This is a genomic window from uncultured Muribaculum sp., assembly GCF_910583865.1.
GTDB lineage: Bacteria > Bacteroidota > Bacteroidia > Bacteroidales > Muribaculaceae > Muribaculum.
The window spans coordinates 1-47210 of record NZ_CAJTYX010000023.1; the positions used below are offsets into that span (position 1 = coordinate 1).

Annotated in this window: 30 protein-coding genes; 18 read left to right on the forward strand and 12 right to left on the reverse strand. The window is 54.3% G+C overall.

Features of this window, described 5'->3' with window-relative positions:
• Positions 1 to 283: 283 nt before the first annotated feature.
• Together QZ303_RS06610 and QZ303_RS06615 are read left to right on the forward strand one after the other, a co-directional pair.
• Positions 284 to 1642, forward strand: a complete 1359-nt coding sequence (locus tag QZ303_RS06610) for a hypothetical protein (RefSeq protein ID WP_295730852.1) — start codon at positions 284 to 286, stop codon at positions 1640 to 1642.
• Between the two features lie 377 nt (positions 1643 to 2019).
• Positions 2020 to 2475 carry a hypothetical protein gene (locus tag QZ303_RS06615; protein ID WP_295730855.1) on the forward strand — a complete coding sequence of 152 codons (456 nt, stop codon included), beginning with the start codon at positions 2020 to 2022 and terminating at the stop codon, positions 2473 to 2475.
• A 64-nt stretch (positions 2476 to 2539) separates the two neighbouring features.
• Here the strand turns inward: QZ303_RS06615 and QZ303_RS06620 are convergent, their stop codons facing one another.
• The 4 genes from QZ303_RS06620 to QZ303_RS06635 all read right to left on the reverse strand — a co-directional run bounded on the left by QZ303_RS06620 (position 2540) and on the right by QZ303_RS06635 (position 4934).
• Positions 2540 to 2953 (reverse strand): hypothetical protein, encoded by a 414-nt coding sequence (locus QZ303_RS06620; RefSeq protein WP_295730857.1) that lies wholly within the window; start codon positions 2951 to 2953, stop codon positions 2540 to 2542.
• 1150 nt (positions 2954 to 4103) lie between these two features.
• Entirely contained in the window at positions 4104 to 4388 is a 285-nt protein-coding gene (locus tag QZ303_RS06625) for a hypothetical protein (protein WP_295730859.1), read from the reverse strand.
• Positions 4389 to 4477: 89 nt separating this feature from the next.
• Entirely contained in the window at positions 4478 to 4732 is a 255-nt protein-coding gene (locus tag QZ303_RS06630; protein WP_295730861.1) for a DUF5053 domain-containing protein, read from the reverse strand.
• Between the two features lie 46 nt (positions 4733 to 4778).
• Positions 4779 to 4934 carry a hypothetical protein gene (locus QZ303_RS06635; RefSeq protein WP_295730863.1) on the reverse strand — a complete coding sequence of 52 codons (156 nt, stop codon included), beginning with the start codon at positions 4932 to 4934 and terminating at the stop codon, positions 4779 to 4781.
• 323 nt (positions 4935 to 5257) lie between these two features.
• Between QZ303_RS06635 and carB the strand changes: the two genes are divergently transcribed.
• From carB to QZ303_RS06655, 4 genes are all read left to right on the forward strand, one after another.
• Positions 5258 to 8482 (forward strand): carbamoyl-phosphate synthase (glutamine-hydrolyzing) large subunit, encoded by a 3225-nt coding sequence (carB, locus tag QZ303_RS06640; protein ID WP_295730926.1) that lies wholly within the window; start codon positions 5258 to 5260, stop codon positions 8480 to 8482.
• A gap of 327 nt (positions 8483 to 8809) precedes the next feature.
• Positions 8810 to 10369 (forward strand): hypothetical protein, encoded by a 1560-nt coding sequence (locus tag QZ303_RS06645; RefSeq protein WP_295730865.1) that lies wholly within the window; start codon positions 8810 to 8812, stop codon positions 10367 to 10369.
• 57 nt (positions 10370 to 10426) lie between these two features.
• Entirely contained in the window at positions 10427 to 12067 is a 1641-nt protein-coding gene (locus QZ303_RS06650; protein ID WP_295730867.1) for a hypothetical protein, read from the forward strand.
• Between the two features lie 733 nt (positions 12068 to 12800).
• Entirely contained in the window at positions 12801 to 14378 is a 1578-nt protein-coding gene (locus QZ303_RS06655; RefSeq protein ID WP_295730869.1) for a carboxypeptidase-like regulatory domain-containing protein, read from the forward strand.
• 47 nt (positions 14379 to 14425) lie between these two features.
• Here the strand turns inward: QZ303_RS06655 and QZ303_RS06660 are convergent, their stop codons facing one another.
• Entirely contained in the window at positions 14426 to 15013 is a 588-nt protein-coding gene (locus tag QZ303_RS06660) for a hypothetical protein (protein ID WP_295730872.1), read from the reverse strand.
• Between the two features lie 99 nt (positions 15014 to 15112).
• Here QZ303_RS06660 and QZ303_RS06665 point away from each other — a divergent pair, with 99 nt between their 5' ends.
• The 3 genes from QZ303_RS06665 to QZ303_RS06675 are packed head-to-tail and all read left to right on the forward strand — an operon-like array spanning position 15113 to position 19244.
• On the forward strand, positions 15113 to 16294 hold the full coding sequence (locus QZ303_RS06665; protein ID WP_295730875.1) for a lanthionine synthetase LanC family protein: 1182 nt from the start codon (positions 15113 to 15115) through the stop codon (positions 16292 to 16294).
• A complete protein-coding gene (locus tag QZ303_RS06670) occupies positions 16281 to 18425 on the forward strand; it encodes a lantibiotic dehydratase family protein (protein WP_295730877.1) in 2145 nt (714 codons plus the stop codon). The genes QZ303_RS06665 and QZ303_RS06670 overlap by 14 nt, the downstream gene beginning before the upstream one ends.
• A gap of 9 nt (positions 18426 to 18434) precedes the next feature.
• Entirely contained in the window at positions 18435 to 19244 is an 810-nt protein-coding gene (locus QZ303_RS06675) for a thiopeptide-type bacteriocin biosynthesis protein (RefSeq protein ID WP_295730879.1), read from the forward strand.
• Positions 19245 to 19366: 122 nt separating this feature from the next.
• Here the strand turns inward: QZ303_RS06675 and QZ303_RS06680 are convergent, their stop codons facing one another.
• Positions 19367 to 19861: a hypothetical protein gene (locus QZ303_RS06680; RefSeq protein WP_295730881.1), complete on the reverse strand. Its 495-nt coding sequence runs from the start codon at positions 19859 to 19861 to the stop codon at positions 19367 to 19369.
• A gap of 280 nt (positions 19862 to 20141) precedes the next feature.
• Here QZ303_RS06680 and QZ303_RS06685 point away from each other — a divergent pair, with 280 nt between their 5' ends.
• The 5 genes from QZ303_RS06685 to QZ303_RS06705 all read left to right on the forward strand — a co-directional run bounded on the left by QZ303_RS06685 (position 20142) and on the right by QZ303_RS06705 (position 29020).
• Entirely contained in the window at positions 20142 to 21719 is a 1578-nt protein-coding gene (locus tag QZ303_RS06685) for a carboxypeptidase-like regulatory domain-containing protein (RefSeq protein ID WP_295730884.1), read from the forward strand.
• An 87-nt stretch (positions 21720 to 21806) separates the two neighbouring features.
• Positions 21807 to 23012, forward strand: coding sequence for an MG2 domain-containing protein (locus QZ303_RS06690; RefSeq protein ID WP_295730887.1), 1206 nt, complete (start codon positions 21807 to 21809; stop codon positions 23010 to 23012).
• A gap of 126 nt (positions 23013 to 23138) precedes the next feature.
• Positions 23139 to 24590 carry an efflux transporter outer membrane subunit gene (locus tag QZ303_RS06695; protein ID WP_295730891.1) on the forward strand — a complete coding sequence of 484 codons (1452 nt, stop codon included), beginning with the start codon at positions 23139 to 23141 and terminating at the stop codon, positions 24588 to 24590.
• A 42-nt stretch (positions 24591 to 24632) separates the two neighbouring features.
• On the forward strand, positions 24633 to 25751 hold the full coding sequence (locus QZ303_RS06700; protein WP_295730894.1) for an efflux RND transporter periplasmic adaptor subunit: 1119 nt from the start codon (positions 24633 to 24635) through the stop codon (positions 25749 to 25751).
• A gap of 80 nt (positions 25752 to 25831) precedes the next feature.
• Positions 25832 to 29020 (forward strand): efflux RND transporter permease subunit, encoded by a 3189-nt coding sequence (locus QZ303_RS06705; RefSeq protein ID WP_295730897.1) that lies wholly within the window; start codon positions 25832 to 25834, stop codon positions 29018 to 29020.
• Here QZ303_RS06705 and QZ303_RS06710 read toward each other — a convergent pair whose 3' ends face one another.
• From QZ303_RS06710 to QZ303_RS06725, 4 genes are all read right to left on the reverse strand, one after another.
• Positions 29021 to 29854 (reverse strand): glycoside hydrolase family 16 protein, encoded by an 834-nt coding sequence (locus QZ303_RS06710; RefSeq protein WP_295730899.1) that lies wholly within the window; start codon positions 29852 to 29854, stop codon positions 29021 to 29023. It lies immediately after the preceding gene.
• Positions 29855 to 29954: 100 nt separating this feature from the next.
• Positions 29955 to 31136: an AGE family epimerase/isomerase gene (locus QZ303_RS06715; RefSeq protein ID WP_295730902.1), complete on the reverse strand. Its 1182-nt coding sequence runs from the start codon at positions 31134 to 31136 to the stop codon at positions 29955 to 29957.
• 13 nt (positions 31137 to 31149) lie between these two features.
• Positions 31150 to 32067, reverse strand: a complete 918-nt coding sequence (locus QZ303_RS06720) for a dihydrodipicolinate synthase family protein (RefSeq protein ID WP_295730906.1) — start codon at positions 32065 to 32067, stop codon at positions 31150 to 31152.
• Positions 32068 to 32095: 28 nt separating this feature from the next.
• Positions 32096 to 33388 carry an MFS transporter gene (locus QZ303_RS06725; RefSeq protein ID WP_295730929.1) on the reverse strand — a complete coding sequence of 431 codons (1293 nt, stop codon included), beginning with the start codon at positions 33386 to 33388 and terminating at the stop codon, positions 32096 to 32098.
• Positions 33389 to 33637: 249 nt separating this feature from the next.
• On the opposite strand from QZ303_RS06725, the gene mutS reads away from it, so the two are divergent.
• Positions 33638 to 36253 (forward strand): DNA mismatch repair protein MutS, encoded by a 2616-nt coding sequence (gene mutS, locus QZ303_RS06730; RefSeq protein ID WP_295730909.1) that lies wholly within the window; start codon positions 33638 to 33640, stop codon positions 36251 to 36253.
• A gap of 118 nt (positions 36254 to 36371) precedes the next feature.
• Here mutS and secD read toward each other — a convergent pair whose 3' ends face one another.
• A complete protein-coding gene (secD, locus tag QZ303_RS06735) occupies positions 36372 to 39266 on the reverse strand; it encodes a protein translocase subunit SecD (RefSeq protein ID WP_295730912.1) in 2895 nt (964 codons plus the stop codon).
• A gap of 538 nt (positions 39267 to 39804) precedes the next feature.
• Between secD and metK the strand changes: the two genes are divergently transcribed.
• Positions 39805 to 41091 carry a methionine adenosyltransferase gene (metK, locus tag QZ303_RS06740; protein ID WP_295730916.1) on the forward strand — a complete coding sequence of 429 codons (1287 nt, stop codon included), beginning with the start codon at positions 39805 to 39807 and terminating at the stop codon, positions 41089 to 41091.
• A 158-nt stretch (positions 41092 to 41249) separates the two neighbouring features.
• On the opposite strand, the gene QZ303_RS06745 is transcribed toward metK, so the two are convergent.
• On the reverse strand, positions 41250 to 44531 hold the full coding sequence (locus QZ303_RS06745) for a helix-turn-helix domain-containing protein (RefSeq protein ID WP_295730919.1): 3282 nt from the start codon (positions 44529 to 44531) through the stop codon (positions 41250 to 41252).
• 364 nt (positions 44532 to 44895) lie between these two features.
• Between QZ303_RS06745 and QZ303_RS06750 the strand changes: the two genes are divergently transcribed.
• Complete coding sequence (locus QZ303_RS06750; RefSeq protein ID WP_295730921.1) at positions 44896 to 45786, forward strand: hypothetical protein; 891 nt, start codon at positions 44896 to 44898, stop codon at positions 45784 to 45786.
• Positions 45787 to 45805: 19 nt separating this feature from the next.
• Positions 45806 to 47210, forward strand: a 1405-nt coding sequence (locus QZ303_RS06755; protein ID WP_295730924.1) for a hypothetical protein, incomplete at its 3' end; no start/stop codon positions are given.

Consider the following 47210-nt stretch of genomic DNA (forward strand, 5'->3'; position numbering starts at 1 on the left):
AGCGCGCCACGTTCGGGACGTGGAGGTCGGAAGTTCGAGTCTTCTCACCCCGACTAAAGTAGGTTTTTCAGATTCGATAGTCTGTAAAACCTACTTTGATTTTTACCTGCAATTGAGTGTGTCTCAAATAGTTTCAATGGATTCTACACAAATTCGCTAATCCCATTTTTGAAACTGAAACACACATTACACTCAACAAACGCTCAACAATTCGTCCGAAATGTTGAGTAAAGATGTTGAGTAAAATCTTAGTCAAAGCGAATTGCCATAAAGACAAATAACAATGGCAAATTTCAAACTAAGATTAACCACCAACGGCCAAAATCGCAAAGGCCGTCTAATGGTAGAATGTACCCCGACCGATGGGGCAAACAAAGGCAAACGTGGCTATATCACCGTTGACGGCCTCACCAATCCAGCCTATGATAAATCAAGCTGGAATGAAAAACAAGGGCTGTTTATTGCAGGCGAGGACGCTCCGGCGAACAATCAGATAGTAAAATCTTTGCTGGAAACGCTCAACACAATCATTGAATCCTGCAATGTTGAAAGCGCAGCACAACTAAAAGAGCTATACACCAACGGGGTTCAGATTCAAGCAAAGAAACAAATCACACTGGGGGAATTTGTAGCTCATATAGTAATGGAAATGAAAGCGGCTGATGTTTCCTCTAATACTGAACTCTACAACACCCTCCACAACATATTGAAAGGCGAAAACCGAAAAGGCGCTTTCAAAAGCAAGATTGTGATGACATTTACCCCTGCTGTTTACAATGGTAAAACTCTGTATGACACTCCGCTCTCAGAGTTATCCAACGCTCATTTCGTAGCCTTTGGCCAATGGATTATTGCAGAGCATAAAGGATGTGGTTATAAAAACCTGATGACAACATTCAAAGCTGTTGTAAACAAAGCAAACGAACGTTTCGGGTATTCAATCAATCTAACATACAGATTCCGAAAATCAATGCCTAAGCCTATGGTCAAACCGACCTCAACAGCCAAAGAAAAGCTGTATGCGAAAGGCCAGCAAGTAACAATGCTGTCAAGCAGTGAACTTGAAGCTTTTGAGGATTTTGACGTATCAACGCTCATTACAAACGGCAATAAACGCAATATCCGGCTGGCACAACTCTACAAAGATTTAGTTCTACTCATGTACTATACTCTCGCACGGCCAGCCGATGTTATAAGTTGGAAAAATCGTGAACACTACGATGCCGAAACAAATCAGATAGTTTACAATCCTCACAAGCTACGCAATAGGCAATCCAACCGCTACGTCAACATTACCCTAAACAACAAGGCAAAAGCAATTGTAGACCGTTATAACGGCAAAAGTAAGGGTGGCTATATACTCCCTCTCCCGATGAATGAAACTTGTTGGGATATAACTAATCAGTTTCACGCTTGGGACACCAAAAAGAAAGGAACTGAAAGCCGCATAAATGCCTTTCTTAAAAAGGTTGCTGCTGTTTTAGGATTTACCGTAACCGACCTCTCGCTATATGATTTTCGCCATACGGCTATAACCCACGCTGTCAACGCAAAGGAATTGACTGCTTTTGAAATTGCGCAAAGGGCTGGAACGAGTGTTGAAATGATAGAAAAACATTATTATAACGGAATTGTAGCCTAAACACAATCCGCGAATTAATATTTGCTCTGGACTGCGAACGTCACATAGCCAATTATATACACCTCGGATATGGCTATGTGACGTTTTATTGCGTTGATTATGCCGGAGTTTCAACAAATTTCAGTAACTTTGCAGCGTCTTTCAAGAGTGAAAGGCAATTATAAATTGTAGGCGTTTAGCAATATCTTATTTCGGAAAACTGGACACTTTCACGACACTTGAAGATTTTGCGATATGCTTACGCTCTCGGTTGTATATTCCCAATATGCAATATCGGGGCGTGGGCTGTTGCTATCCGAAAGTGTCAGGCAGTCCAGAGCCTCCGAAATAGTTTAGCTAACAGTTTCCACGCCTTTTGTGCAACCATAACCGCCCGATTGGAAATTGTAAAGGCTAATGATATAATGGCTCTTATACAATGTTCCGAATGTAACAAAGAGATAAGCGATAAGGCTAAAAAATGTCCTTATTGTGGTTGTCCCAATCGTAAAAAGAAGCTATCACGAAAAGCCAAACGTATTATCATTATGATTCTTCTAATCATTTTGACAATCGCTGGTGTTTGGTATTATAATTATGAACAACGCCGAAGAGAGGAAGCTTTGAGGGAATTAGACGAATACATAGAAAGTTTGTCATATCCCCCTCGACCAGATAGTTATGAACAACTTAGTGCTATGATAATTGGCGACTCATTCTATAAACCAATATCACCTCAACATATGCAGGCATTGAGAATTGAATACACCAAATATCAAAGTATGGGTACGCCTTTCAAATCAACGCCTTTTTATTACGATTGGGATAGTTATAAAGGATTCTTCAGAAAATAGCAATAAACCCACAATGAATCAGCAAATCGTCATTGTGGGTTTGCTTTATCGGCGTATTAAAAACTTACTGCATATTTGAGGCTTTAACTATGCTTTTACCGACAATATAGGACAACACTTTCTCTGCCGATACATTCTGGCATACCTTATTTCTTCCGGTGCGCAGTAATATATCTTTCTTTTGGGCTTTCTTTAGTAGATTCTGATATTTGCTGGGGACAAAAGCATATGTAGAGCACTCTCCATATTTGTTTGAGATTTCTTTCAGCACACCTACTCCACATAGTTTGTCAATAGCCTTTACTACCGTGTTGGGCGAAAAATGGAATAGGCTGGCTATATAGTTCTGTTGAAGAGTAAACAACGGTTCTTCTTTTCTACTCTTATTTTTTAGTTTAACCCTAACGTCCATTGCCAACTTTAGTATAGTGTACTCTTGTGGTGTTAAAACTGAGCATAAAATATAATCGTTATCCATACCTGATCAATGTATGTGTTACTATTATATGATAGTAACCAATGACATAATGTTACTACTCTTTGATAGACTATATAATCCACCTAACAAAGTTAGGTGGTGTTGCTCAATCACCAAGCAACTTAGAGATTTTATACCGGTTAAACATATATCGTACACCGTGTTTCCGCGATGTCATTTCGCGGCTCAGATAGCCGTCAGTCACTAACAATGCCAAATAACGCCTTGCGGTCTGATACGATACTGACTGCAACTCTTTTGCGATTTCACGACTTGGGACCTGAAATGTGTAGCCAAAAGATTCAATCAGCATCTTGGCAAATATCTTTACTTTTTTATTTTCTGAAAATATCATTATTTCAATATAGGGGGCTATGTTTCCTTAACCCCTACGTCGAAGACTATGAAATGAAATCCTCAGAAGTTTGAATATATTGATAAAATATTTGGTCTTTATATGCGACAGCATGTTTTTGAGCTGTCCCAACTTCTGAACCAAATTTCAATACTACTTGCCAATAACAATATTTTGCCTTAAAAGTGAAACAACCACCGCATTTTGTTATCCGCGATACCAAAATTTCAGATTGATTTTGATTCATAAAAAAACAGATTGGGAAAAATTGGGCCGACTATACACACAGATAGCGAAACTATGATAACACCCACCCTGCCATTTTTATTTTTTAAAACATATTGCATTGTAAATGTGACGATTCTGCCGATGCGTACTCTTTTAATAATCACTAAATTCAACTTTCTTCACAGATTCTTTAGTTCAAAGAAAACACATAAATGTTGAGTATCTCTGTGTTAATCAATCTGTTTCACTTTCGTTAGAAATAAATTCAAAAAAATATTTACCTATCTCTCTAAAATTTTGCTTGATGACACTTGTATTTTTAGTTTCACTTTCTTACTTTTGCACCCACAAACAAGGCTCTTTGACTTGATTAAGATTCCTCAAATGTTGAGTGAAATTGTTGAGCAAAATTAAAGTGGCTCGCAAGATTATCTGAATCAAAGGAACTTACAAAGATATTTGTTCGGGGCTTCTCACCCCGACCCTTTGAGGGTTAAATCCCTGCAACTCTACAAGTTGCAGGGATTTTCCAGTTTTAGCCGGAACACAAACAGAACAGCGCCATAATTATTTATGTGCATTTAGATGATCGACCAAGGCTTGAAGTTTTGGCGCATCATAGGGGCTAAGTATTATCTCATCAAAATCTCCATAAATAGAGCGGGCTCCGAATACATACTTGAAAGCAATAGCTATTCTTTTGAAAATATTAGTCTCCCGTACAAGATGAACTTCCAGATAGGCCTCGTTGTCTCCGTTATTGTAGCCAATATAACATTGATGGGATACATCACCACATTTACATACCAACAAATCGGTATTGTCTTGGCGAATTGTAGATACATTTTCCATATTCACATCTGAATTTATAAAAGCCCACGGCATTACACCGTGGGCAGTGTCCGGCCTTGACGGACGTTGTCAAATTAAACAAGGCAATGTCAGAGACTGTCGGCAGCCCGACGGATGCGGTCTGACAAGTCACACAGAGCGCCCTTTAATTGAAGGGCTTCCTCCGTGGTAAAACCTCCGGAACCGCCATTACCATCTATACCGTCGAGTTTGTGGTACAGCCACGAACTCGACTTACCGAAATAAGTTCTTGCAATCTCGCGCCAGGAGATGGCTACGAGAATATCGGACATCTTTGCTTTTACGTCCGGAATGAGTGTTTTTGCTTGAATGACTGTTTCCATATCGTTTTATTTTTAGGCTTTCCCACTCATGGGAGAAATCGGTTTGTCAAGGGAGATCTGTCAGTTCGTCGACGAGTTGCTGAATGTAGTAGAGCAGCTGTGGATATCCGTTTGGGAAACTTTTTTGATAGTTACGGATGGCTCTTATCAGTTCCTCCTCTTTTTCTGTCAGTTTGATTGTTTCTTTCTCTCGTTGTCCCATTGTGATTACTTGTTTAATTTGACAACACAAAGCTACTACGAATTTTCGTATTAAACGAATATACAGACAAAAAAGATTACAAAAATTCGTATTTTTTGACTGAGAGTTAAAAGCGGCTCGACTAAGAAACTTTACCAAACTGCTATTTATTGGGGAATTAAAGTTAGGGGATGGATTGCGGAAACGTGTGAATTATCGTAACTTTGCGGAGGTGGAAATGCAGCTACATGCCCGGACCGGAATGCCGATGCCGAAGTATGCAGGTATCTTCAATGGCGCGGGCAAGCGTACACTCCACCATGCGACAAAGTGCATCACAAGGAATCTCTTTATATATGAAAAAGGTACTGCTATTAGGCTCGGGCGCCCTCAAGATAGGGCAGGCGGGCGAATTCGACTACTCCGGTTCCCAGGCCCTCAAGGCGCTGAGAGAAGAGGGTATTTCGAGCGTTCTCATCAATCCCAACATCGCAACGATCCAGACGTCAGAGGGCGTAGCCGACCAGGTGTATTTCCTGCCGATTACGCCCTATTTCGTAGAGGAAGTAATCAAGAAGGAGCGTCCGGACGGCATCCTCCTCGCCTTCGGAGGCCAGACGGCCCTCAACTGCGGCACGGAGCTGTATCTGAGCGGAGTGCTCGACAAGTACGGCGTGAAGGTGCTCGGCACATCTGTCGAGGCGATCATGATAACCGAGGACCGCGACCTTTTCGTGAAGAAACTCAAGGAGATTGACGTAAAGACGCCCGTCAGCGAGGCCGTGGAGAGCATCGATGATGCCAAGCGCGTGGCCCACGAAATAGGCTTCCCGGTGATGGTACGCTCGGGCTACGCCCTGGGCGGACTCGGCTCCGGCATCTGCACAAACGACGAGGAGTTTGCCCTCCACTGCGAGAGCGCGCTGGCCTACTCGCGCCAGATCCTTGTCGAGGAGTCGCTGAAGGGTTGGAAGGAGATCGAGTTTGAGGTGATACGCGACGCCAACGACCACTGCTTCACCGTAGTGCCGATGGAGAACTTCGATCCGCTGGGCATACACACCGGTGAGTCGATCGTGGTGGCCCCCATCGCGAGCCTCACCAAGGAGCAGATCAAGATGCTGGAGGATATCGCCATCCGCACGGTACGCCACATCGGCATCGTGGGTGAATGCAACATCCAGTATGCCTTCAACGCCGAGACCAACGACTACCGCATCATCGAGATCAACGCGCGCCTGTCGCGCTCGTCGGCCCTTGCCTCGAAGGCCTCGGGCTATCCGCTGGCATTCGTCGCCGCCAAGCTCGCGCTGGGCTACACGCTCGACCAGATCGGAGAGATGGGCACGCCCAACTCGGCCTACGTGGCCCCGAGCGTCGACTACATGATCGTGAAGATTCCGCGCTGGGACCTCACCAAATTTGTAGGCGTCGACCGCGAGATCGGCTCGTCGATGAAATCGGTGGGCGAGATCATGTCGATAGGCAAGTCATTCGAGGAGATCATCCAGAAAGGGCTGCGCATGATCGGCCAGGGTATGCACGGATTCGTGGGCAACAACGACATCCGCTTCGACGACCTGGAGAAGGCCCTCACCCACCCCACCGACATGCGTATCTTCGCCATCGCGCAGGCCCTCGAAGAGGGATGGACGGTGGAGCGCATAGCCGACCTGACGAAGATCGACCGGTGGTTCATCGACCGTCTGCACAACATCGTGAAATACAGCCACCTGCTGGCCAACTACAATAAGATCGAGGACCTCCCCAAGGATGTGCTCGCCGAAGCGAAGCGTCTCGGCTTCAGCGACTTCCAGATAGCGCGTCTCGTCGAGAACCCCGGCGGCACGATGGAGACCGAGGTGCTGCGCGTGCGCGCCCACCGCAAGAGCCTCGACGTGCTCCCCAAGGTGCGCCGCATCAACACCGTGGCATCGGAATATCCCGACCTCACCAACTACCTCTACGTGACATACGGGGCTGAGGAGCATGCCATACCCTACGACATGAACCCGGGCAACAACATAGTAGTGCTCGGCTCGGGAGCCTACCGCATAGGCAGCTCGGTGGAGTTCGACTGGTGCTCCGTTAATGCCGCCAACACGTGCCGCAAGCTCGGCTACCGCTCTATCATGATCAACTACAACCCCGAGACCGTGTCGACCGACTACGATATGTGCGACCGCCTCTACTTCGACGAGCTGTCGTTTGAGCGCGTGATGGACATCATCGACCTGGAGACACCGCGCGGAGTGATTGTGAGCGTAGGCGGCCAGATACCCAACAATCTGGCCATGAAGCTCTACCGCCGCCACGTGCCCATCCTCGGCACGTCGCCGGTGTCGATTGACCGCGCTGAAAACCGCCACAAGTTCTCGGCCATGCTCGACCAGCTCGGCATCGACCAGCCGCGATGGAAGGAGCTTACCACGCAGGACGACATCGACTCGTTTGTCGAGGAGGTGGGATTCCCCGTGCTCATCCGTCCGAGCTACGTTCTGTCGGGCGCCGCCATGAACGTATGCTACGACTACGAGCAGATGCACCGCTTCCTCGGACAGGCCGCCAAGGTGTCGAAGGAGTTCCCGGTGGTCATCTCGCAGTTCCTCCAGAACGCCAAGGAGATCGAATTCGACGCCGTGGCGCGCAACGGCGAGATCGTGGAGTATGCTATCTCGGAGCATATCGAGTTTGCCGGCGTGCATTCGGGCGATGCCACCCTCGTGTTCCCCGCGCAGAAGATCTACATGGCCACGGCGCGCCGCATCAAGCGCATCTCGGCCAAGATCGCCAAGGAGCTTAACATCTCCGGGCCCTTCAACATACAGTATCTGGCCAAGGACAACGACGTGAAGGTGATAGAATGCAACCTCCGCGCATCGCGCTCGTTCCCGTTCGTCAGCAAGGTGCTCAAAAAGAACTTCATCGAGACCGCCACGCGCATCATGCTCGGCGAGAAGGTGGAGAAGCAGGATTCGTCTACCTTCGACATCGACTACATCGGCGTGAAGGCCTCGCAGTTCTCCTTCGCACGCCTCCACAAGGCCGACCCCGTGCTCGGCGTCGACATGTCGTCGACCGGCGAGGTGGGATGCCTCGGCAAGGACTTCGACGAGGCGCTGCTCAACGCCATGCTCTCCGTGGGCCATCACGTTCCCAAGGGCGGAGTGCTCGTAAGCTCGGGCGACGTGCGCGGCAAGGTCGACATGCTCGATGCATGCCGTGCCCTGTTCGACAGCGGCTACAAGATCTACGCCACCGAAGGCACGGCGCGCTTCCTCAACAACAACGGCATAGCCACCCAGGCCGTGGGATGGCCCGACGAGAAGGCCACCAATTCCACCGAGAACGTGCTCGATCTCATTGCCTCCCACAAGGTGGACCTGGTGATCAACATCCCCAAGAACCATACCAAGCGCGAGCTTACCAACGGCTACCGCATACGCCGCTGGGCCATCGACCACAACATACCCCTGCTGACCAACGCACGTCTGGCCGGGGCATATGTCAAGGCGTTCATCAACCGCCCCATGGAGTCGATCTCCATCACTCCCTGGAAGGAATACTGATCGTCACCTCTGTGCCTGACCGCACGGGGAGTTAAGACGCACGGAATGCACGGAGACCACAGAGGCTGAATATTTCCTATGTGGTCTCTCTGCATATACTATCTCTGCGGATTATTTGTCTCCGTGACCTATGGGTCTGCTTTTTTTACACGTATGCGGTGAAAACGCCAAATTTTCACCGCAAATTTGCGTCGATTAACTCCGTTTTTCGACGCATGTCGGTATCCATCCGTAGGAATGCACCCATAAATTTTGTTAACGCATTTGTATTGATGTGAAATTGTCGTTATCTTGCGGAATAAACGATAAAATTCATCTCGGAGAGGCATGAAAAAGGTATTCTTTGCTATATTAACGCTTGTTTTCGCGCTCACGGAGGCAGGGGTGGTGACGAGGGTCGACGTGCGGGTCGACACGGCGCGACGGGTCATCGTGATTCCGGCGGTGGAGGGCGGCGCCGACGTGGCGGTGGCCGTCATCGACAAGCGGATAGGCAGGCCTGATACCTTGACTACCATAGCTTCCCAGCTCCTGCTCCAGAGCGACCTGCGCGGACACGTCGAGGACGCCGCATGGTATCTGCGCGCTCCGGGCCACGAGACGGCCCCCGCAGCCGACGCGCTGATGCTCACCCAGGGGTGGACGCGCTACGACATCCCCGCCGCCATCCGAGGCGAAATCGCCGACTCGCTCGCCTACCCAGTGGAGATCGGCGCGCAGCTCGACGGTGTGATCCGCTCAAAGTGGCGCGGCAAGCCGCTCGCCGGCGTCACCGCCAACGTCCTCGCCCCGCGCATGGCCGACGGCGCTTCCGCCACCACCGATTCCCTCGGCCGCTTCAGCATAAAAGGACTCGAATGGCCGGACTCGACCGTCTTAGTGGTCAGCGCAATGAACTCCAAAGGGAAATTGGAGGAGAACATTCATCCGGAATTCGACACCTTTCCGGCAATAGCCATAGTCCCCGAGGATGAATCATCCATTTCGACCATCCCGATACCGGCATCCGACGACGAGGGATGGGATGACTACGTGGCGCGGCTCAACGCATCGCCACAAGGGATGCAGATCACGCTGAAAGAAGTAGTGGTACGCGGCATGCGCAATTGCGATGCCACAAATGCCATCGACTTCCTCGCCTCAGTCTATATCCGCCCCGGCCAGGATGAGACCATCCGCACCTACGAGGATGCAGTCACCCACATCCCCGGAGTCAACGTGATCAACGATGGGATAATGTATCATCAAGCCCCGGTTATGATTTGGGTCGATGGACGTTACATAGGTTGCGCTCCCCCTGAAATGCAACGAATCAGTGCACGAGAACTCCGTCTGAACGTACAAATCCGCAAAAATCGGCAAAAATCAGGCATCCCAACAGGAATGCTTGAAACGCCACAAACAGGGACACCTATAAAACCCGAAGATAATTCATATGATGTAGGCCTATTCACCAACCAATTAAATGTATCGTTACTCGAAAGCATGTATCCATTCCTTGATAATGAATCCATATCATATTTTCCACCCCATCTATCTATGCTTTTTCCACAAGGCGCCCGCAGTGCCGCCACACCGTATATATACAGTGCCGGAATCCTTAATATCACAACCAAACATCCCGGCAAATTAAAACACACCCTCTCGCCCGAGTTCCATGCCGTGATGCCCCTCGGCTATCAGAAGCCACGGCAGTTTTACCGTGCGGCATATGCCGTCGACGGCGAAGCCGACGGACATAGCGGTGCTACGGTGGCATGGATTCCGTCAGCCGACTTGTCGGCTGAGACCGTGGCAGAAATCCCGTCCGGACGCACCGCATCCGACATGGCCATAACCGTTGAAGGCGTCACAACGTCCGGCAACACCATTTCCCTGAGCAAGTAAAAGTGTCAATTTGTAGGTATATTGTACATCAATCATAAACGATATTATCGTAAAGGCATGAAAAAGGCATTCTTTGCTATTATCGCGGGGATATTCGCAGCGGCGGAGGCCGGCGGGGCGGCGGTGACGCGAATCGAGTGCCGGGTCGACACGGCGCGCGGGGTCATAGTGATTCCGGCGGTGGAGGACGGGGCCGACGTGGCGGTGGCCGTCGTCGACAAGCGGATAGGCACGCCCGACACCTTGACCACCATAGCTTCCCAGCTCCTGCTCCAAAGCGACCTGCGCGGACACGTGGAGGACGCCGCATGGTACCTGCGCGCTCCCGTCCATGAGGCAGTTCCCGCCGCCGATGCCCTCATGCTCACCCAGGGGTGGACGCGCTACGACATCCCCGCAGCCATCCGTGGCGACATGGCCGACTCCCTCGCCTTCCCCATCGAGATCGGCGCCCAGCTCGACGGCGTGATCCGCTCAAAATGGCGCGGCAAACCATTGGCAGGAGTCACCGCCAACGTCCTCGCCCCGCGCATGGCCGACGGAGCTTCCGCCACCACCGATTCCCTCGGCCGCTTCAGCATAAAAGGGCTCGAATGGCCAGACTCGACCTACTTCGTAATCGGCGCAGTCAATAAAAAAGGCGTCTTTGAGGAAAACATCTATCCCGACTTCGACACCTATCCGGAAATCAGTCCTCTGCCCGTCTATGCATTGTCGACGTTTGTCGAATCAAAAGACATTGATGATGCCGACGGCTTCAAGGCTCGCCTCAGCCGCTCGCCACAAGGTATGCATGTCGCCCTACAGGAGGTTGTTGTGCGCGGCAAAAGCCACAGCCGGGGCGAAAACATAGTCGAACGCCTCGCCTACAAGACTGTCCGCCCCGGCGAGGACGAAAGCATCCAATCCTACGCCGATGCCGTGGCCAACGTCCCCGGTGTCGCTGTAATCGAGAATGTCCTGATGCACAATCGTCTCCCCGTAAGCATTTGGGTAGACGGTCGATACATCGGTTATTACACCGACTCCGATAAAGAGATGCGCGGCCTTATGGGTCGTAACAATTCCGGATGGATGAATAGCGGAAGCAGCAAAGCCATGCATTCACAAAGAGGTACGAATGTAGACACAAGATCACCCAATCGAACAATCGGATATAAAGGCATCGGTCTATATTCTGCAAACATGGCCAAGAGCGCGTTAAGCGGAGGCGGAATGGGTATATCATCCACATCATCCCCCTCTCACGAGAATCTCTCTTCCCACAACATGCTGTCGCATCACCGCGTGACACTGACCGACCTCGAGGCTATGTATCCATATCTCGACAACGCGTCGGTCTCCTACATTCCGCCCCATCTCTCGGTGCTTTTCCAGCCCGGAGGCGGCAACATCCTCGACAAAACGGGCGGCATCCTAAGCATCACCACCAAGAATCCCGGCAAGTTCCACCGCAAGCTCCCCATCGAATTCAAGCTGATAAAGCCCCTCGGCTACCAACCTCCTCACCAATTCTACCGGGCGGCATATGATGTCGAGGCCGACGGACAGAGCGGTGCTACCGTGGCATGGATTCCGTCAGCCGACCTGTCGGCTGAGACCGTGATACCGCTGCCGTCGGGACGCACCGCATCCGACATGGCCATAACCGTTGAAGGCGTCACAACGTCAGGCAACGCCATTTCCCTGAGCAAATAACATAATCACCGGTTTGCGCAAATCGCCCATCCGTAGGGATGCACCCCCGGTGCATCCGCAGCGATACATGGAGTTCTCGATGGGAAGCGGACACGGCGGTGTGTTGGCTTTCCCATGCTGCGCCACACCCATCCCGGGCTAACCGCGTCCCCTACCCCAGGTTCCGCTAACGCTACACCAGGGGCTAACCAGACCCTCGCCACTCCGTGGCTCCCTGAACCCACTGACCTCTGACCCAAATAGAAGGGGATAGCGGACAGGGAATCGGGGGATTTCGGATGCACCGGGGGTGCATCCCTACGACTGGATGATGCAGACACAACACAACAGGAGATGCAGACACGGTGAGACAAAATTATGTAGACATAGTACGACAGGAGGATGCAAACACGATGCGACAGGATGCGCGACAGAGGGATGCAGACACAAAGATCGACACAAATCATCATTGACATAGACTATGGGCATTGACGAAGCCACGGAGTGGCGAGGGTTTGGTTAGCCCTTGGTGTAGCGTTAGCGAAACCTGGGGGAAGGGGAGACATCGGCGCATGGCAGGCCGGGACGGCCATGGGACACCGCAGGCAATACACCATGGGCAGCTACCGCAGGCAAACAGCCACCAAGGCATCACATAGGCGTGCAGACGCACTAAATATTGTTAAGGAACTTGCAAAAATGTCAATTTGTAGGTATCTTGCACATCAATCATAAATGATATTATCGGAAAGGTATGAAAAAGGTAATTTGTGCTACAATTTCGTTTGTTTTCGCGCTAATGCCGGGATGGGCGGCGACGCAGACCGAGACAGCGACGCAGGCCGGGGTAACAGCGACCCGGGTCGGGGCGGTGACGCGGGTCGAGTGCAGGGTCGACACGGCGCGCGGGGTCATAGTGATTCCAGCGGTGGAGGGCGGAGCCGACGTGGCAGTGGCCGTCGTCGACAAGCGGATAGGCACACCCGATACCTTGACAACCATAGCTTCCCAACTGCTACTACAGAGCGACCTGCGCGGACACGTGGAGGACGCCGCATGGTATCTCCGCGCCCCCGCCCATGAGGCAGTTCCCGCCGCCGACGCGCTTATGCTCACTCAAGGGTGGACGCGCTACGACATCCCCGCAGCCATCCGTGGCGACATGGCCGACTCCCTCGCCTTCCCAATCGAAATCGGCGCGCAGCTCGACGGCGTGATCCGCTCAAAGTGGCGCGGCAAGCCGCTCGCCGGAGTCACCGCCAACGTCCTCGCCCCGCGCATGGCCGACGGAGCTTCCGCCACAACCGACTCCCTCGGACGCTTCTCCATCACCGGACTTGAATGGCCCGACTCGACATGGCTCGTGGTCAGCGCCATGAATGCAAAGGGCAAACTCGAAGAAAACATCCACCCCGATTTCGACTCATTCCCCGCCATCACTTCGCTCCCCGAGGACGAATCGTTTATCTCGACCCTCCCCGCTCCCGCCTCCGACGACGAGGGCTGGGATGACTATGTGGCGCGCCTCAACGCATCGCCCCAAGGGATGCAGATCACGTTGAAAGAAGTGGTGGTGCGCGGCATGCGCAATCGCGATGCCACCAACGCCATCGACTTCCTCGCCTCAGTCTACATCCGCCCCGGACAGGACGAGTCCATCCGCACCTACGAGGACGCCGTCACCCACATCCCCGGTGTCAACGTGATCAACGACCGCCTGATGTACCACACGAAACCTGTAGACGTATGGGTGGATGGACGCTATCTCGGATGTGCAACACCGGACGATAACGGCGGCGACAATGTGTGGTCGTCCGGCGCGACAAATCTATCGAATTATGCTGCAACCCTCGGAAGAATGGCATTGGACGACAGCGACATGTACGATACAGGACTCCTCACCAACAAACTAAGAATCGTAGACCTCGAGGAAATGTATCCGTTCCGTGACAACGAATCCATAGCTTTCTTCCCGCCATATCTCGCAATGTTTTTCAGCAAAGGTGCACTCCGTGAGGGAGCTACATATAGACATAGTGCCGGGGTATTAAACATCACCACCAAGAATCCCGGCAAATTAAAACACACCCTCTCGCCCGAGTTCCATGCGATAATGCCCCTCGGCTACCAGAAGCCCTGCCAATTCTATATCCATAAATATGACTTAAATAATAATTTCGAAGTCAATCAATCCGGAGCAATCATATATTGGATTCCATCTATTGACTTATCTCACGAAATTCAATTATCCTTACCGGCATTTATAAATTCGTCGGATATTTCAGTTTATATCGAAGGTTTAAAGTCCCATCAAATACTAATCGGTATGTAGCATTGCCAATGCTACATACCGATTAGTTGACGTAATACTAAATTGCATCAATCTTCACATTCCTTAGATGTCTCTTCGCATGATGTATCTGAAGAATCACATCCATTAGTTTCCATACATGCATTATTGGTAGTGTCAGGACATGCGATTACTGTAAGATTCGGCTTTTCGCATCCATCGGCATTTGTAATAACACAATTGCGATATGTTTCCACGCACAGTTTTTCTTCCGTCAGTGCACATACATCTTTCTTGGTAGCAACGCAAGGAATGTCTACAGTCTGTTCTCCACAATTTTGCGTCAGACATTCGACCTGTTGGGTTATATATTGACAATATTCAGTTTCAATACAGTCACTCCCAGTTTGAAAACAATCATTCCCGGTCTCACAATTTCCATAAGTCATGGGACAGTTACGGAAAGATTGACATGCACCGGCTTTTGTGTGACATGCGGCAAATGTAACATTGCAATTATACGTTGCATCACAATAGTCCGTTTCTCTACACAAGCTGGTATGACCACATTTAAAGGTCTGATCGATTGTACCTTGATTTTGTAAGGTCTCTGAATTAGACTCACCTACCGACTTGGGCGAGAGGTTGAGATCTGATGACTTGATTTTCTTTTTCATATAGCGTTGTTTTAGCAGTTATGCCAATTAAACATTTCGAGCGCGGAGTTTGTTTTGATTTTATTCAATTTAACAATAAAATCGACAAATATTCAATTTATGCAACAGAAATTGCTCGAATATTTAAGGACAGAGCTGACGAAAGAGCACAAAGATAGACGCGAGTGCGGGAGCGGTCTGTTGGGCGGCGATTTCGGCGAAACGCTCGCATTGTTCATGCTCAACCGGCAGTTCGGGCTACCGCAATATGATGCCGAAAGGCTTCTTGACAAGACATTGAATGAAATTCACCATCATCGCATGATGGCTACCTATTGCAACGGATTAGCCGGGACAGGGATAGGGCTGATGCTTTTGGCCGATAAAGGTTTCATCGAACTCGATTCGGATGCTCTCGGCGACTTCGATGCCTACCTTTCAAGAGCAATGGCTGCATTTATCGAGCAAGGCAATTTCGATCTGCTCCATGGCTCCACCGGCATCGCACTCTATTTCACCAAGCGGAGCGACATGGCACGGGAAAGTGCACGCGAAGCGCTCGCCGCATATGTCAACTCGCTCGAAAAAGCCCTTGTAAAGACCACGGGCGACGACGGCGCAGAATACGCATGGTGCAGGATGAAAAAAGACTTCTCACAAGAGGAGCGCAACATATCGATGTCGCACGGACTGAGCGGCATAGCCAATGTATTGGCACAGATTTATGCCCGACACATACTTCCTGCTACAGTGGATAAGAAAGCCAAGGAGATAATCGAGGCGCTGACACGCACAATACTCGCACAACGGATCGACTTCACAAAATACCGCAGCGCATTTCCATCTTACTACAAATCAGCCGACGAGCAGGGGCGATTCAGCCGTCTGGCATGGTGCTACGGCGATCTCGGGATACTCGCCACCCTCTCGATGGTGGCCGTAACCACAGGCAATGCATCGCTCGCCGCACGCATCGAGCCTTTGGTGCTCGCCCAAACCACGCGACGCTGCCCGGAGCACACCTACGTACGCGACGCATGCGTGTGCCACGGCGCGGCAGGCATCTACGCGTTTTTCCGCCATTTCTCCCGACGGCAACCCGACAATGGGCCGCTCCGTCTGGCCGCCGACTATTGGAAAGATTATATCCTCGCCCTACCCCTCGACCGGCTCTGCTACGACCCGATATCGAAAACCTACAGCAAGCAATACAGCATACTCAACGGATATGCCGGAATAGCCTTGGCTCACCTCGACGATTATTCCATCTTAGACAAACTTCTTCTCTATGAAAGAATCTAAACACGGCTATACACCGCTCGACAGGGGCTGCATACGCATGCCGTTGCTGTCATACTCCATGCTGACCGAAGCCATGCGCGACAAAGGGAGATATGATATGCTTTGCCGTTCCGAAATATTCCTCGGAAGCCTTTACCATGCCTCGGCAGAGTTCCACCGCCGGGTAACGACAAGCGCCAAGGGATATCCAAAAATGGCAAAGTCGCTCTACAAGTATCTGTCGCGTGCGGCCACGCGGTGCACACCGTTCGGACGATTCGCAGCAGTAGGCACATTCCGTATCGGAGACACCACGCAACTGGAGCGCCCCGACATCCTGCCGATGGATAGCCATTTTGCCATCGAGACGGCATTCCTCGAAAAAACGGCTCGGAAACTCATCCGGAAAGAAGCGCTTCCCCATCTTGTGCTCCGATTGAATCCTACGCTGTTCGAGTCGGGAAAAGAGTACCGCTACATGGCTCGTCCGCTCAACGGCGTGACCCGCAGTTTCACGGTCAAGAGAACGTCCATACTGAAAGCGGTGGCCAAGGGACTGAAAAAGACCGCTTCATACAAGGAACTGTACTCCACGATAAGCGCTGAATTCGAGATTGACCGGGATAGCTTCGACAACTATCTCCTGCAGCTAATAGGAAACGGAATCATATCGTCACAGCTAACCCCTCGGATTCTTGACAAGGGAGCATATCTACCTACATTAACTATAATAGGTGAGAAAGCCGGTCTGACGGAAGTAACGGATCAACTGAAAGAATGCACCGGCTTAATTACAGGAATCAATGGAAAGCCGGAGAATACGGTCAGTCTCATCGAGGAATTCAAGCAGCGGGAATGGGTGAAGCAGCTCCATAAAGCGGATGCACCGATAGTGCAGTGTGATTCATCAATCAAATCCGACAACAGCTTCTCAATATCGCGTGAAACAATCGGGCATATCACCGAGCTGCTATATCTCAACCAGAGCCTCTCCTCCGGCGGCACGCCATACGCATTGTCGCAGTTCCGCAGCCGCTATGAGACCCGGTATGAGAATTCCCCTCAACAGTTGATAAAAGTGCTCGATGAAGAAACGGGGATAGGCTATGGCGATATCAGGCAGACCGACCGATACGGTATGTTCCGGGGATTGGTCGGAGGGAACAATTACAGACCGCAATCCACATTCACCTTATCGACGGTGCAACGTACCCTGCTCAATGCCATAGAATCGCGCGATTACGACCATCACACCATAGCCCTCGACCGATACTTCAAGCCCGATGCGACGCACGGCATACCCGACATGAATCTCGGCAGGTCGTTCAACGCCATGTTTCAAGTAATCGGCGACGGGAACAGCGAGTTCGAGGTGTCTGAACTCCGGTTCTGCGGTCCGAGCGCACTAAATCTGTTGGCGCGTTTCTCCGACGGCTGCGCCGCAATCGACAGCCTTTGCGATGAAATCGGCGCACGGGAGAGCCGGGCCATCGGAAATGATGAGGTCGTCGGCGAGATATCCCACATACCCAACAGCCGTTCGGTCAACGTACTGCACCGCAAAGCGTGGCACAGCTGTGCCATTGGATATTTGTCGCCTTGCGGCAACGTAGTAGACACAATCCCCCTCTCCGACCTTTGGATACATATCGAGAATGGCAGGATACGGCTGTATTCCAAGAAAATGAAGAAATACGTAGTGCCGCGCATAGCCTCGGCCCACAACCATCATTACAACAGCGATACGCTCTATCAGTTCCTCGGCGACCTCCAGTCGCAGGGGAACCGGCTCACCAACGTGTTTACATGGGGAAGCCTTGAAAATATTTTCTCACATCTTCCTCGCCTTACCTACAAAAAGGCAATCCTTTCTCCCGAGAAGTGGAAAATCAGTGTCAGCACCTACAAAAGCAAAGGCAACGCCGATATCGAGGGATTGCGCGGGATGCTCCGCGAAAAAGGATGCCCCTCCATCCTGCTTTTCCGCGAGGGCGACAATTGCCTATGGATCGACACGGCCGCCGATGTCGCCCTGTCGTCCCTCCTGGATGCCGTGCGCCAACGGCGCGAGGTGTGGGTCGAGGAGTTCATCGCGCCGGCACCCAGTATCCCGATAAACGAGTGCATCCTCCCGTTCGTAAAGACCGAATAACGTATTGTCATGAAACAGAAGTTCATACCCGGAGAAGAATGGCTATATGCCAAGATATATCTGCCCGTCGGTCGGGCAGACTCGTTGATCGCGTCGCTTCTGCGCCCGATGACCCGTTTGGAACGGGAGGGGATAATCGACCGTTGGTTTTTCATCCGCTATACCGACCCGCAGTTCCATATTCGTCTGCGTGTGCACATCCCGAATCCCGACAGTGACCTCGGAAAGGTCATTACGGCAATAAAAGAGATCCTGCGCCGACATCCGGCGGCATCATGTATCGACAAGGTCGTGTATGACACCTACGTGCGGGAACTCGACAGGTACGGCGCATCCGACATCGCGAACTGCGAGAGATTCTTCCACATCGACTCGCGCGAGACGTGCCGCATTTTAAAAGGTGAATATACCGAAGATACCCTATGGAGACGGGCTATCACATTCATCGACGGCATTCTTGACATGTATAAATCTTCTGTTGAAGAAAAACTGGAGTTTGTCGCCCAAGCCGCACGAGACAACCTGCGCTATTCCGGCATGGGCGACGATGCCACAAAGTTCCTTAACGGAAAGTATCGCGAATATCGCAGCAAGATCAATGATTGGCTGACTCCTGACATGACCAAGTCCACGCTCTCCAAAGAGTTGCAGCAAGTATACACTGATATCCTACGGACGTACCCCGAATGCACATCATCACTTATCCACATGCACTGCAACCGCCTGTTCCGCTCAGACCAACGTCTATGCGAAGCCACCGCCTACTATTTCCTCTCAAAACATTACAACTCCATAATTGCCCGTAATAAAAAGTCGTAATCATACATGCCATAACTGAAATAAGTCGAAGCATTTAATGCCTAAACCAATATCGGCCCGAGAAGAACACTCGGGCCGATTGTCATAGGTAAACTCTATAGTGGTGCGAGAATATATCACAGTTAATCTTCACAATTTTCTGAGGTCTCCTCACATGAAGCATCGTTAGTCTCACAACCGCATGTAAAATAACTTGCAGTCTCTAATCCACATGCATTGGTTTGTAGTGGGGGTGTTACGCAGACTGTTTTTACTTGCGTTTCAACACATGGACTCTCCGGAGTCGTTTCAGTACACGCAACTGTATCACATTCTTTACGTGTAACACACTCAACAACATTTCTAGTGTATGGTATGCAATATTCGGTGTCAATACATTTATTTCCGGTCTCATAACATACTTTGCCGGTTTCACATCCCCTTTCAGTCATAGGACAATCCATCGTACTTGGACATGCGAAAGTTTCCAAGCATTTATCTTGATCAGTAGGCCTCACCGTAATGGCTTTAGTATCTGCTCCCGGTTTTTTACCAGCATTACTTTCTCCGGTTAATCCGGAACTGCCTACCGGTTTAGGAGATAGATTGAGATCGGAAGTTTTAATCTTCTTTTTCATAAGTTTGAAATTATAAGATTTAACATATCCACATAACGCATGTGAAACTAAAATTGTTCTATTCATTTCGATTTCCACTATACGTGATTAATATTTTCATTCTCCAAAGTTCGATTCAATCTTAACCTATACTGTAACTGACGATATTACACCAATTACATATTACATACACCAAAGGCAAATGTGCATATTTTCAGTATCAACAAGTTAAATTTAGTTATTTATGTTGCAATTCAATTATTAATTGTTAACTTGCGCAAAATATCAACATAGAAAAGATATGAAAAAAGTGATTTTTGCTATAATATTGCTTGTTTTCGCGCTCATGGATGGCGGGGCGGTGACGCGCATTGACGTGCGGGTCGACACGGCGCGCGGGGTCATAGTGATTCCGGCGGTGGAGGGCGGCGCGGATGTGGCGGTGGCCGTCATCGACAAGCGGATAGGCACACCCGACACCTTGACCACCATAGCTTCCCAACTCCTGCTCCAGAGCGACCTGCGCGGACATGTCGAGGATGCGGCATGGTACCTGCGCGCTCCGGCCCTTGAGGCAGTTCCCGCCGCCGACGCGCTTATGCTCACTCAAGGGTGGACGCGCTACGACATCCCCGCAGCCATCCGTGGCGACATGGCCGACTCCCTCGCCTTCCCAATCGAAATCGGCGCGCAGCTCGACGGCGTGATCCGCTCAAAGTGGCGCGGCAAGCCGCTCGCCGGAGTCACCACCAACGTCCTCGCCCCGCGCATGGCCGACGGAGCTTCCGCCACCACCGATTCTCTCGGACGCTTCTCCATCACCGGACTCGAATGGCCCGACTCGACATGGCTCGTGGTCAGCGCCATGAACGCAAAGGGCAAACTCGAAGAGAACATCCACCCCGATTTCGACACATTCCCTGCCATCGCCTCGCTCCCCGAGGGAGAATCCCTCATCTCCACCATCCCGACCTGGGCCTCCGACGATGAGGGCTGGGATGACTACGTGGCGCGCCTCAACGCCTCGCCCCAAGGCATGCAGATATCCTTGAAGGAGATAGTCGTACGAGGCACTAAACAACGCAAAGAGGAGAACGCAATCGATATGCTCGCCTCTATCAATATCCGTCTCGACGAAAATAAGGACGTAACCTCATACGAACAGGCCGTAGCCAACATCCCAGGCGTCAATATAATAGAGGATCGCCTTCTGTATCATCAGACACCCGTAGCAGTATGGGTGGATGGCCGCTATCTCGGCTGTTCCGAAGGAAAAGAACGCGGAGGCACCGCAGCGCGCTCCATAGCGCCGAAAGAGAATGCACAAAATCCATGGGACAACAAGAAAAGCGCTACTCTCAAAAAGTTCGAACAATGGCAATATTCCGCCAATATGGCAAAGGAAGCCGTAGACAACAACAGCTCCTATGACACCGGACTCCTCACGGGGAAACTTAAGCTCATAGACCTCGAAGGAATGTATCCTTTCCTCGAAAACGAATCCGTGGCATACGTGCCGCCACATCTTTCCATGCTCTTCCCCCAAGGCGCTATCAACGACGGAGACATATTAAGCCGTACCAACGGGGGCATACTCAGCATCACCACCAAGAATCCTGCCAAAATCACCAACAAGCTCTCTCCCGAATTCCATCCCGTGATGCCGTTGGGCTATCAGAAGCCGCGCCGCTATCGCGCAGCCTACGATGTGGACGGCGAGGCCGACGGACAGAGCGGCACGACGGTGGCATGGATCCCGTCAGCCGACCTGTCGGGAGAGACCGTAGTGCCCATGCCGCCCGGACGCACCGCCTCCGACATGACCATAACGATAGAAGGAATCTCGCCCACGGGCCAAACCATAGATTTGCGTAAATAAGAAACCGGCAGCCGTAGGGATGCACCTTGGGTGCATCCACAAAGCATGACGACCCCATAAGGGACATGACATAAAAAAGACACAGACATGAAAAGGATAACCACCACCATAGCGATCCTTGCCGCCATGGCAGGCACAGCCGCCACGTCACACGCCGCCATCAGCCCCGACAGCATAGCGGCACGGATGGAGAGGCAACTCCTCGAATACCCCCAGGAAGCCATCCACGTCACCACCGACCAGGGGGTGTATCTCGCGGGCGACACCGTGTGGATGCGCCCGTTCGTGGTCGACGCGGCCACGCTCAAGCAGGTCGACGCCAGCCGCTACGTCTATGTCGAGTTTTCAGCGCCCACCGGCGACGTGGTGAAGCGCGTCAAGCTGCTCAAGCGCGACGGAAAGTTCAGCGGCTACATACCCCTCCCCATCGACCTCCCAGAGGGGAGCTACACCCTGAGCGCATACACGATGTTCATGCGCAACCAGGGTCCGGAATTCTTCTTCCGCAAGCCCCTGCGCGTGCTCAGCCCCTACGCCCTGCGCGAAGGATTCGACGTGCGCCTCAAAAGCGATTCCGGCAACCCGCGCCTCATCGTAGACCGCAAAAGCACGCAGGCCGACATGACACTTAAAATCGGCGACAAGGAAAAGACCGTGCGCGGCTCTGACGCGCATCTCGAAGTGGGCCTTTCGCGCAAAGATGCGGCCGCGGGGCCGATACTCGTCACCAACGGGCAGTACAGCCGCTACGTCACGGTGCCCCCGGCCGACACCACCCTCGCGGTGACGCTGCATCCCGAAGGCGGCTACCTCATACCCGGCATCCCCTGCAAGGTGGGCGTGAAGGCCATAGGCGTTGACGGACTCGGACGCGATATCTCCGGCACCGTGACCGACAGCCGGGGCAAGGCGGTGTGCGACTTCTCGACGCTCCATGCCGGCATGGGCACATTCACCCTCACCCCCAAGGCGGATGAGAAATACACCCTCAAGGTCGGCGGCAACAGTTATCCGCTTCCCGAGGCCGACAGCCGCGCGGCAGTGATCCATGTGGCCGGCACCGACCACGACGGCGGGGAGCTGACGGCAAGCGCCGTGGGCAACGTGCCCTCCGGGGCGATGCTCGTGGTGCAGACGCGCGGCATACTCAAAGGCGTGTCGGCCATCACCCCCGAAAGCCCCGTGCGCATCCCGCGCGAACGCCTCGGCGAAGGCGTGTCGCAACTTCTGCTCATAGATGCCGACGGCAACACACTGAGCGAGCGCCTCGTATGGAACGCCCCGGAACGATAAAATATGTTAAACACCGTAGAGGAATCCTAACTTATCGACAAGCGGAGAAGTTATACTTAGGAGATTATGCCGGAGACGCATGGAGTGCCGGCATGATCCGCCAAAAGTATCTAACTTCTCTGCCATATGTATCTATTATCACGCAATAAAAGCAGGCATGCGCGAGGCATACTGCCGGCCTGCATATTGCTCGCAGCCGTGTCGGCCACGGCCCGGGGAGCGAACCTGTCGGGTGAGGCAGTCCTCACCGACTCCATACCCTCCCACTGGACCTACGACGAGCATTTCAACCAGACCATACCCACCGACGACAACTGGTGGCATCGGCTGGGCGACCCGCTGCTCGACACCCTCATAGCCCGCGGCATTGAGGGGAATCCCGACGTGGTCATCGCCTCCAAGCGCATAGCCATGGCCAAGGAAGCGCTCAACGCGGCGCGCTCCGGCTATTATCCCACGCTCGGACTGCAAGGCGGATGGACCAAGAGCCGCACCTCCGGCGCCATGGGGCGCGAGACGATGGCCGCAACCACCGACGACTACTTCTCGCTCGGCATCAACATGAGCTGGGAGATCGACGTGTTCGGCAAGATACATGCAAAATCATCGCAACAGAAAGCGCTCTACAACGCCACCCGCGCCGAATACGCCGCCACGATGGTGGCCCTCTGCGCCAACATAGCCAAAGCCTACGTCAACCTGCGCGTGTGGCAGGGCGAATGGCAGGTAGCCACCGAGCATATAGCCTCACAGGAGAAGATCCTGAAAATAACCGAGGCACGCCACGAGGCGGGACTGGCCTCGATGCTCGACGTGACGCAGGCACGCATCGTCTACTACTCCACCCAGGCCTCCATGCCGATGCTCGAGACCTCCATACGCACCACCATCAATTCATTGGCGCTTCTCCTCGGCGTGTATCCGCGCGAGGTGACCGCCATGCTCGAACCTCCGCGTCCACTCCCCGACCACCGTCAGCTGGTGCCCGTAGGAGTACCCGCCGAGCTGCTGCGCCGCCGTCCCGACATCGTGGAGGCCGAGTATGAGCTTGCTTCCTACGCCGCCGCCCTCGGCATAGCCAAGCGCGACTTCCTCCCCACCCTCTCGCTCAACGGGTCCATCGGCACGGCCGCACATCGCGCCGGCGACCTCTTCAGCCACGAAAGCCTCACCTACTCCATCGCCCCGACACTCACATGGACCATATTCGACGGACTGAGCCGCCGCGCCAACGCCGTGAGCGCCAGGCAGCAGATGGAGATAGGGATAGAGAGCTACAACAACACCGTGATGACAGCCGTAGAAGAGGTCGACAACGCCATAGCCACCTACACCGGGACACTGCGCAACCTCGACATACTCGACGATGTGGTGGAGCAGAGCCGCAAGTCGCTCGACCTCTCGCTCGACCTGTACAAACGCGGCCTATCGCCATTCAACAACGTGGTTACCGCCCAGATGAACCTGCTGGAATACCAAAACTCGGCGGTAACAGCCGGAGGGCGCGCCCTCACCGCTTTAATCACCCTCTACGAAGCCCTCGGCGGCGGATGGGATGCCGCCGACATGGGCCTATAGTGTAGCCCGCTCGGGACAAACCATTGACAAAAACTTTCCGACATGAAACCTACATATATGCTCGCCGCAGCATGTGCGGCGCTCGTAGCACTCTCCTCCTGCCAACATAAGAAATCCGACAGCGGCACCGACCGCCTGCTGACTGTCGACGTGGCCACACCCATCACCGACTCGGTGATGGTCTACCGCACCTATCCCGGCACCGCCGGCGCAATAGCATCGGTAGACATCGTGGGACGAGTCAACGGCACGCTGCTGTCACGCGACTACGCCAGCGGATCAATTGTGGAAAAAGGGAAGGTACTCTTCACCATCGAGCCTACAAGCTACCGCGACGCCGTAGAGCAGAGCCGTGCAGCCCTCGCCACAGCCAAAAGCGAATACACCTACGCCTCCAACCAGGCCGCAGCCATGAAAAAGGCGCTTGAGAGCGACGCCGTCAGCAAACTCGACGTCATACAGGCTGAGAGCAGCATGCAACAGTCGGCCGCAGCAATCAAGAATGCGGAGGCACAGCTCAACCGGGCCTTGACCAACCTGGGCTACTGCACCATCCGCGCGCCGTTCAAGGGGCACATCACATCCTCGACCGTGGACCCCGGAGCCTACATAGCAGGCGAGGGATCGCCGTTCACGCTCGCCACCATCTACGACGACGCACAGGTCGTGGTGTCGTTCGCCATCTCCGAGCCACAGTACCAGCAGATCCTCGGCGTGAGAGGCACACCGCAGGAGGCCATATTCCGTGCCGTCCCCCTGTCGTTTGACAACGAACTCGCCCACCGGTACACCGGCGACATCTACTACACGTCGCCCAACATCGACAAAAGCACCGGAACCGTCACGCTCAAATGCCTTGTCGAGAACCCCTACGGCGAGCTTCGCGACGGCATGTACGTGACGGTACATATGCCATCTGGAGCCGACCCTCACGCCATACTGGTTAAAGACAGTTCCATAGGCACAGACCAGCTCGGCAAGTACCTCTATGTGGTCAACGACAGCAACAGGATAGCCTACACACCTATAGAGACCGGTGACATCTACCGCGACTCACTGCGCATTGTCACCAAAGGGATAGGGCCGAAAAGCCGCTACGTGACATCGGCGCTCCTCAAGGTGCGCGACGGGATGGAAGTAAACCCCGTCGAAATGAAATAACCATCCGACAAGGAAAAAGCACGGCGCAACGGCATCCGTCCGCGAAGCACCGGCCACAATCCAACTCAAACCAGAAGGCAATGTTTTCGAAATTCTTCATAGACCGGCCTATATTCGCCACCGTGCTGGCCATACTCATGGTGCTGGCCGGACTTCTGACAATCAACACGCTTCCCGTGGCGCAGTTTCCCGACATCACGCCCCCTACGGTCAACGTGTCGGCATCCTATCCGGGAGCCGATGCAGAGACAGTGGCCCGATCTGTCGGCGTGCCTATCGAGCAGCAGGTCAACGGAGTGGAGGGGATGCTCTACATGAGTTCCAATTCCGGCAGTGACGGAAGCTACGGGCTTACCATCACCTTCAAACAGGGCACCGACATCGACCAGGCGGCCATCAACGTGCAGAACCGCCTCAGCCAGGCCACGCCACAGTTGCCTGAGGCAGTCACACAACAGGGGGTCACCGTCAACAAGGAATCGACCAACATCGTGCTCTTCTGCTCGCTCGAAGGGGACAGCACCGGACGCTACGATGCGCTGTACCTCACCAACTATGCCAACCTGAACCTTGTCAACGCCTTGTCGCGCGTGGAAGGTGTCGGTGGAGTCGATGCCTTCGGCGGAGGACGCTACAGCATGCGCGTGTGGCTCGACCCGGAGAAGATGCGCTTCTACAACCTGACTCCCCAGGATGTCACCGCCGCCATCCAGTCGCAGAACATGGAGGTGTCGGCTGGTGCCATCGGAGCCTCTCCGGCCCCGGAGAACGAGGCATTCCAGTTCACCCTTGTCAGCAAGGGCAACCTCAACACCGCCGATGAATTCGCCGACATAATCATCCGCACCGACGCCAACGGCATACTTCGCCTGAAGGATGTGGCGCGTACCGACCTCGGAAGCATCAGCTATGCCGCCACCACCCTCGTGTCGGGACACCAGGCGGCCCTTTTGGGCATCAAGCAGCTCCCCGGGGCCAACGCTCTCGACGTGAGCAAGAAATCCAAGGCAGAGCTCGAACGTCTCGCGCAATACTTCCCTCCGGGAGTGAAGTACAACATCGTGCTCGACACCTCCGACTTCGTGACAGCTTCAATCGACGACGTGGTAGTGACATTCGTGGAGACCACGCTCATAGTGATGCTCGTGATACTCATCTTCCTCCAGAACTGGCGTGCGGTAATAATCCCGATGATCACAATACCTGTGAGCCTCATCGCCACATTCGCGGTGATGAAGGTGATGGGATTCACCATCAACACTCTGACCCTCTTCGGGCTGGTGCTCGCCATAGCCATTGTGGTCGACGACGCCATAGTGGTGGTCGAGGACTGTTCACGCCTTGTCGACGCCGGGAAACTGTCGAGGAGGCAGGCCGCAGAGAAATCAATGGAAGAGCTTACCGGTCCGGTCATCGGCGAAGTGCTCGTACTGCTATCGGTATTCATCCCCACGGCCTTCGTGAGCGGCATTACCGGAGAACTTTACAAGCAGTTCGCGCTGACGATCGCCGTGTCGACGGCATTCTCCGGGTTCAACGCCCTGACGCTCACCCCGGCGCTGTGCGCACTGTTCCTGACTCCACGCAAGCCGTCGAAATTCTTCATCTACCGCTGGTTTGACAAGGGCTTCGCGGCCACCGAGAATCTCTACAAGCGCTGCATCCACACGCTGCTGAAGAGACCGTGGCTCTCGACCTGCGGCTTCATCGTGATCGCCGTGTTCGGCTTCATTCTCTTCCTAAACCACCCCACGAGCTACGTCCCGCAGGAGGACCAGGGATATTTCATGAGTTCCGTGCAGCTGCCTCAGGGCGCATCGCTCGAACGCACGCAGAAAGTGGTCGACAGGCTGTCGGACATGATCCGCAAGGAGATTCCCGAAGTGGAGAACGTAATGGCCATCAGCGGGTTCTCATTCATGGCCGGGTCGGCTTCGAGCAACATGGGTTCGCTGTTCGTCACCCTCACGCCATGGAAAGAACGCAAAGGGAAAGGACAGGGCGTAGACGATATCATGGCCAAAGTCGACGCCATGGCTGCACGGCTACAGGAGCCTATCGTGTTTTCAGTGAACCCGCCGGCAATACCCGGCCTCGGTATGTCGGCAGGCCTGGAGATGCAGCTTCTCGACATCAACAACCACGGGGCGGCCGAGCTGGCCAAAGCCGTGGCGTCGCTACAGGAAGCCGCGCGTGAGGAGCCTGCGATAGAACGCATCACATCGCTCTATCAGGGCGTAGTGCCACAATACCGGCTCAAGATCGACCGCGACAGGGTAAAGCTACAGGGTCTTACGATGAGCGACGTGTTCCGCACGCTCGGAGGCTACACCGGCGGGAGCTACGTCAACGACTTCACGGAGTTCGGCAGCGTGTTCCAGGTGACACTGATGGGCGACGCCGACTCGCGCGGCAACATCGACGACCTGCTCAAACTCAGCGTGCGCAACGCATCCGGCGACATGGTGCCGATGGCATCGTTCACCACCATCGAACAGACCATGGGCGAGCCTTCGGCCTCGCGCTACAACATGTATGGAACGGCATCCGTTACGGCCACTCCGGCCAAGGGCTACAGCTCGCAGGACGGCATCAAAGCCATGGAGGCCCTGGTGGAAAAGACCCTCGGCAACAACTACGGCTACGCCTGGACCGGCGAGGCATACCAGGAGACGCAGTCCGGCACGACGGTGACCGCCGTGTTCATCTTCGCCATCATCCTCACCCTGCTCGTGCTCGCCGCCCAGTATGAGAGCTGGACCGACCCGCTCGCCGTGGTGCTCGCCATGCCGATAGCGGTGCTCGGATGTGTGCTCGGATGCATCGTCATGAACCAGAGTATCAGCATCTACACTCAGATCGGACTTATCCTCGTGCTGGGCCTTTCGGCCAAGAACGCGATACTTATCGTAGAGTATGCCACCTATTTCCGCCGCAGCGGCGTGCTCATACCTCCCGCAGCGGAGGATGCAGGCGTGATCCGTTTCCGACCGATCATGATGACCGCCATAGCATTCATCCTCGGCGTGATACCGATGATGACCGCACACGGAGCGGGCGCGGCCAGCCGCGTGTCGCTCGGCACGGCGGTAGTGTTCGGCATGCTCATCAACACCGTGCTCGGCACACTGTTCGTGCCCGGCTTCTGGGCCGCGCTACAGGGCTTCCAGGAAAAGCACCTCGACAAGCTGTTCAAAGATGTCGACACAGTTCCCCCCGCCCCGATGGGCGACGACAACTCGCTCGGCGGAGGCGCGTCGGGAGTGTGACTACTCCCTTGCGCGGTAGTACCTTACCCAATCGACTTCCATCTCGACAGGTAGCTGCGCTGGATCGATACGGCCTACCCAGCTGCCTCCGAGCTGCATGTCGATACGCAGATCCCATTCACGGAAGAAAGGATACTGCCCGTCAATCTCCATACGCGGATAAACAAGGGTCTCCACGCCGTCGATATGAAACACTATCTTGTCGGCAGTGACATCAACCCCATAGACATGGTATTCATCAACCTTGGCCACCGGAAACTGGCGCGAATAAAGGGGATCCGATTTGTGGTTGTCGACATCGATATATCCCGAATGGAGCGTCTGATAGACCGAACGGTCGAAATTCAAATGCTCCATTATGTCGATTTCGCCGTCGTGGGGCCATCCCTTGTCGGCTGTAAACGGCATCATCCATATCGCGGGCCATGCACCCCGGGCCTGGGTCATGCGTGCACGCACCTCGATACGTCCCGGCCCGAACGCCTTCTTACCGGCAGTGTAAAGACCGCCGCATAAATAATCGCGCGGATCGGCATCCTTGTCATCGTTGACGATGCCCTTGAACACGATGGAACTCTCTCGCTTTTCGTAGCAACGGTCGTCGGTGCTCTGATATTTTTTCCAGTCGGGAGTGCCCTCGGTTATGCGACTCCACACCTGCCCGTCGACGGTCGGCGCTGTAAAGTCGTCCTCCCAGACAAGCTCCCATGGAGACTGAGGCTCAGGTGGAGTCTCGGGCTGCTGCTGATCGGCTATGACGTCATCGCCCCCGCCTCCGCAGGCAAGCAGCACGACTGACAGCAATGCTATGGATATAAGTAATTTCCTTTTCATGGCAAAAATTACATTTAGCGTCGGTAAGCCATGAAGCGTCAAAATACCGGACAGTGCCGGATCTGACCCCTCATGGCTTACCATATCGGTTTATAGGCTATTATTTAGATAGAATCTCGTCGCAGAGCATTGATGCGCGGACGAGCATGCGCGGGATGTGGAACGGGCCTTTGAAGAGATTGCCTTTGGCAGGCTGTGCCACAGTGCCGTCGCGATGGAGGTAGCCGTACCATTCGGGATATTCCGTATCGGGCAGATGGGCATACATCCATTCGTTGGCCTTGCGGTGCATGTCGAGATATTTCGGGTCGGAGGTGGCGATGTAGGCGTAGAGCGACGCAATTACAGTCTCGCACTGCGGCCACCAGAACTTCATGTCCTGCGAGTAGTCCTGCGGCGGGAAGTTGCGGCAATCCCTGAAGTTGATTATGCCGCCGAACTCTTCATCCCAACCCCACTGCCACGACCAGTCGAGGATCTGCACGGCCATGTCGACGAGTTGCTTGTCCCAACCACGATGGCGAGCCTCCTCCAGAAGGAACCATGCGGTCTCGATGCAGTGGCCCGGATTGATCGTACGTCCGGCGCACGTATCGATAAGCTCGCCCTCCGGGGTGACCGTCTCAAGGAGAGCCTTGTATTCAGGATGGATGAAAAGCTTCAGGCGCTCTATCGACTCATCGATCTGCTCGTCGAGCACCGGGTCGGAGATGACCTTGCGTATGCATGCGGCGGTGTTGATGAGAATCATCGTTATCGAGTGACCTATGGCCGGCTGTGTCGGGAGGTATTTCGGCGGCAGTATCCCCGGGGTGGAGATGAAGCGGCGTATCTCCTTGAACAAGCGAAGAGCCTTTTCAGCATAGGCCATGTCACCGGAGGCGAGGGCGTATTCGCTCATTGCTATCGCCGCGAAGCATTCAGAGAACACGTAGCGGCGCTTTCGAAGCGGCGTGCCGTCGGCCATCACCTCGAAATACATGCGGCCGTCCTCGGGGTCGAAGCAATGTGCCTCGATGAAGTCGATGCAGCTCTTCGAGGCGGCGAGCCAGCGTGGGTCGCGCTCGATATTATTGTAGGCAAACGAGCCGACGAAGCCGAAACGGCCCTGAAACCACACGGACTTGGTGGTGTCCATTATGTCGCCCGTGCGGTCGAGGCACGTATAGACTCCGCCGTAGACCGGATCGAGGCCTTTCTCGAGCCAGAACGGCATGATGTTTTCCTTGAGGTCGGCTTTGTAACGCCCGGAGCATTTACAGATATATTCCTTGTCAATCATATGGAGGGGAGAATTACAGTTTGTTGCATCGCTCGAAGAACCCGATCGCCTCAAGCTCTTTTTTCATCGAGGCCTCTTCCTCGTCGGTCATGTTGCGGAAGGGTGTGCGGTTCGGTCCGAGATCGAGTCCTATCAGTTTCATGATACGCTTTCCGCCCACGATATTGCCACGGTAGTTGCAGATGACGTTGATCACAGCCTGCGAGAAGTTCTGCTTTTCGCGTGCGGTCTCCAGATCGCCCTTTTCCCAGGCCTCGATTATGCCGGTGAGTTCGCGGCCATTGTAGTTGGTGGTGCCTCCGATGCCACCCTGTGCGCCACCCTGTGCGAGCGACGGGAGGATTGTCTCATCCTGGCCGTGGAGCATGTCGTACTTACCATCTTTGTAGAGGCGGCACTGGTTGTACTCATAGAGGCTCTCGAAGGTGTATTTGATACCAGCAAAGTTGGGTATGCGCCCGTCGACGGCCTTCAGCAGGTCGAGCATGGGGAGGAACGCGCCGTTGAACGCCGGGATGTGGTAGTAATAGAACGGAAGCGACGGGGCGGCGGCCGCGATCTCCTCACAGTACTTCACCAGCTCCTCTATGCGTCCGATCTTCGGGAATGGCGGGGCCATCGAACCGATACCCCATGCTCCGATCTTCTCGGCGTGGGCGGCGAGTGCGGCGCTCTCACGCAGGCAGCAACTACCCACATGGACAATCACCTTGAAGCCTTCGGGCACGGATGCCACCCACTTTTCGGCCACTGCCATGCGCTCCTGCGGGGTAAGCATGTAGCCTTCACCCGAAGAACCGTTGATAAATACACCTTTAAGCCCGTTTTTTACCAGCATCTCCGCGTAGGCGGGTATGATGTCGAGATTTATATCGCCATTCGCATGCATCGGTGTGAACGGCGCATCGATTAATCCTTTAATTTTTTCCATTATGTGATTTGGTTTGATTATGCGGTTATCAAGCATTTGCAAGAGAGGCCTTTTTTGAAGCTTTTGCGTCCTCTTCTGTCATATTGAGGGTGACGGGGCGGAGTACGGTGAGCTGTAGCAGCACGGCCACCACGAGGACGGAGGCCATCATGGCGAATCCGAGTCCCATCTTTCCTTCCGCAGCCAGCGAGCCGAGGAAGTCGGTGGCGAAAGCCCCGATAAACAGGCCGCACATGTTCATAAGGCCATAGGCGGAGCCTCTGTTGCGCGATGAGACGAACTGGCAGAGTATGGGCATGTTGTTGGCGTCGAACAGGCCGTAACCGAGACCGAAGAGCACGCCCGCTCCTATGGCGGCAAAGAGCGACGAGCCGAATCCCATCATCACCAACGAGGGTATCATCAGCGACAACCCTATCGCGGAAGTGTAGATGCGACCTTTCACATTGCGTTTCGACCAGTTGTCGGCGAGCGGCCCTCCCACCATAACTCCTATGAACGAGCTAATGGCTGTGGTGATAGTGGCTATCGGGCCGGCCACCACCATGGATATGCCGAGCGAGGATGCGAAAAGTTCGGGAAGCCAGTTTTTGGTGGACCATCCGGGCACCGAGCAGGATGCGAAGAAGAAGAGTATAGTCCAGAAAGCCACGTTGCCGAGCAGCATGCCGAGCGAGGATTTCACGCCTGCGAGACCCGACCTGATGGTAACGGCCAGCGAAGCCTTTGCCGCCGGAGCTTCCGAGGCTGTCCTTTTCTCATACAGGAATGCGACGAGCACCAAAGCATAAAGTATGCCGATGATTCCGAACCAATGGAAAGTGGCCTGCCATGAGAGTTGTTCGGCCACGAAAGCGCCGAAGCCCCCGACAGCCTGACCCATATAGAGACCGGTCATGTGTATGCCTATGGCGAGGCTGAGCTGCTTGCCTGTGAAATAGTCGGCTATCAGCGACAGCGCGGCAGGGATATAAAGTGCCTCGCTCACGCCCATGATGGCACGGAGCACATACACTTCGTGGAAAGTAGTGGCATATCCGAGGAGGAGCGTCACCGTCGACCATACGATCAACGACCCTACTATGAGCCATTTGCGGTTTACCCTGTCGGCGATTATACCGGAAATAGGGCTACAGAATCCGTAGATCCACATGAATGCGGCCATCACCTTGCCGAACATTATTGTCGACTCCAGATCGGAAATGTCTGCGGCCATCGACTCACGCATTGTCGAGAGCATCTGACGGTCCATGTAATTGAGCAACGCGACAATCCATAACAGCCCGACAACGAGCCACGGATACCATTTTTTCAGTTTCAGAGAGTTCATGGTAAATTTTCGATTTAGAGAGAGTGATTATATGATTGATTTATGAGTGCAAAGTAAGTAAATAATTTCTAATAACCAAAATAATTAATAAAATATTTTATTAAAGAGGGTATCACTGTACTCCTTTTAACCGATATCCCCAAACTATTGCATGATAAAGGATTAAATTCAACAACAGTGTTGAATTTTGCACAGATGCGCCCAAAAGCGTAACTTTACAGTATAAATATTGAATTGATAATGGCTAAGAAGATAGTAGAGACGCCTCTGATGAAGCAGTATGTGGAGATGAAAGGGAAGCACCCCGACGCGATACTGCTATTCAGGGTCGGTGACTTCTATGAGACTTTTTCCGACGACGCCATCGTTGCCTCCGAGATTCTCGGCATAACGCTTACGCGGCGCGCCAACGGGACTGCCCAGTATGTCGAGCTTGCCGGATTTCCCCACCATGCCCTCGACAGCTACCTGCCGAAGCTCGTCAGGGCCGGGAAGCGTGTGGCCATCTGCGAACAGCTTGAGGATCCTAAGCTCACCAAAAAGCTGGTGAAGCGCGGCATCACCGAACTTGTCACTCCCGGCGTGGCGGTGAGCGACACTGTGCTCAATCATAGGGAGAACAATTTCGTGGCAGCCGTGCACTTCACGCGCACGACGTTGGTTGGCGTGTCGTTTCTCGATATATCCACCGGAGAGTTTTTCGTCGGCGAGGGAGATGCCGATTATATCGACAAGCTCATCAACAACTTTTCGCCCAAGGAGGTACTCGTGGAGCGCGGCAACCGCAAGCTGCTCGAAGAGAAATTCTCGGGCAAGCTGTTGAGTTTCGAGCTTGACGACTGGATATTCACCGACGACGCGGCCCGCGACCGCCTGCTCAAGCAGTTCGCCACCTCCTCGCTTAAAGGATTCGGCGTGCACGGCATGCATGCCGCCATAGTCGCCGCCGGCGCCATACTGCATTACCTCGACATCACCAACCATACCCAGACGGGACATATCACCAAGCTAACCCGCGTGGAGGAGGGCACGTATGTGCGCCTCGACAAATTTACTGTAAAGAACCTTGAACTTGTGGAGCCGCTCTGCGAGGATGGACGCAGCCTCCTCCAGGTGCTCGACCGCACCGTCACCCCTATGGGCGCGCGACTGATGCGCCGCTGGCTCCTGTTCCCACTCACCGATATGAAGGCCGTCAACGCGCGTCTCGACGTGGTGGAGGGGTTCATGCGCCATCCCGACGAGCGCACGCTGCTGAAGGAGGGACTTGAACAGGCAGGCGACATGGAGAGGGTCATCTCCAAGGTGGCCGTGGGACGTGTGACACCGCGCGAACTTGTGCAGTTGCGCGACGCCCTGCGTGCCGTAGCTCCCATAAAGGCCATGTGCATGCAGTCGGAGACCACCGCCCTGCGCTCTATCGGCGAGCAGCTGAACCCGTGCGAAGGGATTCGCGACCGCATAGCCCGCGAGATCATGGACGACGCCCCGGCGCTCCTGAGCCGGGGCATGGTGGTGCGCGACGGTGTGGACGCCGAACTTGACGAACTCCGCGAAATCGCCTCGCAAGGGAAAGGCTACCTTATGAGGGTGCAGCAGCGCGAGATAGAGGCTACCGGCATCACGAGCCTGAAAATCGGCTACAACAATGTGTTCGGCTACTATATCGAGGTGACCAACACCCATAAGTCGAAAGTGCCGCAGGAGTGGATACGCAAGCAGACCCTTGTCAACGCCGAACGCTATATCACCCAGGAACTAAAAGAATACGAGGAGAAGATACTCGGCGCCCAGGACCGCATCGCCATAATAGAAACACGCATATTCACCGACCTCGTCGCCGCCGTGGCAGAATACATCCCGGCCATCCAGCTCGACGCGCATATGCTCGCGCGGCTCGACGTGCTCGCGTCGTTCACTCGCGTGGCCATGGAGAACCACTACAACCGCCCCGTGGTCGACGATTCCCTCACGATAGAGCTTCATGAGGCGCGCCACCCGGTGATAGAGCGCCAGCTCCCTGCCGGAGAGCCTTACATCACCAACAGCGTCAATCTGGCAAATGACGCCACCCAGATAATGATGATCACCGGGCCTAACATGTCGGGCAAGTCGGCGCTCCTGCGCCAGACGGCGCTCAACGTGATAATGGCGCAGACGGGATGCTTCGTGGCTGCGGATTCGGCGCGTATAGGCATCGTCGACAAGGTGTTCACGCGCGTGGGGGCGAGCGACAACATATCGCTCGGCGAGTCGACCTTCATGGTGGAGATGAACGAGGCCGCCTCGATTCTCAACAACATGAGCGAACGTTCGCTGATACTGTTCGACGAACTTGGGCGCGGCACATCCACCTACGACGGCATATCCATAGCCTGGGCCATCGTGGAGCACATACACGAGCATGGCGACATGCACCCCAAGACGCTGTTCGCCACCCATTACCATGAGCTTAACGACATGGAGTCGACCTACCGGCGCATAGCCAACTACAACGTGTCGGTCAAAGACATCGGCGGGAAGGTGGTGTTCCTGCGCAAGCTCCAGCGCGGAGGGTCGGAACACAGTTTCGGCATACATGTGGCGCGGCTCGCGGGCATGCCGAAGTCTATCGTCGAGCGCGCCTCCGGCGTTCTCCGTCAGCTTGAGGCAGCCAACCGCCGGGAAGAGGGCGCGCATGTGTCGGTAGCGGCCCCCGTGGAGGGTGGAATGCAGCTGTCGTTCTTCCAGCTTGACGACCCCGTGCTGTCGCAGATACGCGACGAGATAATCAATCTCGACATAGACAACCTCACCCCCATGGCGGCGCTCAACAAGCTCAACGACATACGCGCCATCATCACCGGAAAGGCATAAGCCGCACAAGGCAATCGCATATACATTATATATATCTACACATACATCTCTAATAACACGACACGCCCGGACCAGATCGGCCCGGGCGTGTCTATTTTCAGTTATGGTCTTTTCAGGATTATGCTGCGACTTTCTTACCGGAAGCGCGACGGCGGTCGGTGAGATAAGCCACGGGAGCCGCGATGTAGATGGTCGACAGCGTACCGGTGATCACGCCGAAGAGCATTGCGAAAGTGAAGCTGCGGATGGCCTCACCACCGAGGATGAAGATACAGAGCAGCACGAGCACGGTCGAGGCCGAGGTCATGATGGTACGTCCGAGAGTCGAGTTGAGCGACTTGTTGATGGTGGTGAAGAAGTCCTGCTTGGGATAGAGACCGACGTTCTCACGCACACGGTCGAACACAACCACGGTGTCGTTGATCTGGTAGCCGATCACGGTAAGGATGGCCGCGATAAACGACTGGTCGATCTCCATCGAGAATGGGAGGACGCCCCAGAAGAGGGTGTAGAATCCGATCACGGTGAATGCGGTGAAAGCTACGGCCGCGAGAGCGCCAACGGAGAATGCCACGTTGTGGAAGCGGAGCAGGATGTAGAGGAACATCGCGATGAGCGACAGGATGACGGCGATATAGGCGTTCTGCTTCATGTCGGCAGCGATGGTCGGGCCGACTTTCTGCGACTGCTGGATGCCGACATTTTCGTTGGTGGTCGAGAAGTCCTCAAGGCTCATGCCGCCGAGGTCGTTCTGGAGGGCGTTGTAGAGGATGTTGGTGATCTCCTGGTCCACACCGTCGGTCTCCTCATTGATCTTGTAGTTGGTGGAGATACGCACCTTGGTATCGTTGTCGATGGTGATTACCGAAAGCGACGCGTCGGGGAACATCGGGGCGAGACGCTGCTGCAGCTCTGCCGTCTTTACGGGATGGTCGAACTGCACGATGTAGTTGCGGCCGCCGGAGAAGTCGATGCCCTGGTTGAGGCCGCGGGCGAAGAGCGAGATTACCACGATGATGATGAACGCCAACGCTACCATGAACGACACCTTGCGCGCGCCGAGGAAGTTGAAGTTGACATTCTCAAGCTTGCCGCGCGACAGCGGAGTGGTGAACGTGAGGTTGATGAACGGCTTGGTCTTGCCGAAAGCCACGAATACCAGACGGGTCAGGAACACTGCCGTGAAGAACGAGCAGACGATGCCGATGATAAGGGTGGTGGCGAAGCCCTTGATGGGTCCCGTACCGTAGAGGAGCAGGATCACTGCCGTGATGATCGAGGTGAGGTTGGAGTCGAAGATGGCCGAGAAGGCGTTGGAATAGCCGTCGGCGATAGCCTGATGGATGTTCTTGCCGGCGCGAAGCTCCTCCTTGGCGCGCTCGAAGATGAGCACATTGGCGTCGACCGCCATACCGAGCGCAAGCACGATACCTGCGATACCGGAGAGGGTCAGCACCGCCTGGAACGAGGCGAGGATGCCGAATGTGAAGAAGAGGTTGCAGACGAGTCCTATGTTGGCGATGAGTCCGGGTATGACACCGTAGAATGCCATCATGAAGATCATAAGGAGCACAAGGGCGATTGCGAACGACAGGAAACCGTCGTGGATGGCCTGCTTGCCGAGCGACGGGCCGATTACGGTGTCGCTGACGATGTCGACCTTGGCGGCCATCTTACCGGACTTGAGCACGTTGGCAAGGTCCTTGGCGTCATCGACGCTGAAGTTGCCGGTAATCTGCGAGCGTCCGCCCTCGATCACACTGTTGATACGCGGAGCCGAGTAGACAGCCTCGTCGAGCACGATTGCCACGGGCTTGCCGAGGTTGTTCTGGGTGACACGTGCCCACTGCTTGGCACCTTCGCTGTTCATCTCCATGCTCACGTAGTTACCCTGGAGATTGTCGAAGTCACTGGTGGCGTTGGTCACCACGTCGCCTCCGAGAGCGGGCTTGCCGTTGTTGCTCTTAAGGGCGATAAGCTGGTATATGTCAGCCTTGCGGGTGGTGTTGGTAACGGTATCAGTATAGGTCACTTCCTGTGGCTTCACCTCCCAGCGCAGCTTGAGGTTGGTGGGGAGGATACGGGCCGCGGTGGCGGTGCCGAGAATCGAGTCGATCACCTCGCGGTGGGCCTGAGTGGCCATGCCGATGTAGGGAGTGCCTGCGTAGCCCTGTCCGTCGAAGTAGCCGAAGAATGTCTTGGCCACGCCGGTGCTGTCGGCGCGGAGAGCGTTCTCGAGGGCCATGAGCTGGCTCTGGATGTCCTCAAGGTTATACACCTCGTAGAATTCCAGATTGGCCGAAGCCTTCAGCAGGTCGCGCACACGGTCGTGCTCCTTGACGCCCGGCAATTCAAGCAGGATCTGTCCGTCCTTCTCAAGCTCCTGGATGTTGGGGGCAACCACGCCGAACTGGTCGATACGGTTGCGGAGCACGTTGGTCGACGAGTTGACGCGATCCTTCACCTCCTGCTTGACGGTGGCTTCCACCTGGTCGGCGCTTTCACCGCGCTTGGCCACGTTCTTGAACACCACGGCCATGTCGGCGCCAGGCTCCATCTCCTTGTACTGCTTGAAGAAGGCAGCCACGTAGTCGCTGGTCTTGGTACGCTTCACCACAGAGTCGGTGGCGGCGAGGACGCGGTTGAATGTCTTGTTGTCGTCGGCGTTGGCTATAGAGCGAAGAATGTCGGGTACGCTGACCTGGAGGATAACGTTCATACCTCCTTTCAGGTCGAGGCCGAGGCCCACACCCATTTTCTGTACCTGATTGAATGTATAGCCGAATACCGGGTACACCTTCTCTTTTCCGATCGAGTCGATGTAGTTCTTGTAAGCCTTTGTGTAAGCTTCGGAATTGGCATCGCCGTTGGCGATTGCCAGCGCGTACTCCTGGCCTTTCTTCTCATAGCGGTTTGTGACCCACGTGAATGAGAGATAGAACAGACACACGAGCACGAGGAAGATTGCTATTACACCGGAAATCGCGCTTCCGGTCGTACCTTTGCTTTGCATGTGTTGGTTGTGATATGAATTAAAGTAGTTAATTGATTGTCGGAAAAGAAAATGTATGGAGCGACCGCAATGCGCCGGGACATCACCCTCGGCATTGTGCCACCCATGGGAAATCAGCGCCGGGCCTCACGTTTTTCAGAAAACATGAGATTTAGCGCTATTTTTCAGCGTGCAAATATAGTGTTTTTTTCTCATAATCCATTATATATGCTATCCTAAATCGCATTTTACGGGTGGCGTGCGGTAAATTTCCGTGTTCTTTTTGTCTTAATCCGGAAGAAAAAGCGTAACTTTGCACCACGATAACAATCCGGGTGGACAAATTTGGCTGCTTGCAACCACCGTAAAAAATGCTAAAACCGCTTGTCCTCATGCAGGGGAGCTGCACGACAGTTACGACAAAGGTTAATATGATGCATATTTTACTCCGCCCGGGCATCTGCCGGTGACGGAGATTTTTTATGTCCGTTCATCATCACTCCGTAGCCGGGCAGACCGACATATAGAATAGAACAATCAGTAATATAATATGTGCAATATGGACAGGACTCATTATCTTTTTACTTCGGAATCAGTATCTGAGGGACATCCCGACAAGGTAGCCGACCAGATCAGCGACGCCGTTCTCGACGAGTTTCTCGCCCAGGACCCGGACTCGAAGGTGGCGTGCGAAACCCTTGTCACCACCGGACAGACGGTGATAGCCGGCGAAGTCAATTCCGAGGCCTACGTCGACCTCCAGACCGTTGCCCGCAAGGTGATCACCGACATAGGCTATGACCGGAGCGAGCTTCGTTTCGACGGAAACGCATGCGGCATACTCTCGGCCCTGCATGAGCAGAGCGCCGACATCAACCGAGGCGTGGACCGCGCCGTAAAGGAGGAGCAGGGTGCCGGCGACCAGGGCATGATGTTCGGCTTCGCCATCGACGAGACCCCCGACTATATGCCTCTCCCGCTCTACCTCAGCCATCTGCTCCTTGTGGAATTGGCAAAGATACGCCGCGAGGGGCGCGACATGACCTATCTGCGGCCGGATGCCAAGAGCCAGGTGACAGTCGAATACGACACTGACAACGAGCCGGTGCGCATCCACACCATCGTTGTGTCGACGCAGCATGACGAGTTCATCCCCGCCGACGACACCGCGTCGCAGGCCGAGGCCGATGAGCTGATGCTCGACAAGATCCGCACCGACGTGCGCGACATACTGCTACCGCGTGTCAAGGCATTGCTCCCCGACAATCTGCGCGTCCTTTTCGACGACAAGCTTATACTGCATGTGAATCCCACCGGGAAATTCGTGATCGGCGGCCCTCACGGCGACACCGGCCTCACCGGCCGCAAGATCGTGGTCGACACCTACGGCGGCCGTGGCGCGCATGGCGGCGGCGCATTCTCCGGCAAAGATCCCTCGAAGGTCGACCGCTCGGCAGCATATGCGGCACGCCATATCGCCAAGAACCTGGTCGCCGCCGGGGTGGCGCGCGAGGCGCTCGTACAGGTAGCCTATGCCATAGGCGTGGCACACCCCGTGAGCCTTTATGTAAACACCCGAGGCACAGCCAAGGTGGCCATGAGCGATGCCGAGATTTCAGCCAAGGTAGCGGAACTATTCGACATGCGACCGCATGCCATCGAGCAACGCCTGAAGCTGCGCGCGCCCATATACCAGATGACTGCCGCCTACGGCCATGTGGGCCGCAAGCCCTGCAAGGCTGTATGGCACAGCAAGTGCGTCGCCGGACTGTCGCGCGAGGTAGAGCTTTTCACATGGGAAAAACTCGACCGCCTCGACGATGTACGCAGCGCTTTCGGCCTGTAAGCACACGGAGGACCCATAATCCCGCACAGGGATTCTCATAATCGCACAGAGCATACGGAAAGCACAGAGATATGGCTTAAAATTTTGCCTTTTTCTCTGTGCTCTCCGTATGCTCTGTGCGAGATTATATGTGCGGGATTGTGCGCCGTGCGAGGAGGTCAGGACTCGGGGGCATCGGCGGGGACAGTTTCCTTTTTGTTGCGGAACTCCGAGGGAGTCATTCCGGTCTCTTTCTTGAAGCATTTCGTGAAGTACTTCGGATCGGAGAACCCGACGGCGAATGCTATCTGCGAAAAGCTCATGCGGCTGTTGGCAATCAACTCCTGGGCGCGTTGCAGGCGAAGCCGGCGCAGGAAATCGCTCGGCGACATCCCCACCATCGACTTTATCTTGCCGTAGAACACCGTGCGACCCATGTTGACCGCTTCGGCAAGTTCCTCTATTTTCAGGTTCTCGTCGCCGATGCGGGTGTCGAGGAACTTCAAAAGCCGCTGCATCATCTCCTGATCCTCGTCGACTATTGTCGGTGAGGCGAGACGGTAATCGGGTGTGGGCGGCGCGGGAGCCGGCGGTGTGTCGTCGTGGCGTTGCCTGTTCTCCTCCGCCTCGCGTTCCGCCTGAGCCATGACGGCCTGCTCGTGCATCACACGCGTGATTTCCTCAAGCGTGCGGCGCTGCTGTTCGTTTATTTCCGACATGCGGGCGTTGTCACGGCGCAGCAGATAGACGGTGACAGCACCTCCGGCCACGACAAGCACGATGAGCACGATTACACCTATTCCGCGCCACGATTCCCAGAACGAAGGCTCTACCGTGAGTTTTATCTCCCTGACGTTGCCGGTCCAGCGGCCTGCGCTGTTGGTGCTGCGCAGATGCAGGGTGTGCACTCCCGGCGAGAGACGGCCAAGCTTAAGCCGCCCCTCGTTGCCGAGTGTACGCCAAAGAGTGTCGTTATCGATGCGGTAGGCGTAGCGCAGACTTCCCCGGTCGGCATAGTCGAGCGCGGAAAATTCGATTGTGATGTTACGATCGTTGCCCCCTATGGTTATTTCCGACGGATTAAGGCCGGTGTCAGGATGTTGATGCGATCCGTGGAGCACACGCGTGATGACAATACCCGGTGATTCCACGCCGGGAATCTTTTCATCGGGATTGAAGAACGCCGGACCGTTCAGCGCGCCGGTCCACATGGTATGACCGTCATATGCAGGCAACGCTTCGGTGAACTCGGCGTTGTCGGTATGGCTCAGCGTGCGGTCGGTGGCCGTGACAGGATTGTATGCCACGATACCTGATTCGCGCACAATATAGATGCGTCCGTCGGGAGTCTCCCCCAATGACAGCACATTGTCGCGCCCGGAGATTCCACTTATCCCCACAGGCTTCAACCTAAGGTTGTCTTTCAGCAGATTGCGTTCCGCCACTACCTGAAGGCCATCCATTGTCGCTACATAGATTTTGCCGTTCCTTGCAGCGAGTATCTGCATCACGTTGGGGGTGTAAAGCGATGAGGAATCCCCCTCCGTATGGGTTGTACGGTAGAATTTCATTGAGGCGGGGTGGTCTTTGCCGTCGACGGTGAGGAAACCTTCCGTTGTCGAGAGGAAAACCGTACCATCAGGGCCTTCCTCCACTCGGCGCACGCGGTTGAACCCTTCGGCCGGATAGCCGTTCATGTCATTGCCACGATGGATGAACCTGTAGCCTCCGGCAGAGTCGCGGCGGGCGATATGCACCCCCGACCCGTAGGTGGCGAGCCATATGTTGCCGCGTGTATCCTCCATCACCTGATAGATGCTGTCGCACCCCACAGAATAGGGGTCGGATGTGCGGCGGTGGTTTGTAACACGCCCGTCAGGCTCGATTATGTATAGCCCTTTCCCTTTCGTCCCTATCCATACAGTACCTTTCGAGTCGGTGAGCAGTGTGTATATGCGGTAGGCGAAGGGATTGCGGGCCGATGATATCCGTGCTTTGACGATGCCGTCGCGTCCGGATTCCTGCGTCAGGTAGCCTTTGAGATTGCCCGACAGGTCGTAACATCCTATCAGACCCGTGGCCGTACCTGCAAAAAGAGTACCGTCGGGATTGACGCTCAACGCTCTCACCTCCTCGTTGCGTTCGAGAGGGAGCACATCCACGCTTCTGCGCCCGAACGTCACACATGTAAGGTCATGCGCACCGCTGAGCCACAGGTTCGACTGGTTGTCGATAAAGTATCGTTCTATCGATGGGATAGCGGAGTAGTTAAGCTGGGGGGATACGATGGGCACAGGGTGGATACGTCCCGTCGTCTCACAGAAATAGCCGAACTCCCTGTTGCGTGGAGCAAGCCATATTGTGCCCGATGGATCTTCAATCCACAGAGGTTTGCGTGTCACCGTCACAGGGGTCGCTGTTTCTTCGGTTCCGATGCGGCTCGCACGCTCTTGTCCGGCTTTGGTGAGCAGCACGTCTCCGCCATCGGTAAATGCCCAGATGCGACCTTTCGAATCAGTGAACAGGTCGGAGACTCCCTCGTTTTCAGACGATGATATAATGCTCCACCGTTTTTTGGCAGTGTCGAACAAGGCTATTCCTGACGATGTGGCGGCCATCAGGTGATTGTCGCCGAAACGCCGTCCGGCACGCACCGACGGACGCCCCGGTATGGCTGGAAGAGCCGACAATTTTCCTCCGGTGTAGACATAAGTCCTCCCGTCATTGGTCAGGAAAAAGTCTTTGCCGTCGATCTCCACCGGCTCCATGAATGTGCCGTCGGCATGTACATCTCTGCCATATAGATTTATACCCGCATCAGTGAATATCCATTCCTGACCCGACGGAGTGCTTTTTACCGTTATGATCCTTTTTGCCCCGATGGCAGCCATGCGGGCCGAATTCCACACCTCCATGGTCGATGTGTCGGAGGGTGATGCGGCATCAAGCCTTACCGTCGGCTTCCCGCGAGATCCTATCAGCCATATTCCGGCAGGAGTGACCGACATCGACCTGCAATGGTAGTCCTCACCCGTTTTACGCTCGACATTCTCATTTACAGCGATAAACTTCCCGGTAGACGTGTCGAGATAATAAGGCAGTTCGCCGTAGAGGTGCGCCCATATGCGTCGATGGCAATCGGGCCATATGGATGTGATCCGGTTGGTTGGCAGAGTCCCGTTCTCGTCGCCCGACCGATAGCTGATAAACCTGTCGCCGTCGAAATTCGACAGTCCGTTCCATGTCGACACCCATATCATGTCGTCGGCATCCTGCACTATGCGCGACACGTTGTGCGACGGCAGCCCGTCGGACGTGCGGTATGTGCGCACCCGGCAATAAGGCTGCGCGCAAATGGTGTTTATGAGCAGTGTCGCTGCGGCTATGAGCATTACTGCCGTGGCAACCGGACGTGATGCCCGATATGTTGAAGAATCTGTTCCTGTCACTGCGGTGTTCATGGCTGCGTAGAAATGTGAAATATATAATTAGCCCTGCAATTCGTAAAAAAGGTCGAATGCAAAGTAACGAAATCGAAAGATAATTTGCAAATTGCAGCAGGGAAATTTAAATTTGCATAAGTGTTATAAGTGAATGTTAAAACGTTAAATCATGTATGGTTATAGCTCGTATCGACAGGGAGAATTTTAATTTTACGCCCAATGCGTCAAAAAATCACCCCGACTTCCTTTTTTATTTATGAATTTTGCACATGTGACTGAGGCTTCCGGCGACTATTGCCGAGGAAGAGGTCACTGCGGCGATTCGCCGCAACAATGCAGATATCCATAAAAAGTAATCTAAACCAAATAAACCAATAATATCATGATCAAATCACTATCAAAGTCCATGCTCGGGCTGGCAGTGGTGTTGACAGCCTGTTCACAGGATGTCGATGTGATTGCTCCGGTTGCCGATAGCGGCAATGCCGGCACAGGCGGTGCGACCGTGACCATGGCACTCTCCCGTGCTTCGGCTGCGGAGTTCGCGCAGGCGGGGATTCAGAAATTCTCTGTCTATGTCTATAAAGTGGAACGTCGCGGCACTGCCCTTTTCATGGAGAAGGAAGTGGATGTGGCAGATCCGAAGCTCAGTCTCGAATTTCCTTTGGGTGAGACCTATCAGACGTTTGCCGTCGCCAACGCGTCGTCTATATCCGACAAGGAGGCATGCGAGACGGCGATGATCCATCTCGATCCACGTGCGGAGAGCGACGTGTGGCTGGCAAGCCCCGTGCGTTTCGCCACCGACAAGTCGGTAGCCTCGGTATCTCTCGAGTTGCGCCGGGTAGTGTCGAGGGTGACGTTTGCCGCCGCCGAGAACGATACTCCGGAAGGACAGGCCCTGCTCGATTCCCAGTCGGACTTCGACCGCATCGATGTCACTTTCAGGAATGTCGCCGACTCCTACCTCGTGAGCAAGTTGTTGGCACAGCCTGCCGACCTGACCGTCACCACCGACGCCTCCACCCGCTACGGCACGACGATCTATACTTTCGAGACGCGCAATGCCGACATCAACGGTGCGCTATACCTTAATTATATGAAAGGTGGTGCTGTCGTCAACACGTCGTCGAGCGACCTTGACGTGAACTCGGTCTATGCTCCCGGCGGAGCCTACACACTGAAAGTGCCGGTCACCGACATCAACTTCGTGACCACCCCCTGGGCACGTTCAGGCATATCACCCCTGACAGTCACCGTTACCGATTTCTAATCAACCGATTCCAGACGATATGAAACGATATATCAATTGCGGCATCATGATGCTTTCTGTCACAGCCGCGTTAATTTCCACATCATGCAGCAAGGATGAGGCCTACGAGTCGTCGGTGACGCGCGATCTACAGATGACACTCGACGGCGAGCCGTGGAACATATATTACGGCACTGCCAACAAGCCCCTGTTCATATATTCTGCCGACGGGGCATACCTTCACAATTATTCCACGTCGTTCCGCTTCTCGCTCGACGAGGGGCAGTACCGCGTGCTCGCCACCACGCAGGCCGACTACCTCACTCCGCCCACATCGCTCAACGACCAGATCATCGAGCAGGATCCGGAGACACGCCGTACATTCGCCATCTCCGACCCGGTGACATACAGCGCCGGCGATCCGATGACACTGCACCTAAAGACCCGCACCGGCCTGCTGAGGCTGCGCGCCACCGACGTGAAGTCAGACAAGAGCTATTCGTCGATACGCACCACCCTCACCACACCCGTCACAGCCTACCATGTAGGGCAGGCCGCCGTGCTGCTCGGAGACCCATATGAGCTGACACGCACGAAAGAGACCACGGGTGGCGGTGTCGGCTTTACCGAAGATGCCGTGCTGCTCGGCGCCGATGTCCCACTTGAAGTGCGTCTCGACTATCTCGACGCCGCAGGGCAGGTGGTGAAATCGCGCACACTCCAGGGTGAAGAAGCCATAAAGGTGGCACCCAACGACACTACCGTGGTTGAGTTCATGCTCAACAATCCCGACGAGCTTGTCACCATCGACTACAACATCGTAATCGGACCCACGAAGTGGAATGAATCCACACTGTTCCCGTCCACCGAGGTACGTGTGCCCGACGGCTACACTTATGTCGCTCCCGGCGAGTCGGTCGATGATGTGATCAAGGCCCAGGCTGCCGATCCGTCAATCGACGAAATACGCATATTCCTCAAGGCCGATGCCGCCTACAAGATCGGAGGCACCAGCACCAACACCATCAGCAAATCAATCTCGATCCTCGGCCAGACTCCCGGCTACGGGCAGAGCGAGGCGGTAGTTACGCTGAACTCCTACACCATAAGCGGCAATGTCAACCGCATACATTTCGAGAATATCGAATTCAAGGGCCTCGCAAGCCGCTTCTTCTACCTCAACAACCAGGCCACGTGTGAAGTACAGGAAATCTCGATGATCAACTGCCGCTTCCCCGCCAAATGGAGCAACGGCCAGATCTGGCACCAGACCAACGCAACCGCGATCATCCACAATTTCCGCATGAAAGGCTGCACGGTCGCAAACATCGTAGCCCCCAACGCCAATGCCATATTCAATTTCCAGTCCTCAAGACCGATGTCGATCTACAACTATTACTGTCCGCTAAACTTTAGAGGGCGATTGAAAAATAGGACCGATTCCA

What these genes read in the sequence shown, in the direction of transcription:
- QZ303_RS06610 (WP_295730852.1), top strand. Translation starts at nt 284, where the DNA reads ATGGCAAATTTCAAACTAAGATTAACCACCAACGGCCAAAATCGCAAA.
- QZ303_RS06620 (WP_295730857.1), bottom strand. Translation starts at nt 2,953, where the DNA reads ATGGATAACGATTATATTTTATGCTCAGTTTTAACACCACAAGAGTAC.
- QZ303_RS06625 (WP_295730859.1), bottom strand. Translation starts at nt 4,388, where the DNA reads ATGGAAAATGTATCTACAATTCGCCAAGACAATACCGATTTGTTGGTA.
- QZ303_RS06630 (WP_295730861.1), bottom strand. Translation starts at nt 4,732, where the DNA reads ATGGAAACAGTCATTCAAGCAAAAACACTCATTCCGGACGTAAAAGCA.
- QZ303_RS06635 (WP_295730863.1), bottom strand. Translation starts at nt 4,934, where the DNA reads ATGGGACAACGAGAGAAAGAAACAATCAAACTGACAGAAAAAGAGGAG.
- QZ303_RS06645 (WP_295730865.1), top strand. Translation starts at nt 8,810, where the DNA reads ATGAAAAAGGTATTCTTTGCTATATTAACGCTTGTTTTCGCGCTCACG.
- QZ303_RS06650 (WP_295730867.1), top strand. Translation starts at nt 10,427, where the DNA reads ATGAAAAAGGCATTCTTTGCTATTATCGCGGGGATATTCGCAGCGGCG.
- QZ303_RS06655 (WP_295730869.1), top strand. Translation starts at nt 12,801, where the DNA reads ATGAAAAAGGTAATTTGTGCTACAATTTCGTTTGTTTTCGCGCTAATG.
- QZ303_RS06660 (WP_295730872.1), bottom strand. Translation starts at nt 15,013, where the DNA reads ATGAAAAAGAAAATCAAGTCATCAGATCTCAACCTCTCGCCCAAGTCG.
- QZ303_RS06665 (WP_295730875.1), top strand. Translation starts at nt 15,113, where the DNA reads ATGCAACAGAAATTGCTCGAATATTTAAGGACAGAGCTGACGAAAGAG.
- QZ303_RS06670 (WP_295730877.1), top strand. Translation starts at nt 16,281, where the DNA reads ATGAAAGAATCTAAACACGGCTATACACCGCTCGACAGGGGCTGCATA.
- QZ303_RS06675 (WP_295730879.1), top strand. Translation starts at nt 18,435, where the DNA reads ATGAAACAGAAGTTCATACCCGGAGAAGAATGGCTATATGCCAAGATA.
- QZ303_RS06680 (WP_295730881.1), bottom strand. Translation starts at nt 19,861, where the DNA reads ATGAAAAAGAAGATTAAAACTTCCGATCTCAATCTATCTCCTAAACCG.
- QZ303_RS06685 (WP_295730884.1), top strand. Translation starts at nt 20,142, where the DNA reads ATGAAAAAAGTGATTTTTGCTATAATATTGCTTGTTTTCGCGCTCATG.
- QZ303_RS06690 (WP_295730887.1), top strand. Translation starts at nt 21,807, where the DNA reads ATGAAAAGGATAACCACCACCATAGCGATCCTTGCCGCCATGGCAGGC.
- QZ303_RS06695 (WP_295730891.1), top strand. Translation starts at nt 23,139, where the DNA reads ATGTATCTATTATCACGCAATAAAAGCAGGCATGCGCGAGGCATACTG.
- QZ303_RS06700 (WP_295730894.1), top strand. Translation starts at nt 24,633, where the DNA reads ATGAAACCTACATATATGCTCGCCGCAGCATGTGCGGCGCTCGTAGCA.
- QZ303_RS06705 (WP_295730897.1), top strand. Translation starts at nt 25,832, where the DNA reads ATGTTTTCGAAATTCTTCATAGACCGGCCTATATTCGCCACCGTGCTG.
- QZ303_RS06710 (WP_295730899.1), bottom strand. Translation starts at nt 29,854, where the DNA reads ATGAAAAGGAAATTACTTATATCCATAGCATTGCTGTCAGTCGTGCTG.
- QZ303_RS06715 (WP_295730902.1), bottom strand. Translation starts at nt 31,136, where the DNA reads ATGATTGACAAGGAATATATCTGTAAATGCTCCGGGCGTTACAAAGCC.
- QZ303_RS06720 (WP_295730906.1), bottom strand. Translation starts at nt 32,067, where the DNA reads ATGGAAAAAATTAAAGGATTAATCGATGCGCCGTTCACACCGATGCAT.
- mutS (WP_295730909.1), top strand. Translation starts at nt 33,638, where the DNA reads ATGGCTAAGAAGATAGTAGAGACGCCTCTGATGAAGCAGTATGTGGAG.
- secD (WP_295730912.1), bottom strand. Translation starts at nt 39,266, where the DNA reads ATGCAAAGCAAAGGTACGACCGGAAGCGCGATTTCCGGTGTAATAGCA.
- metK (WP_295730916.1), top strand. Translation starts at nt 39,805, where the DNA reads ATGGACAGGACTCATTATCTTTTTACTTCGGAATCAGTATCTGAGGGA.
- QZ303_RS06745 (WP_295730919.1), bottom strand. Translation starts at nt 44,531, where the DNA reads ATGAACACCGCAGTGACAGGAACAGATTCTTCAACATATCGGGCATCA.
- QZ303_RS06750 (WP_295730921.1), top strand. Translation starts at nt 44,896, where the DNA reads ATGATCAAATCACTATCAAAGTCCATGCTCGGGCTGGCAGTGGTGTTG.